At 64.0% G+C, this 57671-nt stretch carries 57 protein-coding genes (2 of these 57 only partly in view); 18 read left to right on the top strand and 39 right to left on the bottom strand.

Going from position 1 to position 57671, the window contains the following annotated elements:
- The 5 genes from N415_RS06785 to N415_RS06765 form a co-directional block, all read right to left on the bottom strand.
- Positions 1-141: the start of an aldehyde dehydrogenase family protein gene (locus N415_RS06785; RefSeq protein ID WP_068178646.1), read on the bottom strand. Its footprint begins 1332 nt before the window's first position; only the first 141 of its 1473 coding nucleotides appear in the window; its start codon is at positions 139-141; its stop codon lies beyond the left edge, outside the window.
- On the bottom strand, positions 135-929 hold the full coding sequence (locus N415_RS06780; RefSeq protein WP_068178643.1) for an SDR family oxidoreductase: 795 nt from the start codon (positions 927-929) through the stop codon (positions 135-137). Before N415_RS06780 ends, N415_RS06785 begins: the two co-directional genes overlap by 7 nt.
- Positions 922-2202, bottom strand: a complete 1281-nt coding sequence (locus N415_RS06775; RefSeq protein ID WP_068178640.1) for an amidohydrolase family protein — start codon at positions 2200-2202, stop codon at positions 922-924. The genes N415_RS06780 and N415_RS06775 overlap by 8 nt, the downstream gene beginning before the upstream one ends.
- Before the next feature lie 120 nt (positions 2203-2322).
- Positions 2323-2955, bottom strand: coding sequence for a TetR/AcrR family transcriptional regulator (locus N415_RS06770; protein ID WP_068178636.1), 633 nt, complete (start codon positions 2953-2955; stop codon positions 2323-2325).
- Positions 2956-3013: 58 nt separating this feature from the next.
- Entirely contained in the window at positions 3014-4138 is a 1125-nt protein-coding gene (locus N415_RS06765; RefSeq protein ID WP_068178633.1) for a dihydrodipicolinate reductase, read from the bottom strand.
- Between the two features lie 138 nt (positions 4139-4276).
- Between N415_RS06765 and N415_RS06760 the strand changes: the two genes are divergently transcribed.
- Positions 4277-5422: an ABC transporter substrate-binding protein gene (locus tag N415_RS06760; protein ID WP_068178726.1), complete on the top strand. Its 1146-nt coding sequence runs from the start codon at positions 4277-4279 to the stop codon at positions 5420-5422.
- Here N415_RS06760 and N415_RS06755 read toward each other — a convergent pair.
- A complete protein-coding gene (locus tag N415_RS06755) occupies positions 5414-6487 on the bottom strand; it encodes a dihydrodipicolinate synthase (protein WP_068178628.1) in 1074 nt (357 codons plus the stop codon). The two genes, N415_RS06760 and N415_RS06755, sit on opposite strands and share 9 nt — an antisense overlap.
- 116 nt (positions 6488-6603) lie before the next feature.
- On the opposite strand from N415_RS06755, the gene N415_RS06750 reads away from it, so the two are divergent.
- Entirely contained in the window at positions 6604-7854 is a 1251-nt protein-coding gene (locus N415_RS06750) for a cytochrome P450 (RefSeq protein WP_068178625.1), read from the top strand.
- Positions 7855-7866: 12 nt separating this feature from the next.
- On the top strand, positions 7867-8931 hold the full coding sequence (locus tag N415_RS06745) for a dihydrodipicolinate reductase (protein ID WP_068178623.1): 1065 nt from the start codon (positions 7867-7869) through the stop codon (positions 8929-8931).
- 50 nt (positions 8932-8981) lie between these two features.
- On the opposite strand, the gene N415_RS31845 is transcribed toward N415_RS06745, so the two are convergent.
- From N415_RS31845 to N415_RS06730, 3 genes are all read right to left on the bottom strand, one after another.
- Entirely contained in the window at positions 8982-10016 is a 1035-nt protein-coding gene (locus N415_RS31845) for a dihydrodipicolinate reductase (protein WP_068178724.1), read from the bottom strand.
- Between the two features lie 172 nt (positions 10017-10188).
- Entirely contained in the window at positions 10189-10992 is an 804-nt protein-coding gene (locus N415_RS06735; protein ID WP_068178619.1) for an SDR family oxidoreductase, read from the bottom strand.
- A gap of 34 nt (positions 10993-11026) precedes the next feature.
- The gene (locus tag N415_RS06730; protein ID WP_068178616.1) at positions 11027-11785 is read right to left on the bottom strand and encodes an SDR family NAD(P)-dependent oxidoreductase; all 759 of its coding nucleotides are present in this window, start codon (positions 11783-11785) and stop codon (positions 11027-11029) included.
- Positions 11786-11898: 113 nt separating this feature from the next.
- Here N415_RS06730 and N415_RS06725 point away from each other — a divergent pair, with 113 nt between their 5' ends.
- The gene (locus N415_RS06725) at positions 11899-12741 is read left to right on the top strand and encodes an SDR family NAD(P)-dependent oxidoreductase (protein ID WP_068178722.1); all 843 of its coding nucleotides are present in this window, start codon (positions 11899-11901) and stop codon (positions 12739-12741) included.
- 108 nt (positions 12742-12849) lie between these two features.
- Positions 12850-13914, top strand: a complete 1065-nt coding sequence (locus tag N415_RS06720; protein ID WP_068178614.1) for a hypothetical protein — start codon at positions 12850-12852, stop codon at positions 13912-13914.
- Between the two features lie 36 nt (positions 13915-13950).
- Here the strand turns inward: N415_RS06720 and N415_RS06715 are convergent, their stop codons facing one another.
- A complete protein-coding gene (locus N415_RS06715; RefSeq protein WP_068178611.1) occupies positions 13951-14763 on the bottom strand; it encodes a mycofactocin-coupled SDR family oxidoreductase in 813 nt (270 codons plus the stop codon).
- An 85-nt stretch (positions 14764-14848) separates the two neighbouring features.
- On the opposite strand from N415_RS06715, the gene N415_RS06710 reads away from it, so the two are divergent.
- Positions 14849-15631, top strand: coding sequence for an SDR family oxidoreductase (locus N415_RS06710; RefSeq protein ID WP_068178607.1), 783 nt, complete (start codon positions 14849-14851; stop codon positions 15629-15631).
- Here N415_RS06710 and N415_RS06705 read toward each other — a convergent pair.
- Complete coding sequence (locus N415_RS06705) at positions 15628-16707, bottom strand: dihydrodipicolinate reductase (RefSeq protein ID WP_255342506.1); 1080 nt, start codon at positions 16705-16707, stop codon at positions 15628-15630. The genes N415_RS06710 and N415_RS06705 overlap by 4 nt on opposite strands.
- 31 nt (positions 16708-16738) lie before the next feature.
- Positions 16739-17527, bottom strand: a complete 789-nt coding sequence (locus N415_RS06700) for an SDR family oxidoreductase (protein WP_068178599.1) — start codon at positions 17525-17527, stop codon at positions 16739-16741.
- 61 nt (positions 17528-17588) lie between these two features.
- Here N415_RS06700 and N415_RS06695 point away from each other — a divergent pair, with 61 nt between their 5' ends.
- Positions 17589-18080 carry a hypothetical protein gene (locus N415_RS06695; protein WP_239645464.1) on the top strand — a complete coding sequence of 164 codons (492 nt, stop codon included), beginning with the start codon at positions 17589-17591 and terminating at the stop codon, positions 18078-18080.
- Here the strand turns inward: N415_RS06695 and N415_RS06690 are convergent.
- Positions 18077-19687, bottom strand: coding sequence for a class I adenylate-forming enzyme family protein (locus tag N415_RS06690; RefSeq protein ID WP_068178592.1), 1611 nt, complete (start codon positions 19685-19687; stop codon positions 18077-18079). The two genes, N415_RS06695 and N415_RS06690, sit on opposite strands and share 4 nt — an antisense overlap.
- 115 nt (positions 19688-19802) lie before the next feature.
- Between N415_RS06690 and N415_RS06685 the strand changes: the two genes are divergently transcribed.
- The 3 genes from N415_RS06685 to N415_RS06675 all read left to right on the top strand — a co-directional run bounded on the left by N415_RS06685 (position 19803) and on the right by N415_RS06675 (position 22919).
- Entirely contained in the window at positions 19803-20333 is a 531-nt protein-coding gene (locus tag N415_RS06685) for a nuclear transport factor 2 family protein (RefSeq protein WP_081665100.1), read from the top strand.
- A gap of 124 nt (positions 20334-20457) precedes the next feature.
- Positions 20458-21690, top strand: a complete 1233-nt coding sequence (locus N415_RS06680) for a CoA transferase (protein WP_068178588.1) — start codon at positions 20458-20460, stop codon at positions 21688-21690.
- On the top strand, positions 21687-22919 hold the full coding sequence (locus N415_RS06675; protein ID WP_068178585.1) for a cytochrome P450: 1233 nt from the start codon (positions 21687-21689) through the stop codon (positions 22917-22919). Before N415_RS06680 ends, N415_RS06675 begins: the two co-directional genes overlap by 4 nt.
- 134 nt (positions 22920-23053) lie before the next feature.
- Here N415_RS06675 and N415_RS06670 read toward each other — a convergent pair whose 3' ends face one another.
- From N415_RS06670 to N415_RS06645, 6 genes are all read right to left on the bottom strand, one after another.
- A complete protein-coding gene (locus tag N415_RS06670; RefSeq protein WP_068178720.1) occupies positions 23054-23998 on the bottom strand; it encodes a dihydrodipicolinate reductase in 945 nt (314 codons plus the stop codon).
- 243 nt (positions 23999-24241) lie between these two features.
- Entirely contained in the window at positions 24242-25468 is a 1227-nt protein-coding gene (locus N415_RS06665) for a cytochrome P450 (protein ID WP_068178583.1), read from the bottom strand.
- Positions 25469-25690: 222 nt separating this feature from the next.
- Complete coding sequence (locus N415_RS06660; protein ID WP_068178580.1) at positions 25691-26644, bottom strand: LLM class flavin-dependent oxidoreductase; 954 nt, start codon at positions 26642-26644, stop codon at positions 25691-25693.
- An 8-nt stretch (positions 26645-26652) separates the two neighbouring features.
- Positions 26653-27486 (bottom strand): SDR family NAD(P)-dependent oxidoreductase, encoded by an 834-nt coding sequence (locus N415_RS06655; protein WP_068178578.1) that lies wholly within the window; start codon positions 27484-27486, stop codon positions 26653-26655.
- Positions 27479-27886: a nuclear transport factor 2 family protein gene (locus N415_RS06650; protein ID WP_068178575.1), complete on the bottom strand. Its 408-nt coding sequence runs from the start codon at positions 27884-27886 to the stop codon at positions 27479-27481. Before N415_RS06650 ends, N415_RS06655 begins: the two co-directional genes overlap by 8 nt.
- Complete coding sequence (locus N415_RS06645; protein ID WP_068178572.1) at positions 27886-28935, bottom strand: zinc-binding dehydrogenase; 1050 nt, start codon at positions 28933-28935, stop codon at positions 27886-27888. The genes N415_RS06650 and N415_RS06645 overlap by 1 nt, the downstream gene beginning before the upstream one ends.
- Positions 28936-29029: 94 nt before the next feature.
- Here N415_RS06645 and N415_RS06640 point away from each other — a divergent pair, with 94 nt between their 5' ends.
- Positions 29030-29902, top strand: coding sequence for a helix-turn-helix domain-containing protein (locus N415_RS06640; protein WP_068178568.1), 873 nt, complete (start codon positions 29030-29032; stop codon positions 29900-29902).
- 9 nt (positions 29903-29911) lie between these two features.
- On the opposite strand, the gene N415_RS06635 is transcribed toward N415_RS06640, so the two are convergent.
- Genes N415_RS06635 through N415_RS06600 form a run of 8 tightly spaced genes read right to left on the bottom strand, consistent with a single transcriptional unit; the run spans position 29912 to position 36641 of the window.
- On the bottom strand, positions 29912-30508 hold the full coding sequence (locus tag N415_RS06635; protein WP_068178565.1) for a TetR/AcrR family transcriptional regulator: 597 nt from the start codon (positions 30506-30508) through the stop codon (positions 29912-29914).
- A gap of 23 nt (positions 30509-30531) precedes the next feature.
- Complete coding sequence (locus N415_RS06630; RefSeq protein WP_068178562.1) at positions 30532-31701, bottom strand: lipid-transfer protein; 1170 nt, start codon at positions 31699-31701, stop codon at positions 30532-30534.
- Positions 31698-32150 (bottom strand): MaoC family dehydratase, encoded by a 453-nt coding sequence (locus N415_RS06625; protein ID WP_068178559.1) that lies wholly within the window; start codon positions 32148-32150, stop codon positions 31698-31700. The genes N415_RS06630 and N415_RS06625 overlap by 4 nt, the downstream gene beginning before the upstream one ends.
- Positions 32147-33256: an acyl-CoA dehydrogenase family protein gene (locus N415_RS06620; protein ID WP_068178556.1), complete on the bottom strand. Its 1110-nt coding sequence runs from the start codon at positions 33254-33256 to the stop codon at positions 32147-32149. Before N415_RS06620 ends, N415_RS06625 begins: the two co-directional genes overlap by 4 nt.
- Before the next feature lie 22 nt (positions 33257-33278).
- The gene (locus N415_RS06615) at positions 33279-33692 is read right to left on the bottom strand and encodes a Zn-ribbon domain-containing OB-fold protein (protein WP_068178553.1); all 414 of its coding nucleotides are present in this window, start codon (positions 33690-33692) and stop codon (positions 33279-33281) included.
- The gene (locus N415_RS06610; RefSeq protein WP_068178550.1) at positions 33692-34264 is read right to left on the bottom strand and encodes a MaoC family dehydratase N-terminal domain-containing protein; all 573 of its coding nucleotides are present in this window, start codon (positions 34262-34264) and stop codon (positions 33692-33694) included. The genes N415_RS06615 and N415_RS06610 overlap by 1 nt, the downstream gene beginning before the upstream one ends.
- A gap of 17 nt (positions 34265-34281) precedes the next feature.
- Positions 34282-35469 (bottom strand): acyl-CoA dehydrogenase family protein, encoded by a 1188-nt coding sequence (locus tag N415_RS06605; protein ID WP_068178546.1) that lies wholly within the window; start codon positions 35467-35469, stop codon positions 34282-34284.
- Positions 35469-36641: a cytochrome P450 gene (locus N415_RS06600; protein ID WP_068178543.1), complete on the bottom strand. Its 1173-nt coding sequence runs from the start codon at positions 36639-36641 to the stop codon at positions 35469-35471. The genes N415_RS06605 and N415_RS06600 overlap by 1 nt, the downstream gene beginning before the upstream one ends.
- Positions 36642-36896: 255 nt before the next feature.
- Between N415_RS06600 and N415_RS06595 the strand changes: the two genes are divergently transcribed.
- Both N415_RS06595 and N415_RS06590 read left to right on the top strand, forming a co-directional pair.
- Positions 36897-38357: an aldehyde dehydrogenase family protein gene (locus N415_RS06595; protein WP_068178718.1), complete on the top strand. Its 1461-nt coding sequence runs from the start codon at positions 36897-36899 to the stop codon at positions 38355-38357.
- Positions 38354-40756 (top strand): CoA transferase, encoded by a 2403-nt coding sequence (locus tag N415_RS06590; protein WP_068178538.1) that lies wholly within the window; start codon positions 38354-38356, stop codon positions 40754-40756. Before N415_RS06595 ends, N415_RS06590 begins: the two co-directional genes overlap by 4 nt.
- Here N415_RS06590 and N415_RS06585 read toward each other — a convergent pair.
- From N415_RS06585 to N415_RS06575, 3 genes are all read right to left on the bottom strand, one after another.
- Positions 40753-41232 carry a MaoC family dehydratase gene (locus N415_RS06585; protein WP_068178536.1) on the bottom strand — a complete coding sequence of 160 codons (480 nt, stop codon included), beginning with the start codon at positions 41230-41232 and terminating at the stop codon, positions 40753-40755. The genes N415_RS06590 and N415_RS06585 overlap by 4 nt on opposite strands.
- On the bottom strand, positions 41229-42422 hold the full coding sequence (locus N415_RS06580; RefSeq protein ID WP_068178533.1) for an amidohydrolase family protein: 1194 nt from the start codon (positions 42420-42422) through the stop codon (positions 41229-41231). Before N415_RS06580 ends, N415_RS06585 begins: the two co-directional genes overlap by 4 nt.
- Before the next feature lie 102 nt (positions 42423-42524).
- On the bottom strand, positions 42525-43154 hold the full coding sequence (locus N415_RS06575) for a cysteine hydrolase (protein ID WP_068178531.1): 630 nt from the start codon (positions 43152-43154) through the stop codon (positions 42525-42527).
- Positions 43155-43204: 50 nt separating this feature from the next.
- On the opposite strand from N415_RS06575, the gene N415_RS06570 reads away from it, so the two are divergent.
- Positions 43205-43642 carry a nuclear transport factor 2 family protein gene (locus N415_RS06570; protein ID WP_081665099.1) on the top strand — a complete coding sequence of 146 codons (438 nt, stop codon included), beginning with the start codon at positions 43205-43207 and terminating at the stop codon, positions 43640-43642.
- 6 nt (positions 43643-43648) lie between these two features.
- Here N415_RS06570 and N415_RS06565 read toward each other — a convergent pair whose 3' ends face one another.
- A complete protein-coding gene (locus tag N415_RS06565) occupies positions 43649-44551 on the bottom strand; it encodes a TIGR03619 family F420-dependent LLM class oxidoreductase (RefSeq protein ID WP_068178528.1) in 903 nt (300 codons plus the stop codon).
- Entirely contained in the window at positions 44548-45663 is a 1116-nt protein-coding gene (locus tag N415_RS06560) for an acyl-CoA dehydrogenase family protein (protein ID WP_068178525.1), read from the bottom strand. Before N415_RS06560 ends, N415_RS06565 begins: the two co-directional genes overlap by 4 nt.
- Positions 45664-45910: 247 nt before the next feature.
- Between N415_RS06560 and N415_RS06555 the strand changes: the two genes are divergently transcribed.
- Genes N415_RS06555 through N415_RS06540 form a run of 4 tightly spaced genes read left to right on the top strand, consistent with a single transcriptional unit; the run spans position 45911 to position 50835 of the window.
- Entirely contained in the window at positions 45911-47107 is a 1197-nt protein-coding gene (locus N415_RS06555) for an amidohydrolase family protein (RefSeq protein WP_068178522.1), read from the top strand.
- Positions 47108-47114: 7 nt separating this feature from the next.
- A complete protein-coding gene (locus N415_RS06550) occupies positions 47115-48083 on the top strand; it encodes an acyl-CoA dehydrogenase family protein (protein WP_068178520.1) in 969 nt (322 codons plus the stop codon).
- The gene (locus tag N415_RS06545; protein ID WP_068178514.1) at positions 48077-49282 is read left to right on the top strand and encodes an acyl-CoA dehydrogenase family protein; all 1206 of its coding nucleotides are present in this window, start codon (positions 48077-48079) and stop codon (positions 49280-49282) included. The genes N415_RS06550 and N415_RS06545 overlap by 7 nt, the downstream gene beginning before the upstream one ends.
- Positions 49279-50835 (top strand): AMP-binding protein, encoded by a 1557-nt coding sequence (locus N415_RS06540; RefSeq protein WP_068178512.1) that lies wholly within the window; start codon positions 49279-49281, stop codon positions 50833-50835. The genes N415_RS06545 and N415_RS06540 overlap by 4 nt, the downstream gene beginning before the upstream one ends.
- A 72-nt stretch (positions 50836-50907) precedes the next feature.
- Here N415_RS06540 and N415_RS06535 read toward each other — a convergent pair whose 3' ends face one another.
- The 7 genes from N415_RS06535 to N415_RS06505 form a co-directional block, all read right to left on the bottom strand.
- Positions 50908-52086 carry an amidohydrolase family protein gene (locus tag N415_RS06535; RefSeq protein ID WP_068178508.1) on the bottom strand — a complete coding sequence of 393 codons (1179 nt, stop codon included), beginning with the start codon at positions 52084-52086 and terminating at the stop codon, positions 50908-50910.
- Positions 52087-52312: 226 nt separating this feature from the next.
- Complete coding sequence (locus N415_RS06530) at positions 52313-53164, bottom strand: TIGR03619 family F420-dependent LLM class oxidoreductase (protein WP_068178504.1); 852 nt, start codon at positions 53162-53164, stop codon at positions 52313-52315.
- 47 nt (positions 53165-53211) lie between these two features.
- Positions 53212-53970 carry an SDR family NAD(P)-dependent oxidoreductase gene (locus N415_RS06525; RefSeq protein WP_068178502.1) on the bottom strand — a complete coding sequence of 253 codons (759 nt, stop codon included), beginning with the start codon at positions 53968-53970 and terminating at the stop codon, positions 53212-53214.
- Entirely contained in the window at positions 53967-54569 is a 603-nt protein-coding gene (locus tag N415_RS06520; RefSeq protein WP_068178501.1) for an SDR family oxidoreductase, read from the bottom strand. Before N415_RS06520 ends, N415_RS06525 begins: the two co-directional genes overlap by 4 nt.
- Positions 54570-54581: 12 nt before the next feature.
- Positions 54582-54944: a hypothetical protein gene (locus N415_RS06515; protein ID WP_081665097.1), complete on the bottom strand. Its 363-nt coding sequence runs from the start codon at positions 54942-54944 to the stop codon at positions 54582-54584.
- A gap of 95 nt (positions 54945-55039) precedes the next feature.
- A complete protein-coding gene (locus N415_RS06510) occupies positions 55040-55699 on the bottom strand; it encodes a hypothetical protein (protein WP_068178706.1) in 660 nt (219 codons plus the stop codon).
- Between the two features lie 529 nt (positions 55700-56228).
- A protein-coding gene (locus N415_RS06505) for a class I adenylate-forming enzyme family protein (protein WP_068178500.1) crosses the window boundary here: on the bottom strand, positions 56229-57671 show its 3' portion. It continues 9 nt past the right edge of the window; 1443 of the gene's 1452 nt are visible here — the last part of the coding sequence; its start codon lies beyond the right edge, outside the window; it ends in the stop codon at positions 56229-56231.

The following is a 57671-nucleotide window of genomic DNA, read 5'->3' as shown; positions in this document are numbered from 1 at the left end:
ACGCTCCATGTCGGCGCGGGTACCGTCGCTGGTGGTGCCCAGGACGTCCTCCGTCGCCGGGTTGACGTTTTCGAACTGCCGCCCGGTCTCGGACTCGACGAGCTTGCCATCGATCAGCATTCGCGGTTCGTGGTTCACCATTTGCGAAGTTCCTTCACTGCGTCGGAGGTGCGCGGGGCAAGGGTTAGGTAAGGGATGAAACTGCTATTCCCGCAACGGATCACGGAATTGACCACTTCGGTCAGATGCTCCGCGTCAACCAACCCACCAAGCATGTACTTGTTCTCCATCCAGAACCGGATGGCCGTCTCCAACGCGTCGGGATCCCAGCTCTTGTTGAACTCGGTCTGCGCGTCGCCGCTGCCGCCGAGACTGTCGCCCACCGCGAGGCGGGTGAAGCCGATCTCCGGATGTTCCATGCGCCAGGCCTCGACGAGTTTGTCCAACGCGCCCTTCGTCACCGCGTAGGCTCCGAGCATCGGCCAGGGAGTCGTATAGGACGCACTCAGCGACGACAGGTACACGGCCGAACCCGCCGCCGCGGCCAAGTGTGGCGCGGCCGCGGCGGTGACAAGCGAAGCGCCGGTGACATTAGTCGCGAACAACTGCGCCCATTGTTCCGCAGTCACATCGCGCAGTGGCGCGAGCACGCCCATGCCGGTCGTGTACACCAGGGCGTCGAGGCCGCCCAGCGCGCCGACCGCCTCGGAGATCGCTTTCTGGCAACTGTCGGTTACGGTGACGTCGCAGGCGACGGCTACCGCACCGTTGCCCGCTTCCTTGGCCGCTTCGACCAGCCTGTCGTATCGACGCGCCAACAGCGCGACATGCGCGCCCCGCTGTGCGAGCCCGATTCCGATGCATCGGCCCAGACCCGAGGAGGCGCCCACGACCGCGACTCGCAACGGGCGTTGTTCGTTGTCAGACATCGAGCTTCGCGCTCACGGAGCCGAGGGTTGCACCTATGGTGCGTTCGAACCGGGCGTGGTCGAAGCTGCGGATCTCGACGTCGTGGTCACCCGCCTCGGCGCGCAGGGCCCCCACCGTGCACCGCTCGCGGGTGCGGTGTTTGAACGGATCGAACGAATACCACCGGCAAGCGTTCTCGTAGGTGATCTTGTTGACTTCGTCGTCGGGCAGCCCGGCCATGACGAGGGCGAGTTCTTCGGCCGCCAAGGGCCACGACGAATCGGAGTGCGGGTAGTCGCACTCCCAAGCGATGTTGTCGATGCCGATGTCGTGGCGGAGTTTGATTCCGATCGGATCGGCGATGAAGCAGGTCAGAAAGCGTTCTCGGAAGATTTCGCTGGGCAGCCTGCCGCCGAAGTCCTGGCCGGTCCACAGGTGATGCATCTCGTAGGTGCGGTCCAGCCGATCGATGAAGTAGGGGATCCATCCGGTGCCGCCCTCGGAAAGTGCGAACCGGACGTCGGGGAACTTCTTGATGACGCGCGACCAGAGTAGGTCGGCGGCCGCCGAGCACACATTCATCGGCTGCAGCGTGATCATGACGTCGATGGGGGCGTTGTCGGCCGTCATCGTGATCTTGCCCGAGGACCCCAAGTGTACCGAGAGCACCGTGTTGGTGTCCGACAGCGCCCGCCACATCGGATCCCAGTACTCGTCGTGGAAGCTCGGGAATCCGAGCGTGGCGGGGTTTTCGGTGAAAGTCACGGAGTGGCAGTCTTTATCGGCGTTACGGCGGATCTCTTTGGCGCACAACTCCGGATCCCAGAGCACGGGCAGCCCCATCGGAAGGAACCGTCCCGGATAGGAGCCGCACCAGTCGTCGATGTGCCAGTCGTTGTACGCCTGGGTGACGGCGAGCGCGAGGTCCTTGTCGGGGTGGGTCGCGAACAACCGGCCGGCGAAGCCGGGAAAGGACGGGAAGCACATCGACCCGAGCACGCCGCCCGCGTCCATGTCCTTGATCCGCTCGTGGATGTCGTAGCAGCCCGGCCGCATCTCGTCGAAGGCGGTGGGCTCGATGCCGTACTCCTCGCGCGGGCGCCCCGCCACGGCGTTGAGGCCGATGTTGGGAATGATCGCACCGTTGAAAGTCCAGACCTCCGACCCGTCGGGTTGGCGGATGACTCGCGGCGTCTGGTCGGCGTACTTGCTTGCGACCCTGCCCTCGAACAGGTTCGGGGGCTCGACCAGGTGGTCGTCGACGCTCACCAGGATCATGTCTTCGGGCTGCATGGGTCTCCTTGGGCAGAGGTTGAAAACGAGATTATCAGAAAGCAGAGGCGCTATTTCGATTTATGGAAATAAGCATTTCCATGACGGCAGCAAGGCGCCGCGAAGCATTGGCCGCACGGATCACCGCCGCAGGACTTTTTGGGGCTCGACGGCAAATGAGAGCAGGAGACGGTCGAGGACTTTGCCGGCCCGCCGGCGCGCCCTGCTGGGGTTTGCGGCATGCGCCACCAGAAGCGAGGCTTCCTCGAGCGCGGCGACGATCATGTGCGTCAGCTCCCCGACGGGCTGATCGTCGATGATTCCTTCAGCAATCGCCTCGCGGACCACCTCATTGATAAGGGCGATGCTGTTGCCCTCCTGGATTTCGCGCAGGGTTTGCCAGCCCAGTACCACCGGTCCGTCGACGAGTATCACCCGCTGCACCGCGGGCTCCTGTGCCGCTTCCAGGAACCCGTGTAGACCCCTCGTGAGCCGCTCCCAGGGGTCCGTCCCCGGCGGGGGAGCGGCGATGGACCGAAGTGTGAGGTCGTTCTCGACGTCTTCGAACACGGCGCGGAACAGCTCGGCCTTGTCCTTGAAGTGGTGGTAGAACGCACCCCGAGTCCCGACGCCCGACTTGGTCACGATGTCGCTGATGCTCGTGTTGAAAAATCCGTATTCCACGAAGAGTTCGCGCCCCGCGTCGATCAGGTCCAGACGAGTCTGCTCCCCCCTGGCCCTCCGTTCGTCGGCCGCCCCACCGCGCTTCGCCATGCCGGCGATCGTAGCAACATTCAGGTTGAATGTTGAGTTGCCCGGCCGGTTGTTTTCTTCAGCGCACGATCCCGCGAACGGTCATCAGGCCGAGCTCGGCGTGCGACTTGAAACCCGGCGGCGCGTCGCAGATGGCGGGGATCGAGTTCACGGGTTCCATCGCCGTCCAGGCATAGCCGACATAGCCAGGCTTCGCGTGCTCGCGGGCTTCCTGGCTGCCCCGCAGAATCAGCTCGGTTCCCGGATCGCCTTCGATCACCACGCGGTAGTGGTAATACGGCTCCCAATCAGGCTTCGGTTCGATGGCGTCGTGTTCGATGAACGAGTACAACTCGTGCAACGTGATGAATGGCCGGCCGTCCACCCACGCCGTCCACAGGTGATGTTGGGATGCGACGGTGCCCTGCTGGATAACCCCTTTAAGGCCCGGCATGTCCATGTCCGGGGTCCCCTCATAAGGAATATCGCGGGTGGCCGTGCCCAACTCCACGTCGGTCGTGAACTTTTCCACCGTTTTGCCCAGCCCTTCGACGACCATCGTCAGCGACTGCGCGAACAACGACCAGGCATCCTGGAAGAGATTTCCCTTCGCGAACTCGGACGGGGTTTTCCCGAAACCCATTTCGTCCAGATACTTCAGGGTGTCCCTGTTGAAGTTCACCGCCTCGTAGATATGGATGTGGTCGGTCTTGCCGACGATCCGGGCCAGCGTCAGGACGAGCAGGTCCGCCGCATAGCCGGGGTGGATGCCACCTCCATGAAACGAAGTACCGCCCTCTTGGCACGCCGCTTCGATCTTGTCGATGTCCGCGCTGTTGGTCTCGGTCCGATGCCACCACGCGCCACCCGAGGCGACGACGCTTTTACCTCCGCGCAGCAGCCGGCAGATCTCGTCGACGTCCGACCAGAGTGGCGCGTAGAACACGCAGTCGGCGTCGAGGGCTTCCAGGGCCGCCTTGTCCGTGGTTGCGAGCACGCCGATCGGCCCCACCCCGACCAGCTCGCCCGCGTCTCTGCCGACCTTCTCTGGGCGATTGCAGAGCACTCCGACCACTTCGTAGAGAGGGTTGTGTGCGAAGTGCCGCAGCGCCAACGTGCCGACATTTCCCATGCCCCATTGGATGACGCGATACCTCTTGTCGGCGGACGGGCGGTGTGATTGCAGCGGCGATGCGAGCGTCATTGCGTCTCCTTTGGGCGGGCCCACTCGAAAGGTACACCGACAGAGGTCGGATATGCATTTTTCGTAAATCACCGTTTCCGACCCGCGGGGTTCGGGATGCACTCGGTCGCGACAACCTTCATCCTGTATGTTGCCGCTATGGCAGACGATGATGTTCGCGCATACGGTTCGGTCGCTCCGTTGAAAGTTGGCTTGCTCAACGATTATCCGACTACCGGCGACACCGACAGCGACAGCGTCGATGCGCTGCGGCTGGTGATGGATGAAGCCGTATCCTCCGGGCTCATCGACCGGCCGATCGAACTCGTCACCCGCAACGTGGTCGGCCTGCCCAACGGAACGTATCTCGCGGTCGAACGGGCCTTTGACGAGCTTGTGGCGGAGGGTTGTCTGGCGATCTACGGTCCGTGGGTGTCGGACAACGTGGTGCCGCTGCGTTCGCACGTCGATGCCACCGCTCGCGTTCCGATCGTCACCCTCTCAGGTTCGGAGGGTGCGCTCGGCGAGTGGTGCTTCGCGCTGAACAACGGTTCGATGGCCGAGGAGCCGGTGATGCTGGCCGCGGTGATGATCGGCGACGGCCGGTCGCGGATCGCGATTGCCTACGAGTCATCGCTGATCGGCAAGGAGTACCTCGCCTTCGCTCAGAAAGCCTACGACGCAGCCGGTTTGAACGTCGTTGCGACCGTGGCGATTCCGCAGGTGGAGGCCGACAAGACTGAAGCGGTGGCAGCGTTGCGCGCGTCGGAACCCGACGCGCTGGTGCACGTCGGGTTCGGGCACGGTCTGTGGGGCTTTACGGATGCGCTTCTGGCTAGGGGCTGGGATCCGCCGCGGTACACGACAACGGCTTTCGAAATGGCGCACATCAACGCGGAGTGGAGGCGCCACCTGTCCGGCTGGATCGGTCTGGACAGCTACGACGAGCGCAATACCGTCGGGCAGGCGTTCCTCGACCGGTTCGAGGCCCGATACGGACGCCGGCCCGGACATTCGATGCCAGGCTTGTCGCACGACGCGGCCACTGTGATCGTGCGCGCCATCGCCGCGGCGCGCCCGCTGACCGGAGAGGGTGTGAAGAACGGGATGGAGCAGGTGAAGCTCGTTCCATCGGCCAGCGGCGCCCCGGGGACGTTTTTGCGGTTCGGCCGGTTCATCCGGCAGGGCTGGATGGGTTCGGACTATCTCGTGGCCCGACGGGTGCTGGCTGACGGCAGCGCACACGTGTTCCATGCGGCTCCCAGCGACCACATCGCGCGCGCGGTCGCTCTCAGCTCACGCTAGTTGGATCGCACCGAACACCGGCGCGGTCACGATGCCGGGCGGCTGGGCAAGCACGTAGGGGATGGCGCGAACCGCGCCCATCGCGATCATCAGGTGACCTGGGATGGCGTGCTGGCCCGCCGGCGCTGGAGCGTCGGATCCGACGTCGAGCTGCAGTTCGAAGTTCGGCTGGCCTTTGATGACGGCGCGGATGAGCGGCGCCTTCGCGCCGGGCGCCAGCGGTGCCATATTCCACTGGGGAAGGTCGCGGGTGAGTACCCACTCCTCGTGGATGGCCAGCAGCGGGCGCCCCGACCAGTGACCGGTCCACGAGAATCGCTGCCCGACAACCGTTCCCGCCTCGATCGTCCCCGCGAGGACCTCGATGTCATGGGGCAGCGTGGTCGCGTCGACCGTCACGTCGATGTGCGACAGGCTGATCCCCAGGACGTCGGCCGTGGCGTTGAGCGCCTGGCGGTAGGCCATGTCGAGCTTTTTGATGATCGGGGAATCGACGCTGACGTCCTCGGGCGGCCTGCCCATGCCCATCAGGTCGACGAGCATCGGCCGGCTGTCGACGGCCGAAACGTCGGTGGCTTCATAGAGGTCGATCCGGTCGATCGTCTTGCTCAACCCCGTCACCGTGGCGACCAGGCGCTCGAACATGAAACCGGGGTTCTCGCCGGCGGCGTGGAACCGCGACCCGCCCCGTCGGCAGGCTTCGACGAACGCCGCCTCGGTTTCCGCGCCGTAGGTGGGCAAATGGTTGTACGACGTCGTCGTGATGACCGTGCTGCCCGCCGCGAGTAGCCGGCAGATGTCCTCGGCATTCGTCTCGATCGCGTGGGCCTTGCTGGCCGCGTGCACGACGACATCGGCGCCCAGCGCGATGATGTCGTCCTTGTCCGCCGTGGCGATCACGCCCGTTGTCGGCGGCAGCCCGCACAGCGCGCCGGCGTCAAGGCCGGTTTTTGCCGGGTCGTACACCAGCACACCGACCAGTTGATAATGAGGATTCTCGATGAGTTCCTGCAGCGCGGCGCGACCAACCGCGCCCGTCGCCCATTGCGCTACTCGAATAGCCAATCAAACTCTCCAGGTTGTGCTTTCGCAATTTGCCGGGGTTCTGGTTCGTTCAACCTACATGATGTACGTTTGCAACCGACAGCATGTAGGTTGATCGAGCGTACGCGAGGTGGCACGTGGTCGAGCCGGCGGTTACCGACGACTTCGAAACGATCCGGGCGCAGCGCATCCGCGAGGCACAGGAGAAGTTCAACGCCGGGATGGGCGCCGACGGCGACGCGACCCCCTATCCGTTGCTGCGCGAACTGCGCGATAAGGCGCCCGTTCACCCAGGCTGGCCGGAGATGGGCGTCCCTGAGGACGGGCCGGCGGGCAAGAAGACATTCACGGCGTACTCGTTCGACGCCGTCAAAGCCGTCTTCACCGACAATCTCACCTTCAGCACGCGAATCTACGAAGACATGGTGCGGCCGCTACAGGGACCGACCATCCTGGAGATGCAGGAGCCGGAGCACGCCACTTACCGCCGGTTGCACGAGTTCGCCTTCGCCAAGTCCTCGATGAAACGTTGGGACTCCGAACTGGTGGAGCCGCTGGTCGATCGCACGATCGCGAAGTTCCGCGACGACAAGCGTGCCGACTTGGTCGACGCGGTATTCATGCCGATCCCGGTGCGGATCATCGCGGCGCTTCTCGGATTGCCGGAATCAGATATCCGAGAGTTTCACCGGCTGGCGATCGACCTGCTCGGCTTTCGTGCAGACATGGAGACCGCCATGAAAGCGTCGGCGGAGATGAAGGAGTACTTCGTCGGCGTGCTCGCCGATCGACGCAAGTCGCCGAAGGACGACATGGTGACCATCCTGTCGCAGGCCGAGATCGACGGCGTCAAAATGTCCGACGAGCAAATCTACGGATTCATGCGCAATCTTCTACCCGCCGGAGCGGAGACCACGTCGCGATCCACAGCGAGCCTCGCGCTGGCCCTGTTGACCCACACCGACCAACTCGACGCGGTCCGCGCCGACCGCAGTCTGTTGCCGCAAGCGATCGAGGAGGGCATCCGGTGGGAGACGCCTCTGCTCAATTTCATTCGAGAGGTCAGCACCGACACCGAATTCTTCGGAATGGACATCCCGAAAGGATCGACCATGATGGTGAACCTCGGCAGTGCCAACCATGACGAGACGCGCTGGGACGACCCCGAATCCTTCAACATCTTCCGGGAACGCAAGCCGCACATCGGGTTCGGTCACGGAGCCCATCTATGCCTCGGAATGCACTTGGCACGGTTGGAGAGCACCAAGTTCTTCAACGCGCTCTTCGACCAACTTCCGGGCCTGCGGCTCGATCCCGACGCCCCGCCGCCCTATGTGAGCGGCACGATGTTCCGTTCGCCGCCGCGGCTGGACGTGGTATGGGATTGAGGTTCGCCTGATATGACCCGCGTGATCCAATGGGCGACCGGGGTGACCGGAATGATGTCGCTGCGCCACGTGTTGGGCCGTCCGGACCTGGAATTGGTCGCCGTGCGGGTGTACGACCCGGCAAAAGCCGGCCTCGACGCGGGCACCTTGTGCGGGGCTCCCGATGCGGGCGTGCTGACCTCTGCCGACCGTGACGCCGTGATCGCCACCGACGCCGACGTCGTGCTGTATATGGGAAAGGTCGAAACCGACACGCCCGGCTGCTTTTCCGATGTCTGCGACTTGCTGGCTTCGGGCAAGAACGTGGTGGCCACCGGCAGCCGGTTCATCCATCCCCGGTCGCTGCACGAATCGCTGGCCGACGGCATCGAAAAAGCTTGTCGTGCGGGCGGTTCCTCGTTCCTCGGGCTGGGCCTATACCCGGGCTTCGTCGGTGAGTCACTGGCGCCGATTCTGACGCGACTCACGGAGCGCACCAGCCGCATTAGTGTGCGGGAGGTGCTGAACTACTCGACCTACGCCAGCCACGACCTGATTTTCAACGCGATGGGTTTTGGTCATGCACCGGACGACACGACGCCCTTGCTGACCAACACCGACTACGCCGCGAGCGCCTGGATCGGCAGCGCGACGGTGCTGGCGCAGGCGCTCGGGCTCGAGATTCGATCCGTCGAGGGGTTTCGCGAGGTCGCGACGACACCGAGGGCGCTGACGGTGGCGGCCGGGGAGATACCCGCGGGAACCGTGGGCGCCATGCGATTTGGTGTGGTGGTCGACTGCGGCGAGACCACGCTCGCGATAGAGCATCTCACCAGGATGGCCGACGATCTGGCCCCCGACTGGCCCACGGAGATCGGTTATCAGGTGGCTTTCGAGGGCAAGCCCAACATGAGTTTCCATCTCGTGATCGGCGCCCAGGACGAGGATCACGCCGAACAGGGTTGCCTGGCAACGGCCATGCATGCCATCAACGCCATCCCGGCCGTGATTGCGGCTGAGCCGGGGCTTTACGACCTCTCGACGATCGCCCCGTTCGTCGCGCACTGGACCGAGCGCGGCGTCATGCCGACGGCGTAGAAGTCCGCCGGAGCGCACCGCGGAACAGCGAGCACAGTCGGTTCCACGCGTCAGTCTGCGTTGACGGGCCCGCCGCCGAAACCCGTATAGCTGCGGATCAGCGGCAGATCCGCCATCGTGGCGAAACCCGCGGGCGCGGAACATATCGCGGGTATGGCATTGACGACCTGCATCGCAACGGCGACAAGCCCAGCCCGCACATGCTCCTCGACCGACGCCGGCCGCGTGTAGCTGGCCAGGCAGAAGAAATGCACCCGCATCGATGGGTCCCCTTCGAGCGTGAGGGTCCAGCCGTCTTGCGGTGTGGGCCAATGGTCGGGGTATTCTCCACCAACCGTCCACAGCGTCTCGAACTCGATGAGCGGCTCGCCGTTGCGGAGTCCAACGAAGTTCCAGCGCTGACCGGCGGTCGTGCCCGCGCGCACCTGATGCTCGAAGATCTGGAAGTCCTTTGTCGCCGGCACCGCGTCGACGCTGACCGTGACATCGTCGATCGCCGCGTTCAAGGTGTCGGCGATGAACCAGGTCTGTTGGGTGAACAAGGCGGTGTTGAACGTCAGGAACTCGTTAGCCGTGGGGGTGATGTCCTCGGGAGGTCGTCCGAACCACATTCCGTCGAAGGTGATTCCGGTGCTTTCCCACAGCGACCAATCGGCGCGCTCCTGCAGGGTGAACCGGTCGATAGTGCGGCTCATCCCGGACAGGGCCAGCGGCAGCACGCCGGAGAGGTTGCCCGGGTTGAGACCACTGGCGTGGATCGTGCTGTTGCCCTTCTTGCATGCCGCCAACAGCCGCCGGCGGTCGGCATCGCCGATGCGCCGGGGATGGAACAGAAACGAGACCGTCGCAACGTTTTTCCCGCTCTCCAGCAGCGCGCACACATCGTCGAGGCTTGTGAAAGATGGTGCGTAGAGGACGATGTCGGCGTCCGTCGCCAGAATTTCGGCGACATCGGTGGTGGCGGTGACGCCAATCGGGCTCCGGTCGGCCAGCGTCCCAACGTCGACACCATGTTTGAAGTCGGAATACACCCGCGCCCCGACCAGTTCGAGATCGGGCCGATGGTCGAGGATCGTGTTGATCATCTCAGTGCCCACAGCGCCGGTCGCCCACTGGATGACTCGAAGTCGTCGGGAATGCGCGGTCAATTTCTGGACTCCCTTCAAACCCTGGTGAGGACGCTTACTCTAGCCGCGCCGGTAATCTTTACTCTCACGTTGCGTGGGGTCACGTTCTCAACGGGCGTCCTCACCTCCGCTAGATGAAGTCCGACCCGCCGTCGACGTTGACGGTGGCTCCGGTCACGTAGCCGTTTCGCCGTGACGCCAGATATGCGGTGACGGACGCGACCTCTTCGGGCAACCCGGCACGACCGACGTCACAGGGATGCCCGTAGGTCTTCTCGACCCACCTCATGACATCCTTCGGATCGGACGAGTCCAGCCCATCTGCGGCCAGCACATCGCGAAGGATCTCGGTGAAACTAGCCGTTACGATGGTGCCCGGGCACACACAGTTGACCAGGATGCCCTCGGCGCCAAGGCTTTTAGATAAGTTCTTGGTAAAGCTCGACAGTGCCGATTTGCTAGCCGTATAGGCGACCAGACGCGGGCTCTGGCGCTGGATCGAGTGTGCCGAGAGGGTAACGATGCGAGCCCAGTCGGCCGATCGCAACAATGGCAGTGCGGCGCGGACCGAGCGCACCGCCGAGAGCATGCCGAGATCGAATGCCGCGTGCCAGTCGTCGTCGTCAAGCTCCTCGAACGCGCCCGCATTAGGACCGACCGTGTGCACCAGGACATTCAGGCGGCCCCAGGCATCATCAACGGCTGCGAACCCCGCCGCGATGGACACCGCGTCGGCCATGTCGACGCTGATCGCCAGCACCTCGGGGGCGCCCGCCCGCCGGATTTGCTCCGCAGCCGCGTCCAACGTGGTCCGACCGCGTGCCATGATTGCCACCGAAGCGCCCTCGGCCCCGAGGCTCTCGGCGACTGCCAGGCCCATCCCCTTGCTGCCTCCGCTCACGACCGCCGTCGCACCCTCGAAGCCAAGGTCCATTGACCTGTCCTTTCGTAGAGTTGCCGATGAAGCGCTACTGGCCCTTAACGATTCGGGGCGCCAGATGCACGATTTCGCTGACCACAGTGGGGTTCGCACGCGAAACGGCGATCAGGGAAAGCATCGCGTTGGCCACGTCCACGACGGCGGACATCTTGGCGGGAATCTGGCCTTTCTGCGCCCAGGACCGGTACAGATCGGCGAGCAGGTCGCGGTCGGCGCCGCGCAGGATCTCGGTGTCTTCGGTGGGACCGACGCTTACCCGGATCACCGCGAGGTCGGGATGCTCGGCCCGCCAGGACCGCAGGATCTCGTCGAGCGCCGCCTTGCTCGCGTGGTAGGCGGCAACGCCTGCACGGGGCCGGCCGACGTCGTGGCTCGACGCGACGACGACCACCGCGTTGTCCGCCAAGTGTGGCAGGGCCGCTCGCAACACGTGAGAGGCGCCGACTGCGTTAACGGAGAACGCATGCAGCCAGGTCTGCACATCGGTGTCCTCGATCAGCGCGAATGGCACCACGGCACTGGTGAACACCACCGCGTCGAGCCCGCCGAACTTGGCGGCGACGTCGCCGATGACGGATTCGATGGCTTGCGGGTCGGACACGTCGAGCTCGTATGCCGAGCCGTCGAGCCGATCGGCAAGTTCCGATAGGCGATCCAACCGCCGTGCGGCGAGTGCCACCTCGGCGCCCCTGGCGTGGGCGGCATTTGCCAACGCCTGCCCGATGCCGGAGGACGCTCCGATGATCAGCATCCGCGTTCCAGCGATGTTGGAGTGCCGGTCGCTCATTTCCCGCTTCTTTGACTAATTGATGATTAGGGTTACCGCGATTCTCTCATATGAGAATTAACATTATCGATAGCGTGGAGCAACATTGCTCCGTCGTGGAAACAGGAGGCGACATGATCGACTTCAAGGGCAAGGTTGCGCTTGTCACCGGCGCGGGTGCGGGCATCGGACGCGCCACGGCGATGGCATTCGCCGACCTGGGCGCGTCGGTCGTCGCACTCGAACTCGACTCTGCGCGGTCTGAGGACCTGCGCAGCCTGCTCGACGAGCGGGGGCTCGTAGTCACCGGCGACGCGACCGCCGCCGCCGACGTGACGGCGCTCGCCGAGACGATCGGCAAGCGGTATGGGCGTCTTGACGTGCTGGTGAACAACGTCGGCCATTTCGTGACGCGACCGACGCCTTTCGAGCGGCTCACCGACGAGCAGATCGATGACGTTTATCGGGTGAATCTCAAGCACATCTTCCTGGTCAGCCGCGCCATGCTGCCCCTGCTGCGCGCCGCCGACGGGAACGCGAGCATCACAAACGTCTCGTCGATCGAGGGCTTCCGGGGGATACCTCGGTTTGCGGTATACGGCGCGTTCAAGGCTGCGGTGACGGGCTTTACGATGAGCCTCGCCCTCGAATTGGGCCCGGAGGGCATCCGGGTGAATGCCGTGGCGCCCGAGACAACCGATAGCGCCCAGGTGCCGCTCGACCGCATGATTCACGAATCGCACCGGCATCATATTCCGCGCTGGATTCCGCTGGGCCGCTTCGGGACCCCGCAGGACATTGCGGGCTGCGTTCTGTTTCTGGCGAGCCCGCTGGCCGCCTGGGTGTCGGGGACTGTGGTGCATGCCGACGGCGGAGCGCTGGCCGCCGCGGGGTGGTATCGGGACGATCAGGGGACGTGGACAAACATGCCTGTCATCAAAGGCAACAGCGGGAAGCCCGCGGAGACGGTGGGCTGATCCCAGACGATCCTGTCACACCTTGTTCGCGGTTCGCGATAACGTCTATTCTCAACCGGTCGGACGTGTTATCTCGGGACGTGGAAGAAGGGATTGTCGGGCTGCCACATGACGAACCCCGTTGACTACGGTACCGATTCGGCTTTCATCGAGCCGGTTGGGCCGGGCGGCGGGCGTTCGTTGTGCAGGGCTGGGTGGGGGCTGTTTATCGTGGCCTACCTGGTCTTCGCAATCGTGACCGTTGCGAACATCCAATCGGGTACTCACGACAATCCCCGGATCACCAACCCAAACCCGGGTCCGGCACCGTATCCGCCGTTCCTCGGCTTCGACAACTGGCCGTTGGCAGTTGGTCTCAGCTCAATTCCAATGGCGATCGGCCTGATCGGAACGCTGGTGTGGCTCTCGGTGCGACAGCGCAAGGTGCACTGGACGGTGGTGATCGCTTTCGCCGGCCTGATCACTGGGGCGCTGGATCCCTTGGCCAACTGGGCGACATTCGCGATCTTCGACCCGCGCATGCTGCACTTTCCGCTGTCCTGGCCGTACGTGAACATTTCGCCGGACCTGGAGCCCGCGCTGGCCTTTCTCGGCGGATACGCCGCGTACTACCTCCTCAACGGTTTAGCTTTCCTGAAGCTGCATGACCGATTTGTCGACCCGCTGATGCGGCGCACGAGTTGGTTCGCCCGCCATCGACTGGTGGCGGTGTTCCTCGGCGCAACACTGGTCGCAATCCCAATCAATGGGCTGATCCAGTTCACCTGGATGCGTTTCGGCATTTTCTTCTACACCGAAGCGGTCGGGCCGGTATTGCGAGTCGGCCATCTCTATTTCCCACTGATCATGGCGGTATACGACTCGATCATCTTCGGGATGGTCGCCGCGATGTGTGTCCGCGACGAGCACGGCGGGCTGGTCCTGATCAACCGCATTGCGCGCTGGGTTCCGGCGCGGGGGCGCGACAACACCGTCACCTTGACGCGCCAGCTCCTCGTGTCGGTTGCGGTGGGGCTGCTTTCGTTCAGCGTGCCGCTGGCGGCGCTGTCCGCGCTGCGGGCCGCGGGATTGTCCGCGCCCGCGTACGAGCAGAATCCGTACCCGAATGTCAAGGTGTACGACCCTTATGGGCATCTCGAGGAAGCAGGCAAGCCTGGACCCTTCTACAAGTGAGCCACTTCGTTCGACTCGTGCGGGAGCGCGGTCCTGCTACGCCTGGGCGACTCCGACGTCAACGGAAATGGCCGCCGCGGTAACAAATCTCGACTCATCCGACGCGAGCCACGCAACAGCGTTGGCGACGTCGTCGGGCATCGTCACCGCGTTGGGAAGGAGTTGTTTGCTGAAGCCGTACTGAGGATGCGGGTACGATTCCGCTGCCTGCTGCATCGCTTCGATCATCCGCCCACTACCCATCGGCGTCGCGACCGATCCAGGATGGAGACTGTTCACCCGGATGTCGTACCGGCCGAGTTCCACTGCGAACGAGCGCGCGAGTCCAGTGACGCCGTGCTTACTCGCGGTGTAGGCCACCATAAAAGGCTCTACCTTCAGCCCCGCGACGGATCCGATGAGGATGATCGACCCGCCCCGCCCACCGGCAATAATGTGCTTCGCGCCGGCCATCACCGTGTTCCAAGTCCCGACCAGGTTGATGTTGACGGTGTCCTGAAAATCGCTGGGGGAGGCTTGATCCCAAGCGGCCGGGCAGCAAATACCGGCGTTGGCGACGATCACATCGAGCCGGCCTAATTGGGCGACGCCCTTGTCGACCGCGGCACACAACGCGTCGTAATCGCGGGTGTCGACGATCGCGGTGACGGCGCGTCTGCCGTTCGCAGCGACGAGGTCGGCGCTTTCGGCCAACTCCTCGGGGATGGCCGAATCGTATGGGACGCTTGGCGGCAGTGGGCCCGCGATGTCGACGAGGATGGTGTCGGCGCCGTCGGCGCTCAACCTGACGGCGTGGGCACGGCCCTGGCCGCGGGCGGCTCCCGTGATGAATACAACCTTGCCGGTCATGTCTGGCACACAGGTACGCTACATCAGCACGCCGCCTATGAGAACTTCCTTTATCTTTGGCCGAGAATGAGTATTCTACGATCGCATGGGTGTACTTGACGGACAGACCGCGTTCATTCTGGGCGCCTCGGCCGGAATCGCTCAGGCGAGTGCCAGGCTGTTGGCCGCCGACGGTGCGACGCTATACCTGCTCGGCAGGTCGAGCACGCGCCTGGAAGCGACCCGCGAGGGCATCCTCGCCGTAGCTCCGGAGGCCGAAGTCGTACTCGACAAGGGCGATCCGGAAGACGAGGCGACCGTCGCAGCAGCCGCCCAGGCGGCCTTTGACGTCAACGGGCGGCTAGACATCGTCCTCGGGACGGTGGCCATCGGGGGCACAGGTCCGTTGATCGAGCAGGACCTCGAGACCTTCACCAACTTCGTCATGGGCAATCTGCGGTCCAATTTCCTGGCGATGCGCTACTCGGCCCCGCTGATGACGAACGGCGGGTCAATCGTGTTCATCTCGTCGACGTCATCGAAGATCCCGATGGAGGGACTCGGGCACTATTCGGCCGGCAAGGCCGCGCTCGAGATGATGATCCGGGTGGCGGCATCGGAACTCGGGCCGAAAGGAATTCGCGTCAACGCCGTCCGGCCGGGTTTGACCGAGGCGGCCACCACCCAGGGCTACATTCACCTGGAGGAGTTGACCAGCAGCTTCCTTGAACGTGTCCCGTTGGGCCGGCTTGGGGTCTCCGACGATATCGCGCCCGGCGTCCGGTACCTCGCCGGCCCCGAGTCGAGTTGGATGACCGGGCAGAGTTTCGCGATCGACGGCGGCAACGAGGTGAGGGGCGCGCCTCGTGGCCCGATGTTCACCGTCTAGCCGAAATCCAATGCGTCGCGGGGCGCGGTGATCGGCAGATCCAGCGAGGTGGCGATGCCGGGGGCGGCATCGACAACGTAAGGGATGGCGTTGACCACGCGCATGGCTGTCGCCTCCATGGCATCGTCGTTCGCGGACTTCGCCGTCGGTTCGGTACCGAACCGAAGATCGCAGTGGATGTGCGGTTCGCCTTCGATGACGATGCGGTAGGTGCCGTGCGGCGCCGACGCCCATTCGGGTGCGAGATCGGGGGCCATGCGGTTGATGTGTTCGATGGTGATGACCGGATGGCCGCCGACGACACCAGTGGTCTCGGCACGCACCGCCCCACAGGTGCCGGCAGGTATCAGCCCGCACGCCACGTGGAGGTCGCGTGGCGTGATCACCCGCTCGTAACGTTCCGTCACCTCGTCGAGCTCAACGCCGAGGGCTCGTGCCACCAGACCTATCGGTGGTCCCCAGGCGAACCGCTGTGCGCCTTCCAGCTCGAGCAGCGGCGTGAAGTCCAGCGGACGACCGAAGCCCATCGCGTCGAACATCGAGTACTCATTGGGGTAGGCCGAGTAGTCGATGATCTCCTGCGCGCGGACCGATCGGATGGTGTTGGACAGGGTCGACAGCATGACGGCGAACTGATCACCGGCGAAACCCGGTTCGATACCCGAGGTGTATATCGTGACGCCGCCGGCGAGCGCCGCCGCTCGCACTTGATCTGCCAGATCGGGAATCCATCTGTCGGGAAACATCATTCCCGGTGTGTTGGTCGTGACGACGTTGATGCCGGCGTTCAGAAAACGGACATAGTCGGGAACTGCGGCCGCATCCATGTCGGCACCCAAAGCTGCGTAGACCACGCAGTCTGGCCTGAGCTTGATGATGTCGTCGAGGTCGGATGTGGTCGTCACGCCGATGGGGCCAAGGCCGACGATCTCGCCGGCGTCGCGCCCGGTCTTCTCGGGACTGTGCACCCACACCCCGATCAGGTCGAGGTGCGCTCGGCGGTTGATCGCCCGCACCGCGATGCTGCCCACACCGCCTGTCGATATGACCGCTACGCGTAACACTTTGTCGGGCACGGGCCTTGCTCCTTCGCTCGGTGCTTCGTGGCTACAGATCGGGGATCGGAAGTGATGAATTCGGCCCTTGCAGGCCACCGTCGACGATGAAGGTCGAATTGGTGGCGTAACAATCCCTAGTGCACAGGTACAACGTCAGCCGGCCGAGGTCTGCGACGTCACCAATACGATGCAGCGGCGTCAGCTCTTTCAATTTCTCCTCGGAGCCGGGCATCAGGTCGAAGCTCGACTGCAGCCCGGTCGTCATGAATGCACCCAGGGCGATGGCATTCACGCGGATCTTGGGGGCGAGCTCTTGGGCCATGGCTCGGGTCAGTGCTTCGAGCCCGCCCTTGGCCACCGAGTAGGGCAGTAATCCGCGGATTCCGAATCGACCGGCTCCGGAGGAGATGTTGACGATCGAACCCCGCCCCACATCCAACATGTGGGGCACGGCAAGCTGGCTCATGACGAAGGCGGTTGTGACGCAGTAGTCGAACGTTTGGCGAAGGTTATCGTCGGTGAGGCTCAGAAACGGTCCGTAGGTGGCGAAACCAACGTTGTTGACCAGTATGTCGATGCGGCCGAACTCGTCGACCGCGGTCCGCACCACACGCTCGCTGTCGGAGCGCTCGAGCGCGTCGGCAGTGAGCGCAAGGCCCTTTCCGCCCGCTTCTTCGATTTCCGTGATCGTGCGTTGCACCTCGGACGTCGTTCGGGCCGTGCCGACGACCGTGGCACCTGCCTCTGCGAGGACCTTCGCGATGCCCTCGCCGACACCTCGCCCGGCGCCGGTGACTATCGCAACCTGACCGTCTAGCTTGAACTGTTCCAGTGCCACGACGCGCCTCTCTGCGCAGATTTGTGCATATGCAGCCGCAAATCTACCGCAATGAGAATCAATGTTTCCGAATTCGGAGGTAATCCTTCTCCGACATCGTAAAGTCATTCACATGTCCGGGGCACTGCCACTGTTGCACCACGTTGTTTTCGCGATCGGCCTCGAGCGACTCGACCTTGCCGCGGATTACCTGAGCGCTCTGGGTTTTCAGTTCCAAGCTTTCGAACTGGAGCACCTCGGCCTGCAGATCCGCCTCGACTGGGATCGCGGGTTCGAGCTCATCGCGCCCACCGCGGCCGCGCCAACCGAGGCGGGTACAGCGGCGGACTTTCTGGCCCGCAACGGCGACGGGCTGTTCTCGGTGATCGTGCGTACCGCCGATTGTGCTGCCGGCGAACACATCGCCGCGCGATACGGCGTCAAGTCGGACTTCCGGCAGCGGCACGAGGGCGACGGCTTCGAGTTGACCGAAGTCAAGCTCGAGCCGCTGTTCGGCATCCCGTTGACGCTGATGAGTACGAACATGGCTGACGGACAACCGATTAACCCTTAGCGGGCCGACAACAGCCCGCTGAGCTGCCGCGCCAATTCCGACTTCTTCACCTTCCCGGTCGCCGTGAAGGGGAGATCCTGTTTCGTGGTGACCCAGATGAACTTCGGCACCTTGTACGCCGAGAGCCGGCCACGCAGCTGCGCCCGCAAGCCCTCGCCGTCCAGCGCTGATTCGCCGCGCGGCACCACCGCGGCGGCGACCACCGTTCCGTGATCGCTCTGGGCTCCGACCACGTATGCCTCGAGCACGCCGTCGCACTCGGCCAGTGCCAGTTCGACTTCGCTGGGGGTGACGTTGGTGCCGCCACCCGTCTTGATCAGATCACCCAACCGCCCGGTAAATTTGATCCAACCGTCGTCGTATTCGACGCCGCAGTCGCCGGTCCGGTAGTAGCCGTCCGGGGTGAACACCTCTTCCCGCTCACGCTTGTGCAAACGTTGCATCAACGAGTACCCGCGCACCCAGATTTCGCCTGATGTGCCGATGGGCGCCGGCTGTGCTGTGTCGGGGTCGACGAGCAAGTGCTGGAGCCCCTCGATTGATACGCCGCCCGTTTCTGACCGATCGGGCGGTTGCGGCACATACGGGTCGACCCCGATGTGATTGCCGCACAATTCCGTCATGCCCAGAGCATTCGGGCCCTTGGGTCGCCGCTCGGGTGGCACCATTGCGGGCATACTGGTGCGTTCCACCGAGCTCAGATCGCGTGCGGAGAAGCCGGGATGTTCGGCCAGCGTCTTGCCCTGCTGCGGCCAGCCCAGCGTGATCGTCGCGCGGTGGCGCTCCATCAGGTCCAAGGCCTCAGCGGGGTCGAATGCGGGCTGCGTGACCAGCGTCGCGCCGTGGTGGATTACCGCATGCAACCCGGTGATCAGTCCCCCCACCCAGAAAAAGGGCATTGCCGTAAACATGACGGAATCGTGGGTGACGCCATAGCTGAAGGTGAGGTTGTAGGTGTGGCGGACCAGCGTTCCGTGGGTGTGCACCGGCCCCTTGGGGTCACCGGTACTTCCAGAGGTGTAAATGATCATCACGTCGTCAGCCGGTGTCACGCACGATTCCACGTCGACGAGGAAGTCGCTATCGCCGGCGGACACTGCGCCATCGGCGTTGATCATTGTCGTCCAGGGCCGATCGGAGGGTCCCCACACCGCGACGGTCCGCAGAAACGGGGCTTTTCGCACCGCGATGCGGCCTGGTTCAGGTTGATTGGCGAGCCCCGGCAGCGCTTCCTCCAGACGGTCGAGGAAGTCCTGATTGCGGAATCGTGACCAGGAGAGGATCGCCTTCAGGTCGGCATGACGCGCAGTCCAGGCCAGTTCGGACGCCCTGTAGAAGGTGTTGAGTGGAACGGCCACCGCGCCGATGCGTGTGGTGGCAAACCAGGCCAGCGCCCAGTCGACGCTGTTGGGCATCAGGATTCCGACATGATCGCCTTTGCCGATGCCCTGCGCCAACAGGGTGGTCGCCAGTGCAGCCGAGCGTCGATCGAGATCGGCATAGGTCAACACCTGGTCGTCGGCGATGAGGAAAGCCTTAGCTCCGAAGCGTGCTGCGGAAAATCTCACCAGGGCGGGAATCGTGGGTGAGATCTTCGGGAAGGGCATGACCGCAGGATAGTAGGCTTTCCGGAAAACGGTAACACCGGTTCTCGCTCACCGGGCTCCGCTTACAATATCCGCCATGGCCACAGAAATGCGGAGCTCAAGAGCCGACGACAGATTGGACCGGGTGGAATCGAGCCTCGCAATCAGTCAGCTGCCCAGCAAATATGCGATGGCCCTCGATGCCCGGGACCTCGACGCCTTGGTGGCCCTGTTCGTCGACGATGTCGACGCAGGCGCGGAGGGCAGTGGCCGGGATGCGTTGAAGCGTTGGTACGACCGCGTGCTTCGACGGTTCTACCGCAGCATTCATCTGATCTGTGGTCACCAATTCGACTTCTTCGATGCCGATTATGCAAGTGGATCTGTCTACTGCCGGGCGGAACACGAGGACGGCGATGGTTGGTATGTGATCACGATGCGTTACGACGACGTCTATGAGCGCCGCGATGGCCAGTGGTGTTTCGTGAAGCGGCGCGAGCATCCCTGGTATTCAGTCGATGTGACGGAGCGACCGGGGCCAGAGTTCATGCGCTGGCCGACCGACATTCCGTTGCGCGCGGCCATGCCCCAACGCATGCCGACTTGGCAGGCTTTTTGGGCCGATGGGGATCCGGGCCTGCCGGAACGGCTGTCGGCGTGCCCGTAGGTCCGTTCCGCATGGTGCCCTTGGTTTACAAGCTGGGCGGAAACTGACATTCTCATTCAATGTGAGCAGGCGTTTCCGCCGTTGCTAAGCTATTGGTGCGCTCGCACCTGTCCCACCCCGACCAATGGAGGCCGTCATTTCCGCCGACAAAGTACTCAGCGGTGTCCGCGTGCTGGAGGTTGCCGCGTGGACCTTTGTTCCGTCGGCCGGCGCCATCCTGGCGGAATGGGGGGCCGAGGTCATCAAGGTCGAGCCGCGTGAGGGAGGTGACCCGCAACGCGGCCTCGTCACGATGGGCATCGTGGACGAGGGTGGTGGCACGGTCAACTACATGATCGAGATACCCAATCGGGGGAAGAAGTCGATCGGCGTCGATCTCAGTACTCCCGGCGGCCAAGACGTTATCCGCAAGCTGGCCGCGACCTGCGATGTGTTCCTCACCAGCTACCTGCCCAGCCGGCGCAAGAAAATGGGCATCGACGTCGACGACATCAGAGCCGCCAACCCAAGCATCGTGTACGTACGCGGGTCGGGCCACGGTCCGAAGGGGCCCGATGCCGACAAGCCCGGTTATGACGGCGTTTCCTACTGGGCGCGCGGCGGCATCGCCACCATGCTCACCGAGGACGCCGAGGAACTGGTGCGCTCGCGACCCGCTTTCGGCGACCTGCTCGGAGGAATGACGATCGCCGGCGGCATCGCCGCCGCGCTGTACCGAAAGGCGACCACCGGACAGGGATCGCTGGTGGATGTCTCCCTCCTCGGGCTTGCGGCCTGGAACCTCAGCCCGGACATCGCCGTCAGCCAGATCCACGGCGGCGGCGCGGTCCCGAACTGGCGCCACGCCGACGCGCCCAATCCGTTGGTTGGGACCTACCGCACCAAAGACGATCGCTACGTCCAGCTGATGATGCTGCAACTCGACAAGTTCTACCCGGAAGCGATGCGCGCCATCGGCCTGCCCGAGCTCGTCGATGATGCGCGATTTGCGGAGGCGGCAACACGTTTCGCCAACCGGACGGAACTGATTTCGCTGATGGACAATGCGTTCGCCCAACGCACACTGGCCGAATGGCGTGAAGCCCTCGCAGACCTTTCCGGCGCCTGGGGCGTGGTGCAGACGCCGGGGGAGGTGTGCCACGACCCGGCGGTGACCGCGAATGGCTATATCGCGCACACGACGACGATGAACGGTTCGCCGTACGCACTGCCTACCAACCCCGTCCAGTTCGACGAACAGGCCGTTGTCCCGCCGGGGGCTCCCGAACACGGCCAACACACTGAAGAGGTGTTGATGGAGGCAGGCTTGGATTGGGACACCATCGCGAATTACAAAGAGAACGGGGCGATTCTATGAGCGCGGCGACACCAGAGGCTGTTGTCGGTGATCCAGTGGAATTCGACCCGTTCTCTCAGGACTTCTTCGACGGCGCATTTGACACCTATCGTCGGCTACGCGACGAAGCGCCCGTCTATTACAGCGCCAAGTGGGATTTCTGGGCCCTTACCCGGTACGAAGACGTGGCGCCCGCCACCAAGGACCACGAAACCTATTCGTCGGCCAAGGGCGCGACCCTGGACATGGTGCACGCGCACGACGATGCGCTACCGGTGCCGAAGGTGATCATTTCGATGGACCCACCGGAGCACAACAAGATGCGCGGACTGGTCAGTAGTGTGTTCACCCCGCGCGCCATTGCCGCGCTGGAAGGCATGGTGCGCGATAAGGTTTACGAACGTATCCACGCTATCGACCCGTCTTCCTTCGACGTGGTCGCCGACTTCTCGGCCCTGTTTCCGAACGAGATCATCACCACCATGCTCGGGGTGCCGAAGCAGGATCGTGATCAGATTCGGCACTGGCTCGACCTGCTGCTCGAACGACGCCCGGGGCAGATCGCCGTCCCCGCAGAGGGTTTCGAGGCGTCGACGAAGACCGGTATCTACTACTACAACCTTGTGCAGCAGCGGCGCGCCGAACCCCGCGATGACATGATCAGCCGGCTCATCGAGACGGAGATCGAGCGTGACGGGAAAGTGGAGAAACTCAGCGACGTAGACATCACCGGGTTCGCGACCATGCTCGGAGGCGCTGGCGCGGAGACGGTGACCAAGCTGATCGGCAACGCCATCGTGGCCTTCGCCGACTTTCCCGACCAGTGGCAGAAGTTGCGCCAGGACCGCAGCAAGATTCCCGCGGCAATCGAAGAGTTGTTGCGCTACGAGGCACCGTCGCAGTACCAGGTTCGCACTGCCACCCGCGATGTGATGCTGCACGGCAAGGTGATTCCCGAAGGTAGCGCCGTGCTGCTCGTCACCGGCTCAGCGACGCGCGATGAACGGATGTTCCCGGATCCCGATCGCCTGGACATCGACCGTGAGCGCAAGATGGGCTTCAATCTCGCCTTCGGCTACGGCATCCACAGCTGTCTGGGAGCGGCGCTGGCGAGGATGGAAAGCCGCATCGCACTCGACGCGCTGCTCGACCTCATCCCCGAGTACGAAGTCGACCGCGGCGGGTTGCGCCGGGTGGCCATGTCGAATGTTTTTGGCTGGGCCAATGTGCCCGTGCGAAAGAGGGGTTGAGTCGCGTTCGCTCTCGATCTCATCGGCCTCGATCGCAACGGCCTGACGTATCAGGCCTACACCGTGAACTTCCTGCGTGAAGACAGCATTGTAGGTTGAGGTTTGGCGCCTTGATGTGGTCGTCGACCGTGCCATCAGCGGGTAGCGCGATAACGGAGAGATCTAGTTCGTGATTGCCTGCTCACGACTGCTGGACCCGCCAAGGGATAGCCAAGTACTCCAGGTGCGGCGTCGACGACTTCGGGTATGGAGTTGACCGCAGCCAGCGCTGTGACCGCGACACCCGGATTGACTCGATCCGATGGCGATTGCTCGAAGTACAGTTCCAGACACATACTGGGCTGTCCCTCGACTCGGATGACCATGCCACCTTGGTTTTCCCTCGACGGCCTCGGCCACCGCTGCGGCCAGGGTGTAGAGCTTACCGTTGCGAAATACTGCACCGCGACCACTGGCCGATCATCGATGACGCCGGCGAGCTGCCACCGGTGCGCGCAAATCGTCCCTTCCGGAATCACGCCGATTGCGGTTTCCAGATCCGTTGGTGCGAGCAACGTTTCCCAATCCAGCTCAACTCCGTCGAGTTCCAGGCCGAGGATGTCGGCGATGTAGCGCACCACGGTCTCCCAATCGTGGTTGACCTTGCCCGACGCGATTCGAGCGGGCACGTGGCCGTCTGGCTTTCCAAACCCCATGGATTCATGTAAGACATCCCAAATGGGATAGGACTTGTCGAGGTCGATCGCGTATTCGTCCATCCGATAGGACTCCACGATTCCAGCGCCGGCAAGCAGGGCGGTAGGGATGTTAAGACTGATAAAGCCCGGCTCGGCGCCGGTGGCGTAGAAAGTCGAATTACCCTTTGCCGCTGCGGCTGCTACGGCCGTGCGCCACTCCGGCGGCGCCGCAGGCGGGTACACCATCGGGATCGTCGAGATCGTCACAACGTTGATCCCCGCCTCGAGGTAGGTGACGATGTCGGCAATTGCATCGTTCTCGCGCCGGACGGCGGTGGCACAGTAGGTAACACAGTCCGGCGTGAGAGCCAGCACCGCGTCGAGGTCGTCGGTTGCCGATATACCGACATCCGCTCCGCCACACAGGCGACCCACGTCGACTCCGGCCTTCTCGGGCGTGGACACTTTGACTCCGACGAGTTCCAGTGCCGGATCATCGATGATTGCCCGGAGTGCCTCCTTCCCGGTCAGTCCCGTACCTACGTGAACAACGCGATACCTTCCAGACTTCTCAGTTGCCACCGTTCAATCTCCTATGTCGTTTTGCCAGGAGCCGACATCATCGTGCTCCACGGTTACGGCGGATCATTGCGCTACCGCACGCACGGGTACGCGTCCCCATCCGAAGACATTCGGCATCTTGACCCGTTGCAGGCCCGCGACGTCCACCTCGAACTCGGGGATCAAGTCCAACAGGACATCGATGGCAATGCGTCCCTCCATGCGCGCCAGTGCCGCGCCGAGACAGCTGTGTATTCCGTAGCCGAATCCCAGGTTGTGGCCGGAGTGCCGACGATAGATGTCGAAGCGATCTGCATCGACGAACGCACGCTCATCCCTGGTCGCCGAACCATTGATGAGCATCACCGGCTTGTGCTGGGGTATCACCGTGCCATGAAGCTCAACATCGACTTTGCTCCAACGGATGTCGTATTGTGACGGTCCCTCGTAACGCAGCAGCTCTTCGAAGGCGCCGGGGATGAGGCTTCGGTCTCGCCTCAGTGCCTGCCATTGGTCCTGGTGTCGCGCAAACACCACTGCGGCGCTGGCGACCAGCTTGGTCACCGTCTCGGCGCCCGCACCGCCGAGCATCGACGCAAAGGCCGAAATTTCCGTGTCGTCGAGGCGGGTCATGGTGCCGTCATCGCGTTCGACCTCGACCTGGGTGAGTCGCGAAATCATGTCGTCTTGCGGGTTGGCGCGTTTCTCGACGACAAGGTCGTAGTAATACCTCCACATGGTCACCGCCGACTCGCGGCCGTGCGGCGTCGTGCTGATGTTTCCCGGTTCGCGTTCCAGCAGCGCGTCGAGCCAGTGCCGGATCTGCTGGCGACCGTCCGGCGGCACCCCCAACATCGTGGTGATGATCTCGACGGGGAACAGCGCCGAGAAGTCCTCGACCATGTCGAACGACGTCACATCGATGGTCTGCGCGATTGTGTCGATCACATTCCGGATCATCGGCTCGAGCTTGGCGATTGCACGTGGGGTGAATACCTTGTTCACCAGCGACCGCATCCTGGTGTGCTGCGGAGGGTCCATCATGATGATCACCCCGTGGGGGACCATCGCGTCAGGATCGATGAAATGATCGAGGGTCACACCCTTCGCCGAGGAATACGTTTCGTGATCACGCATCGCGGGCGCGACATCCTCATAGCGGGAAAGGGCCCAGAAGTCGTACTGCGTGCTGTAGTAGACCGGCGCCCGATCGCGTAGTTGGCGGTAAGTCTCAAACGGATCGTTGAAGAATTCATCCGAGAAGGGATCAAAGTGAACGGATCCCGGAGGCGTGCCGGACTGATCGCTCATTGCCCTCCTTTACGTTTCGATGTGCGCCACGTGATCTTGAGTCACGCGGCCGATCCGTTCAGCGCCTCACTTTCTCCGCCCCCGCGTAAAGACCGCCACGGACTGCCGAGAACTGGCCTTCTCATCGGCTGGAGCCTAGGCCCCCACGCCGCCCTCCCACTTCGCGAAGGTAATCCTTTCGTGTAGCGCCACGCGGTCCCGGGTCATCTCATGTCCTTTCGGCTAGTGCAGCTCGGCGAATCTCTTTAAGTAGGGCCATGCGATCGCGGGCGGTATCCCGCCGCATAACGGCGAGATGTTGAACACCTCGCCTGCTGCGATGCGCTCCCGCGCTTCGTCGACCGAGAGGATCACATGTGACGACGTATTGCGAAGCTCGTCGATGGTTGTGGCGGTGGTGATGTTGGCGGACACGGCGTTGTCGGGGTTCCACTCCGAGTAGGCCATTGCGTCGTGCAGGAGGTACTTGCCGATCTCATCCCACGCCGCGTCGACGTCGTCGGCGACAAAGCAGTTGGTCGCCGCGTCACGTCCGGGGATGAGGACGAAGCCGGGCTCGAACCCGTTGTCGCGGCATGCTTTTTCGTAGGCTTCCCGCATTCCGGGCACGCCGCCGTTGGCAAGCAACCCGAGGCCGTTGCGCCCAGCACGCCGGGCGGCTGCCAGGCTGGCACCGCCCCAGCTCATCATGGGACCTTCCGGCGTGCGCGGTCGTGGGGTGACCTTCATTCGCCTGCCGCCGTGTTCGATCTCTTCGCCGGCAAGGAGGCGGCGTAGCAGGCCGAGCTTCTCGTCAGCCAGCCTGCCGCGGTCGGACATCGAGAGTCCGAAGTGAGCGTATTCCTCAGCGCGATATCCGATTCCGAATACATAGGTGGCTCTGCCCGCGCTGATGTGATCCAGCACGGCCATGTCCTCGGCCAGCCGCGCCGGATCGTAGAAGGGCAGCAAAATCGTCAGGTTCATCATCAGTTGCTTCGTGCGAGCGGCAATGGCCGCGCCGAGCAGCAACGGCGACGGCAGATAACCGTCGTCTGCGCAGTGGTGTTCGCACAGTACAACGGCGATACAGCCATGCTGCTCGGCCCATGCCGACATCTCACTGGCCGCGGCGTACAACTCGGTGGCCGGCGCTCCGATGGAGGGCGCTCGTATGTCGAAGCGAAGGGTGAACATAGCCCTGTCTAATCCAGTTGCCGCGCGTCGGAACCCATGACTTCGGCACTTGCCTGCATGATCAGACGAACCACTTCGTTGCGCGACATGGACTTGAAAAGTTCAGACGCCATCCGGACGTCATCGCCCGTGGCGATCGTCGGTCCGTTGCCAAGGTTGGCGAACGCCTCATTCACCACGCTCGCCGCGGTCACCGCACCCGGGGGGACCTCGTCGACAGATTTGAGTCGGCCACGCTCGAACTCCAGTTGCCGCAGAGCCGGTGTGTCGGTCATGCCGAGGACCAGACCCAGGACGTCCACACCCTTGTCGTGCAACTCCGCCCACAGCCCCTCGGTGAAAACCATATCGAAGGCCTTGGTTCCTCCGTATGCCACCATGTTTCGGCCGCCGGCCAGCGCAGCACCCGAAGTAAAGTTCACGATGCCGCCTCGTCCTCGCTCAACCATGAGGCCCGCGAAGTGGTGACACAACCGCATCAGCACCAGGCAGTTGCGTTGCAGCAGGGCTTCGGCCGCCGATACCGGATTGGCAAGAAAAGGTTGGTAATTCGGATCCCCGCCGGCGCAGTACACCAGCATGCCGACCTCGAGATCTGCGGTGGCGTCGATAATGGACTGCGAAGCGTCGGCCTCGGTGAGATCGATGGCTAGCGTCCGAGTTTCGGCACCGGTGCGCTCGTGAATCGCCTCGGCCACCGCGTCGAGAAGGTGCTGGCGACGAGCGACGAGCGCAACGTTCACTCCTTCCTGCGCCAACCGCTCGGCGAACAGCGCGCCGCATCCGTCGGACGCGCCGACGATCACCGCCCACGGTCCGTATCTTTGTGCGATGTCACCCATGGGCGCCCGCCACTGCCGCGAGCCGAACCGAGGTGTAGGTACGACGGTCGATCCGCCAACCGTCCGGCGTCCGTACGGCGTGGTCGTCGTAGTAACCGACGGGGTTCGCGCCCGAGCCGTCCTCCATCAGGATCAGTGCGTCGACGTAGGTGCGCATCGTCGCGGTGTCGGTGTCTATTGCTATGGCCTGGTTGGTCATTCGATGGATCGTGTGCGCCGCGCCGACGTGGGCTGCCTCCATAAACTGTGCAACCTCTGCGCCGCCGGTCAACTGGCCGACCACACCGTAGTCGACGTGCGCATCCTCGGTGAAGACTGTCGTGAGAAGCCCGTATTGCTGGCTGTCGATTGCCGTTGCGTACCGGACGGTGAGGTCGAAAACGTCGTCGCGGTCCGACATCAGAGATCACCGTTCGGGTGGATCACGACGCGGGGTGGCCCTTCGGACCGCCGCGCCGCCTCCAGCGCCGCGGGCACCTCGTCCAGACCGATGATGTCGCCGACGCTGGGTATCGGGTCCAGCTTCCCCTCGACGACCGCATCCAGAACGCCGTACCAGTCCTGCGGCAACGGCCCTCCACCGAACTGCAGAGTGAGCCCGTTTCGCGTGGCTGTGGTGATGTCGAGGGTGTCGCCGGTGTACCAGCCGCCCGCGCAGTAGATGCGCGACGAGAACTCCGCCTCCGCGACAATCTTGTCGATCAGACCCGCAGCACCAACACATTCGAACACCACGGCGGAGCCGGCCAGGTGGCGTTCGGCACGAACCTTGCGGAAGACCTCGAACACCGACTGCTGTGCCGGGTCGACCAGAACATGCGCGCCGAACCCCCTGTGGGCCAGTTCGCGTCGGTCGGCGCTGAAGTCGGACACAATGATCGGATCAACCCCACGTGCGCTCAGCGCAGCGACCGCGGACAGCCCGATGGCACCCGCGCCTAGGACGATCGGGATCTCGCCGGGCTGCAAGTTCGAGGCGCGGACGTAGAACTCGCCGACGGCGAAGGCGTCGACCACGGCGACCGCATCACTGGACACCGCACCTTCGACCACCCTCGCCGTTGCCTCTGGTACAACCAGCAACTCACCGAAACTGCCCTGCGCCTCGGGGTGCTGTCCGATGATGCGTAGACCCCCGGCGCCGCCGTCCACCAACCGGATCGGCATCGACGTCACCCTCGCCCCGATCGGGAAGGCATCTCCGCACCCAGGGCCATGGCCGATCACCTCACCCACGAACTCGTGCCCCAAGACAATGTCGCGGTCGGGGTCGTAGAGCGACCGGCCCGTCGGATCGTCGATCGCCAACTCCGGATGGTCCATGAAGTGCACATCGGACGCGCAGATCGCGGTGCTGAGCGTCTTGAGCAGCAAATCACCCTGCCCGGGAACGGGATCGGCCGTCTCGCGAACCGTAAGCTCACCGCCCCGCAGCACTACGGCACGCACCCCACTCACATCCTCGTTGACTAATCTCTACTATTAGAGAACTATTTATCCGAATATTGAGTCGACCGTAGAATGCGGCGCGAGGGGAGTCAAGATGCGCGGGGTCACTTCAGCACCGGCCGAGCGTGTCCTCGATGTCGTTGAGTTGCTGAGCAAGCCGGAGGGTGGCGGGCACCGCTTCTCCGACGTCGCTCGCGACCTCGGCCTTTCTCAGGCCACGGCGCATTCCATACTCAAGACGCTGTGCGACCGCGGTTGGGCGACCCGGGATCCTATTTCCAAGAAGTTCGACCTTGGCCCCACTGTGGCCCTCGTAGCGGAGAGGTTCGAAGCGGCGCGCCCACTTCTTGCTGTCGCTCGCCAAGCCATCCGCCGTCTCGCTGAGGCGACCGGTGCGCCGGCCTCGGTAGTCGAGCGCACTGGAGACGAACTGGTGATCACCGCGTTCGAAACTCCCGACGGCGCTACCAAACGGGTCGCTTCACTCGATCGCATCCCGTATGCCCCGCCGTTCGGGATCGCCTGCGCCGCATGGGATATCCCAAGCGAACAGGAATCGTGGATTCAGCGCGGCGCGGCCGGAGACACGTCGCTGGGAGAGCGCCTTCGCACGGTGTTGGCTCAGACGCGCGACCGCGGTTATGACGTCGATTGGATGACCCCGGCGCTCGCGCAGGCGGCTCATGCGATCGAAACGTTGTCTAACGAGACTGTGCCCCACAATGTGCGCTCCGTTATCGACCAACTGCGCGTCGAATTCATTTCGGCGAACTTGCTATCCGGCGACAGCGCACACGATGAGCTCCCGGTTGCCACAATCTCGGCGCCCGTTTTGGACGAGACAGGCCATGTGCGACTCATTCTCGGGTTCCACCCGCTACGCGTTATGACGATGAGTGAAATCCGGGCTACGGCGCAACCACTGCTGCGCGAGATCGACCGAGTGGGACGACACAGAGTGCCATGAGGGGCGCTGCTACCTCTTGCGTCGGTCATGGACGAATCCCCGCACGACATACGAGCGGACGAAGTCGGCTACCGCGACGTCGTTAGCGTCGTGATAGGGCGACGGGGTTGTGAACAACGAGAACAAGATTCGCGCAAACCACTCCGAGGCCGACCGAATGTCGAGGTCGCTGCGCACCTCACCGGTCAGCCTCGCCGCCGAGATGTACGGCGCGAGAAATTCGCCACACTCGCGGAGCAGCGTCGACGCATTCTTCGTCAACATCAGGTCGACTTGTTCTTGGTCGAAATACAACTCCGATTCCACGAGTCGGCGGGCCTGGGTGACGAAAACGCCTGCCCGGACCAGTTTGTCCTCGAGGGTGCCGCCGCCGTCGCGCTCGATTGCCCTGGCCAGCTTGCGGTAGAAGCCCTGCGACGCCGCCTCCGCACAGGCCTCGACAATCGTTTCCTTGTCCCGGAAGTACTCGTAGAACGTGCTCCTCGACACCTCCGCCGCCCGCGCGATGTCGACGATCGTCGTCTTTCGCAGCCCGTGCGTTCGGAAGCAGGTGAAGGCGGCAGAGATGAGCACCGCGCGGGTGTCAACGGCGGTCGCGCGGGTCATCAGGCTCCCTTGCATCGGCGAACTCAGCGATCCGGCGCGAGGATCAGACCGCTCGTCGGGACGCCCGTGCCCGATGTGACGAGTACGTGTTCGACCTTGTCCACCTGATTGTGCGATGTGCCGCGAACCTGACGGACGCCCTCGGTGATGCCGTTCATGCCGTGGATGTATGCCTCGCCGAGCAGGCCGCCGTTGGTGTTGATCGGCATCCGGCCGCCGAGCGACAACTCGTCGACCGAGACGAAGTCCTTGGCCTCTCCCCGCCCGCAGAATCCCAGCTCTTCGAGTTGGGTGAAGACGAAGGGCGTGAAGTGGTCGTAGAGGAACGCGGTCGAAATGTCCTGCGGTTTAAGGCCGGAATCGCGCCACAGCTTGTCACCGACCACGCCCATCTCGGGCAGGCCTGTGATGTCCTCGCGGTAGTAGCTCGTCATCACTTCGCCGTCGGAGGCGGCGCCCTGCGCGGCGGCGGTGATGACGGCGGGCGGCTTGGCCAGGTCTCGCGCTCGCTCGACGCTGGTCACCACTATCGCAACACCACCATCGCTTTCCTGACAGCAGTCGAGGAGCCGCAACACCGGCTCGATAATCCAGCGCGACTGCTGGTGCTGCTCAATGGTTATCGGCTTGCCATAGAACCAGGCGTCCGGGTTCTTCGCGGCATGCTTGCGGTCGATGACCGAGATCTTGCCGAAATCGGCATTGGTCACACCGTAAGTCGTCATGTAGCGCTGAGCGTGCAACGCGACCCAGGCGGCGGGCGTCATGAACCCAAACGGCGCGTAGGGCGCCATCCACAGCGGCGTCACGCCCGGCTGGCGGCCGGCGCCCCCGAAGCGGAAGCCGGAGCGCTCGTTGAACGCGCGGTAGCACACCACCGCTTCCGCCGCGCCCGTCGCAACCGCCATCGCCGCCTGCATCACGGTGCCCGCGGCGGCCCCGCCGCCATGCGGGACTCTGGTGAAGAACGTCAGGTCACGAATTCCGACGTTACGGGCTACCTCGATTTCCTCGTTCTCGTCGACGCTGAAGGTGACCATGCCGTCGATGTCGGCGGGCTTCAGCCCGGCGTCGCGGATGGCAGCAAGTACCGCCTCGCAGGCGAGCTGCATCTCGGTGCGGCCCGATTCCTTGGAAAACTCGGTTTGGCCGATGCCGACGACCGCCGCCTTGCCGCCAATACCGTCGCTCATGCATTGACACCTTGAAGGAGGCTGAGCACCGCGGTTCCCGAGACATGGTCGCCCAGGCTGTTGGTGCCCTTGAACGTGACCTCGATCAGCCCTTCACCGTCGGCCGACGACTTGCCGGTCACCGATCCCGTAAATCGCAGCGGGTCATTCGGGTAGGCCGGTACGCCGAGTCGAATGGACAGCTTTTTGATCATCGCCTCGGGGCCCGCCCAGTCGTGCAAGAACTTCACGCAGAGGCCGTTGGTCGTCAAGATGTTGAGGAAAATATCTTTGGAGCCTTGCGAATTGGCAAAGTCACGGTCGTGGTGTACCGGCATGTAGTCACGGGATGCGATGGCGCCAGCGACGATCAGCGTGGTGGTCACCGGTACGTCCATCGGGGTGACTTCGTCGCCCACATTGATGGAGTTCCACGCCCGTGTGGTGGTGCGGTCGACGGTGGAGGTCATTTGCTTCCTTCCGGGTATGCGGCGCCGAGGCGGGCGAGTTGTTGGGAGGCAGAGCCGAGCGAAAGCTCGATTTGCTTGGCCCACAGAAAATAGCGGTGGAGCGGGTAGGTGATGTCGATGCCCATCCCGCCATGTACTTGCTGGGCCGATGCGACAACCCGAGCACCGGCCTCGGCGGCCCAGAACTTGGCGATCGCCGCTTCGCGGCTCGCGGGCCGGCCCTCATCGATCAGCCAGGCCGCGTGCCAGGTGGTCCAGCGGATCGCCTCGACGTCGATGAAGGCATCGGCCAGCCGTTGCTGCACCGCCTGGAATGAGCCGATCGGCCTGCCGAATTGCTCGCGTTCGCTGGTGTAGGAAGCGGCGAACTTCAGCGCTCGTTCGGCCACGCCGACCTGCATTGCGCACAGCCCGACGAGCGCCCTGGTGTACAGCGAACCGACCGCGTCCGCCCCGCGGGTGTTGTTGAGTCGGTGTCCGACGGCGCCGGTGAGCTCGACGTCCGCGTAGGGCTCCCCGTTGGTGGTGGTCGCCGGCGTGACGCTCACCCCGGCTGTCGCCGCCTCGATGATGAATAGCCCGGGTCCGTCGGCGGCGAGCGCCGAAACCACTATGGCGTCGGCGAGCTGCGCTGCGGGCACCAGCTCCTTGCTGCCGTCCAGGATCCAGATGTCCCCATCGGCGCGTGCGGTGGTGCGCGGCGTGGTCGGATCCGAGTTGCCCGGCTCGGCAAGTCCGGCGGTCAGAATCGCACTGCCGTCCACGACTTTTGGCAAGTAGAGCTGCTGAATTACCGAATCACCGTGCCGCGCAATAGTATCCGCGCCGAGCATGAGGGTCGCGTAGACGGGGACCGGCGCAACGCTCCAGCCGACCTCGGCGAGCAGCACGCCGAGCTCGAGGAAGCCTCCGCCACTGCCGCCGACGGACTCGGGCAGCGCGATACCCAGCAGGTCCGAGGATGCCAACTCGCGCCACAGCGCTTCGTCGAAGCGAACCTCGCCTGATTCCAGTTCCGTGAGACGTTCGGGGGTGGCGCGGTGCTCGAAGAGCTGACGCGCCACCTTGCCGACGGTCTCTTGTTCTTCGGTGAAGGAAAAGTCCATGCTCGCCCTTATTTCTCGTTGGTCAGCGCACCGGCCGGAACTGGTGCAGAACCAGCTCATCGCCGCTCGGGATTGCTTCGAACTTTTCGTAGAAGACCTCGACGGGGAGCCCCACCTCGATCGCCTCGGGCTCGATGTCGCAGAGGTTCGAGACGATGCGCACGCCTTCGTCGAGTTCGATCAATGCCACCACATAGGGGTATTGGAGGAAGGGCAGCGGCGGATATTTCGGCATTATGAAGCTGTAAACAACGCCACGCCCGGTCGATTCGACGGAACCCCAGTTCAGGGACTGACAGTGTCCGCACATCGGCCGAGGCGGCACCCGCAACGTCTTGCAGTCCGCGCATTGCTGGATCAGCAGCTTGTGTTCTTTCAGGCCCGACCAGAAGAACTCGGTGTCCGGGCTGATCGATGGAGCAAGTCTGTTGGCCATCAGTCCCCGGCCGTTCCGGCGGGGGACCCACCCGTCTTGAATCGCAAGGTGCGGAACCGCTGGCGGCCGATCACTTCACCGTTCTGATCGCGGTAGGTGGTGATCCAGGTGACGAAGTAGCCGTTGCCCATCGCCGTCTTTTTCTCGTCGGAGATGGTCTCGAAGACAGTTTCGGCCGTGATGTCGTCACCGACGCGCGGGTATCGCTCGATCTCGAACTCGGAATTTGTGGCGACCGTGCCCGTGTAGCCGGCATCGGCGAGGAACTGTAGCGGATTTTCCTTGAGCTCGACCGGGACTCCGCCTCGCTCATGGATGCCGACAAGCTTGGGTGGCGCCATGGTCCACGACTGCAGCATCACCGGAGGGGAGACGAGGCCGCCGTGGCGGGAGGAGGCGGCGAACTCCGGATCCAGATATGCGGGGTTCAGGTCGTCCAACGCGTACGCCCAGTGCCGAATCATGGCGGCGTTCACGGGGTCTGGCGCCTTGACCGGCTGTCCGGAACTGATCGGTTGGCCAATGAGCGCATCGAGGCGCTCGCGCAGTGGGTCCTTCGTTGTCTCAGTCACGGCTAAGCACCTTCTTTCTAGGATGCGCTGGCCCGCATGTCGCGGGGTGCGCGGGGCATCCCGAGACCGGCCATGGCGATGATGTCGCGTTGAAGCTCGTTGGCTCCACCGCCGAATGTGTTGATGACCGCCATCCGATATGCGCTCTCCAGCTCGCCCTTGAGGGGAGCCGCCGAGTCCTTACGCACACCGGCCTGCCCGACGATTTCGAGGAGTTCGCGTGCTACCTGTTGGGTGAGTTCGGTGCCGAAAACCTTTGCCGCGGAAGCCTCACCCATGCCAAGCGCCCCGGAGCTCATTGTCGAGTTGACCCGCAGGTTCAGCAGTCGGTAGGCGGCGACTTGCGCTTCCACCCGCGCGAGCGCCTGCTGCACCCACGGCTTGTCGATGACAAACCCGTCGTCGAGCTGCGTCGTCGAGGCCCATTTGAGGGTCTTCGTGAACAACGGCTCCAGCGCGCCGAGGTTGCCCAAGGCGGCGCGTTCCAGGTTGAGCTGGTTTGTCACGAGCGTCCAGCCCTGGTTTTCGCCGAGAACGATCGCACTTTCGGGTACCCGGACGTCGTCGTAGAACGTGTAGTAGGTGGACACTCCCGGCATCGTGTGCAGCGGCTTCCAGGAGAACCCGGGCGAGTCGGTCGGCACGATGAAAAGCGTGATGCCCTTGTGTTTCTTGGCGTTTGGATCGGTGCGGGCAGCCAACCAGATGTAGTCGGCGAACTCGGCGCCGCTGGTGAACATCTTCGAGCCGTTGATCACGAACTCGTCGCCGTCACGAACTGCCGTGGTGCGCAGCGACGCGAGATCGCTTCCCGCACCCGGCTCCGAGTAGCCGATCGCGAAGTCAACAGTTCCCTTGAGAATTGCGGGGAGGAACTTGGTCTTCTGCTCCTCGGTTCCGTACTGAATGAGTGTGGGGCCGACCGTGTTCAGGGTGATCATCGGCAGCGGCGCGTTGACCCGGCGCGCCTCTTCCGAGAAAATGTATTGCTCCAGCGCTGTCAGCCCGCCGCCGCCGTATTCGACGGGCCAGGCGACGCCGAGCAGGCCGGCTTCGCCGAGCGCGCGCCGGCACTCGGCGATCGCGGGGCCTCCCTCGAGCAGGTCGGCAACAGCGGCGCGACGCTCGGGGGTCATGACCGCCTCGAGCCGGGTCCGGTAGTCCTTGCGGAGCTGTTCCTGTTCGGGGGTGTAGTCGAAATCCATCAGCTGCTCGTCCCTAGTCGTACCGGCATGCTCTTGACGCCAGGCGTCATGGTGGCGCGCAGTCTCGTCACGTCTCCGGTGAGTTCGATCGTCGGATACGTCCCCAGGAGGACCTCGAAGAACACCCGGGCCTCCAGCCGCGCCAGCTGTGCACCGAGACAAGCGTGCTCACCGGCACCGAACGCGATGTGCGGGTTGGGGTTACGCGTGATGTCGAAATCTTCGGAGGTGGGGCCGAAGATCTCTTCGTCGCGGTTGGCGGCGCCGTAGAGCATGACGACGGTGTCGCCGGCCTTGATCCGTTGGCCGCGGATCTCCACGTCCTGGGTGGCGCAGCGCGCCATGTGGGTGACCGGGCTGGTGAATCGCAGCATCTCCTCGATGGCGCACGGCAGCAGCGCGGGGTCCGATCGCAGTAGGGCGAACTGATCGGGATGGTCGATCAACGCCAACGTGCCCAGTGCAATGAGGTTGCGGGTGGTCTCGTTGCCTGCGACCAGCAACAGAAACGAGAAGTTCAGCAGGTCCGCATCGCTGAGTTGTTCGCCGTCGACCTCGGCCGCAGCCAAGATGCTCAGCAAGTCGTCCTGCCCACTCACCTCGCCGGAACGGCGAGCTGCGATGAGCTTGGTGAAGTACTCGTACAGCTCGCCGAGTGCAACGAGGTGATCCATCTCGATATCCGGATCGGCGGTTCCCACCGCCGCGTCGGACCACGTCCGGAACTTTTCCCAATCCTCGGTCGGGGCGCCCAACATCTCCGCGATCATGCGGGTCGGGAGGGGCGACGCGATGTCCTCGGCGAACTGCTGGGTCTTCGTCGGGTCGATATTGTCCACGATGCCGCGCACGATCTCCCGCACCTTAGGTTCCAGCAACTGCACCTGGCGGCGGGTGAAGCCGGAGTTGATGAGCTTGCGAAGCTGCCGGTGACGCGGCGGATCGGTGAAGATCAGGTTTCCCTCCTGAACGGGTTCGGGCTGGGCCGGATCCGGGATCGAGATGCCCTTCGTCGAGGTGAAGGTCAACGGCTGGCTGGAGACGTAGCGGATGTCCTCGTACTTCAACAGCGCCCAGAAGTTCGTGACGTCGTTCCAGACGACGGGCGTGGTGTTGCGAAGTTCCCGGTAGATCGGGTAGGGATCGCCGGCGTAGAAGTCCGGTGAGTGCAAAGGAACCGTAGTCGTGGGCACCGTAGGCCTTCCTCGACGTTGAGAGCTGTTCGGACAGATAAAGAAAGAATGTCCGTTTCCAAGGTGTCTACAGTAGAGCCGACTTGTCTGTCAAATACCGGCTATTTGGCTTAAATAAAGGTTGATTGCCGTTGACGGCTTCTTCGGTGCCGTGTACACACAGTCAGAGAGTGTATGTTGTGGCCGCGTCACCGGGCCGTGCCGCGATCAAGCAGTCAGGAAGGCAGGCAGATGATGGCTGGCTCACGGTCTCTCCGGGACTCCTACGGGCATTACATCGACGGCCGATGGGTCGATCCGGACAGCGGGCGCTACGACGTCGTCAACCCCGCGACCGAGACGGTGATCGGTAGCGCGCCGGACGCCAGCGTTGCGCAGGTCCAACAGGCGGTAGCAGCGGCCAGGGCCGCATTCGATTCGGGTCCCTGGCCGGCGGCGGAGCCGGCGGACCGAGCCAGATGCCTGCAACAGCTCAGCGATGCGCTGCTGGCCAACAGCGAGGAGTTCTACGCCCTCGCACAGGCCGAGTGGGGTTGTTCGGCAAACGAGCGCTTGATCCACGTCGAAGGACCGGCATTCATGGTCGGTCACGCTGCCGAGCTCGCGATGGAGCCCGCCGAGGAACCGATGGACGCGTGGGGCGCTGCGGGCACCACGCTGTTGCGCTACGAACCGCTTGGTGTGGTGGCCGCCATGACCCCGTGGAATTTCCCCCACACTATTAACGTGATGAAGCTGGGTGCGGCGCTGGCGGCGGGAAATACGCTCGTGCTCAAGCCATCGCCGTTGACGCCCCTGGCCGGGCTCGCGCTGGCTCGTATCGTCGAGGAGCAAACCGATATCCCCGCCGGTGTCGTCAACGTGGTTACCCCGACCAGCGTCGAGGCCAGCAGGAGCCTGACCCTGGATCCCAGGGTCAATATGGTCAGCTTCACCGGCAGCTCGGCCGTCGGCCGTGACGTGATGGCCGGTGCCGCGACCACGATGAAACGCGTTCTGCTGGAATGCGGTGGCAAGTCCGCGACCGTCCTATTGCCTGACGTCGAGGTCACCGACGAATTGTTGGAGCGGCTGTTGTTCGAAGGATGCACGATGCATGCCGGTCAGGCCTGCATCCTCAACAGCAGGCTGCTGTTGCCCGATGCGCTCCACGACGAAGTAGTGGATCGACTTGCGCAGCTGGCTCGCGGGGTGGTGATCGGCGATCCCACCGACCCGGCGGTAACGATGGGCCCGCTAATCAGCCGTGAGCATCGAGACCGGGTCGGGGGATTCGTCGAACGCGCCGAAGCCGATGGCGCTACCGTAGTCGCCGGGGGAGGCCGCCCGAAGGATCTGAGCCATGGATTCTATTTCGAGCCAACGATACTGACAGACACCTCGCCTGATTCGTATATCGCGCAAGAGGAAGTGTTCGGTCCCGTGCTGACTGTGTTGCGGTATCGCGACGACGATGACGCGGTGGCCATCGCCAACAATTCGGCGTACGGGCTCGGGGGCGCGGTGTGGGGAAGCGACGTCGACCGCGCGGTGGCGATCGCCCGCCGGATCAGGACCGGGCAGGTCTCGATCAACGGGACGATTCCCGGCGATGCGCCGTTCGGCGGCTTCAACCAGAGTGGAATCGGCCGGGAGGGTGGTGTGATGGGATTGCGGGCTTATATGGAGCCCAAGGCCATCGGAGTGCCCGCGTGAACGGGCCCCTTGCGGGTTTGCGTGTTGTTGAGCTGGCCTCCGACATTGCGGGTCCGTACTGCGCCAAGTTGCTCGTCGACCTTGGCGCCGACGTCTGCAAGGTCGAGCCCCCATCGGGTGACCCGTTGCGCCTGTGGGGTCCGTTTCCGTCGGCCGATCCTGATCCGGAACGAAGCGGGCTTTTCGCGTATCTCAACGCCGGAAAGTCCGGCGCCACAGTCAACTTGGCACGTGATAGCGAGCTCGCGGACCTTCACGAGCTCATCGCCCAGGCGGATGTGTTTATCGAAGACCTGGACGCCGGCGCGCCCGAGCGTCGGGACTGGGGTCTGGACGTGGACGCTCTTGGCCGGATCAACCCGGAGCTCGTCGTGGTCAGGATATCGAGCTTCGGTCAGGACGGGCCGCTGCGTGACCGGGTGACGACTCCATTGACCCTGCAGGCGGCTGGGGGCTGGGTCAATGCGCGCGACCCCGGGAGGGCGCCGGTGCAGGCCGGTGCACGGATTCCGGAGTACATAGCCGGCGGGTATGCGGCCTTAGGGGCGCTGACGGCGCTGCGGATCGCCGAGGCCGGAACGAACCGGCCGGTCGAGGTGGACGTCTCGATGTTGGAGACACTCCTGTCGACGCTGCCCTATCCCATGCTGATGGCAGCCCGCCTGAAAAGCCTTGGTTTGCCGACTAATTCGAAGGCGGCACCGATGTTGGGTATCGTGCGTGCCGCGGATGGCTGGATCGGAATCAACTGCCTGACCGGCCAGCACTGGCTCGACGTGTGCGCCATGGTCGGGTTACCCGAGTTCGGCGAGCACCAGATTGCGATCATGCTCGGCGGGCCCGAGCGCGATGAGTTTTTCGCCAAGGCGCAGCCGTTTTTCGATGCGATGACCGTTGCCGACCTGGTCGACCTGAGTCAGGCCATGCGGATACCCGCGGCGCCGGTCACCGAAGGCGATACCGTACTGGACTGTCCGCAGTACGCCGAGCGAGGATTTTTCGTCGAGGTGGTGGCTGACGCATGGCGATTCACCAGACCCGGAGCCCCGTTTCGGTTTTCGAAGACGCCGGTTCCTTCGCCACTTCCTGCCCCGGTCCGCGGAAAAGACTCGCAGGCGGCCTGGAGCGAGCGCGGTGCGCGTCACCGAGACAGCGGCGTCGAGAGGACGCCGGACGTCTTACCCTTCGCCGGATTGAAGGTGTTCGACTTGAGCACCTTCTGGGCGGGGGCATATCTGACGTGCTACCTCGGCGCGTTCGGGGCTGACGTGATCAAGGTCGAATCCATTCAGCGCCCCGACGGCCACCGCTACTCCGGCTCTCTACTCCGTGAGGGGGACGACTGGTATGAGCGCGGACCGCTTTGGCAGGGAACCAATCTCAACAAACGCGACATCACCCTTGACCTCACTTCGACCGCCGGCCGCGAGTTGGCTCTGCGGCTGGCCGCAGAAGCCGATGTGGTGGTGGAGAACTTCTCCCCGCGCGTCGTTGAGCAGTTCGGACTCGATTACGACTCGCTCGCGAAGATCAATCCTGCACTGATTATGGTGCGGATGCCCGGATTCGGGCTGGAGGGGCCGTGGCGAGACTATGTGGGCTGGGCGCTAAACATCGAACAGGTGTCCGGTATGTCGGCCATGACCGGTTACCCAGACGGCCCGCCGTGCAATCTGCAGGGGCCCGCCGATCCGATCGCCGGTGTACACGCGGGCGTGGCGCTGCTGGCCGCGCTCGAGCACAGGCGGTCCACCGGTGAGGGCCAGCTCATCGAGGTCGCGCAGATCGAGGTAGGCGCGGCAGTGACCGCCGAGCCTGTGATCGAGTACTCGCTGACGGGCGCGGTGCGACCACGAGAGGGAAACCGCCACCGCGAATACGCCCAGGGTGTCTATCCGACCAGTATCGCTGGCGAGTGGATCGCGCTGTCGGTGCGTCATGACGCCGATTGGGTTGCAATGCTGGGCGCCCTTGGCCGGGCTGATCTGCGAGGCGACCCGAAATTCGTGACGGCAGAAGCTCGCCGGCATAATCATGACCAGTTCGACGAGATTGTCGCGAGTTGGACGTGCACGCAACCCGCCGAGGAGCTGGTGGCGACGCTTGTCCGGCATGGCGTCCCAGCGGCGCGATTACTTGCAGCCGACGAGATGTATGGGGTCGAGCAGCTCGATGCGCGTGGTTACTATCAGGATCTGGTTCACCCGATTACTGGTCGACAGAGGTTTCCGGGCTGGCCATTTCAGATTTCGCCGGGTCCGGCACACCATCACAGGACCGCAGCTCCGACGCTGGGGCAGCACAACACCGAGGTGCTGGGGGCACTTGGACTTTCCGACGCGGAGATCGCCGCGCTGCGCGATCAACAAGTGATCGGGCAACGCCTGCTCAACGCCTAGCCGTCGTCAACCATCGCTGCGATCGTGTCGACGACGCAAGCCGGTCGGTCGTTTCCCTCGACCTCGACGGTGACACGAACCGTGGCCCGCCCCCCGCGGTCGCTGCGCTCGACCTTGAGTAGCTCGGCTCCGGCCCGGATGCGGGAGTCGACCGGTACCGGCGCGGGGAACCGGAGCTTGTCGGAGCCGTAGTTCACCTGCATCGACAGCCCGGTCACCCGGTAGATCTGTTTTACGAGAACGGGCACCAGCGACAGTGTCAAGTAACCGTGTGCGATGGTCTTGCCGTAGGGACCGGCCGCCGCTTTCTCGGGGTCGACGTGAATCCACTGATGGTCACCGGTCGCCTCGGCGAACAGATCGATCTCCTTTTGGGTGACCCGAAGCCAGTCGCTGTAGCCGAGGTGCTCGCCGACATGCGCCTCGAAATCGGCGATCCCGTCGTACTCCTTCGGAGACGTGGGCGCCTGGGTCATGCCGGAACCTTGAGCCCCAATTGCTCAATCGCGTTGCCGCCCATAATCTTTGCTTTGACGTCGTCCGAGAGGCCGTCCAGCCGGTCGACAAAGCTCAGCGGGTCGCCGATGCCCTCCGGGTGCGGGAAATCGGAACCGAACATCACGTGGTCCTCGCCCATAATCTCGACGATTCCCTTGACGTCGTCTTCGAGGAACGGGTGGATGTAGATGTTGCGTTTGAATACCTCGACGGGATGCTCGTCGAATTCCTTGGGCATGATCTTGTATGCGGTGTTGAGTTGCTCGAGCAGGTTGCGCACCCAGCCGCTCCCGTTCTCCACGCACAGGATCTTCAGGTCCGGGAACCGTGAGAGCGCGCCGTGGCAGATCATCGCTGCCAAAGTGTCCTCAATGGCCCGGTGCCCCATCACGACCTCCCGGAGGGCACTCGGTTTGAAGGACAGGTACTCGTCGCCGCCCTCCCACTCCATGAGGTGTTTCTGGTAGCCGCTGTCCGAGGCGTGCATGGTGACCGGCATGCCGGCGTTGACGACCTCTTCCCAGAACGGGTCGAACTCGGGCAGGCCCATGGACCGCGAACCGCCGAAGCGGCTGGGCACCGGTGCCGGCCGGACCAGGAATGTCTTCATACCGCGCTCGAGGCACCAGTGAAATTCTCTGATGGCTTCGTCCACGATCGGCAGGCAGATGACGGGGGTCGGGAAGATCCGCTCGTGGTAGTTGAACGTCCAGTGTTCATGCATCCACTCGTTGAGCGCGTGGATGATCGCGTGGGTGAGGATGACGTCGTCGGTGGTGCGCTCCTCGATGAGGCTGGCGAGGGTCGGGTACATCACGCACTGGTCCAGGCCCAGCTCATCCATCAGCTCCAGTCGGGGTGCGGGCGCCTGGTATGCGGGGATGACATCCATTGCCTCGCCGACGAACTCGCGGAAGTTGAGGCCTTCGGGATTGTTGCCCAGGAAGTAGTCCTCGGCGCTCCCAGGCCTGGCAACACGCGCGAACGTCGGGTTGGGGATCATGTGGCTGATGTGGTCCTTGACAACCAGTTTGGGCCTGCCGTTGACCTCGACGTAGCCGACCTTTCCGCGGTGCTCCTTCGGGAGGTACTTGGTGAGCGCGTCCGTCGTCTCGTACATGTGGTTGTCGATGTCGAAAACCGGGTACGGCAATGAACGGCGAGACATGGGACTTCCTCCTGAGCAGCGAATATGAGCATTTACGCTAATCGAGAACGACGTTATCACTATTGCTGCACAACATCCACATCGTGTGGCGCGAGCGACAGGTCAAACCGCTGCATTCCACACGTCGATAACCGCACTTGACGGGGTCACCGTGGCGAGCAGGGACAGGGTGTTGTCGATGATCAAATCGGCATACTCCCGCGGGTACCCACTGACCGCATCACGCGGTAGGACGAACTGATAGCCACGGTTTACCGCATCCATGACGAAGTTGGTGATGGCGATATTAACTGACACACCCACTCCGACAATGGTTTTTATCCCTAGATTGCGCAGCACCGAGTCCAGATCGGTGCCGCACATCGGGCCGACGCCGTGGATGCGAGTGAGGACGAGGTCGGAGTCGAGCGGGCCCAATTCCGGGAGTACGGAGGCACCCGCGCTGCCGGGCGTGAGGTCGACGGTGAAGGATTTCCCCGCCGCGAACAATCGGCCGTTCGTATTCGAGCCACGACCGTCGGCGCGCCGCTGTATCAGGCAATGCACGACCGTCACACCGGCCGCCCTGGCGGCGTCGAGCAGCTTCGCGATGTTGGGGATGGCTTCGCGGCGGGCCTCTTCGGCGAGCAGGGGAAGGCCGGCCTGCGGCCCTATAACGCCGCCCTGACACTCCTGGGTCACGAGGGCGGTGGTATCCGGAGTGAGCAGTTCCGTCAGCGTTGGTTGCGGCATGAGAATACACGTTATCGTGTGTGACGATTCAATTTCCACGAGGAGGCCCGATGCAGGCGTGGGAGCTCGAGGTGCGGGAGTCGGTACGCCAGACCCTGGCCGACTACACCGCGGCCACGGACCGATTCGATCTGCGGGCGTTGGCGGACTGCTTCAGCGACGACGGCATCTTGGAGTTCACCGGAGGCGCGCAACCGCTCACGGGACCCGCAGAAATCGAGGCCGGTTTGAGCGCCGCGGTAACCCAGCCTTCGAGCTCGGGGCGGCGAGCACCGACGCACGTCCGGCACCACGTTTCCAGCATCCGCTTCGGTGCGGTCGCTCGCGACCGCGTCGAGGTCAGCAGTTACTTCGCCGTCCACACTGACATCGGCCTTGACCATTGGGGCCGTTACCGCGACGTGCTGGTCCCCGTGAGCGGCCGCTGGTTGTTCGCGCATCGCCGCATCAACGTGGATGCATTCGCGGCCGGCAGCCTGATGGCATGAGGCCAATCAGGCGGCGATGAATTCCTTGGCGAAGGCCCGGGACCGGTCGATGACCTCGGCGCGGTCGGCGCCCGCCGGTGCGATGGTCAGCCAGGTGACCCCCGCCGCCTCCAGTCGCGCGATGGTCGCGTGACGCTCGTCGTTTGACCTGTTGTCGTCCAACAGGTTTCCGGCGGAGAAGCAGATGTCCAGCGGTTCCGTGCGGCCGATTTCGGCCGCGTATTGCTTGGCCCAGTCGATGGCGAGCTCCAACTCGTCGATCGTCGAGATCTCCGCCGTGCGCGACGCCGCGGCGTAGCCGAAGGTATTGAACGGCGCCCACCCCTGAGCGCGAGACACCGCTCGGCGGACCGCAGGCTTGCTGTTGCCGCCGACCCACACCGCTGGCGGAGTGGCGGGCAGTGGGCGCAGCCGGACCCCTCGTGCGGCGAACGACGTACCTTCGTAGGCAATGTCTTCACCGGTGAGTACCTTGTCGAGGACGTCGAGCGCCTCGTCGAGCAGAGCGCCACGGTTTTCGAAATCGATTCCGAGGGCCCTGAATTCGGGCTTCAGGTATCCCGCGGCGGTCCCGAGGATGAGCCGCCCCTTCGACAGTGCGGCGAGGCTTTGGATCGACTTCGCACCCAGGAACGGGTTGCGGTACGCGGCGATGTAGACATTGGTCAGCAACTTGACGTCGGTGGTTGCGGCCGCCGCGAAGGCCAAGGCGACGAACGGATCAAGGGCGTGATGTCCGCCGTGGTCGAGCCATTTCGCGTCCGGCGCGGGGTGATCGGTCACGTGGACCGCCGCGAATCCGCTTGCCTCGGCCACACGTGCGATATCGGCGATCGCGTCCGCGGTCACGAACTCGTCGACCGCCTCGACGCGTTGGGTGGGCAGTTCGAGAGAGAAGCAAACTGTCACGAGGGTCCTTTCATTCCGGAGACGAGTGTGGCCAGGCGTTGAGCGTGGTAGTCGGGGTCGCCGAACATCAATTGGCTGGCTTTGGCGCGCCGTACGAACAGGTGGGCATCGTGTTCCCAGGTGAACCCGATGCCGCCGTGGATGCGCATGTTGTCGAGCGCAACCTGCAGGAAGGCTTCCGAACAGACCATTTTCGCGACGGACGCCGCTGTCGGCAGGTCATCGGTGCCAGCCGCGTCCGCCGCATGTTCCTCGGCCGAACGAGCACCTTCGACCTGGACCAGCATGTCGGCGCACCGATGCTTGATCGCCTGGAAGCTGCCGATCGGCCGGCCGAACTGAATCCGGTTCTTGGCGTAGTCGACGGCCATGTCGAGGCAGCGCTGGGCGGCGCCGACCTGTTCGGCGGCCAGCGCCACGACGGCGAGGTCCGCGGCACGCGCCAGAAACCCCGCGGCCGCGCCGTCCGCTCCGATCAACCCCGCTGGTGCCCCGTCGAACCCCAGGTGGGCCACCTTGCGGGTGCGGTCGAGGCCGGCCAGTGGTGTGCGGCGGACCGCCTCTGCGCCGGCGCGGATCGCCAGCAGCGAGATGCCGGCGTCGGTGCTGGCCGCGACGAGGATGACGTCCGCGGTATGACCATCGATCACGAGCGGTGCCTCCCCGTGGATCCGGTACGCGGCACCGTGGCGCTCGGCCCGCAATGTCACGGCGGCGGGGTCCCAGGCGTCGAGTTGGCCGTTGAGGATCAGCGTCGCGGTGGCAGAGCCGTCAACGAGCCCGGGGACGAACTCTTCGGCCGCCGCCTCGTCGCCGCTGGCGAGAATGGCCTGTGTCGCCAGAGCCACGGTGGCGAAGAACGGGGAGCAAAGCAGCGCGCGCCCCATTTCCTCGAAGACCACGGCGAGTTCGGCCATGCCGGCACCCGCGCCGCCCCACTGCTCGGGAACACCGATGCCGTGCAGGCCTAGCTCGCTGGCCATCTGACGCCACGACGCCTCGTCGTGGCCGGTGTCGGTCGCCATCAGCTTGCGCACGGTCTCGCTGGGAGATGTGGCAGTCAGGTAGTCGCGTACCACGCCGCGGATCTCGTCGGCCTCACTCGTGGGCACGCGCGGCCCCCGGACTCGGTCGTGTCGCGAAATCGGGGCGAATCCTCGAGCTCAGCGCCGCCTGCCCGATCCTGTTGTCCGCCAGCGATTGTGAAGGTGCCATGTCTCCTCTGTGCCGTCGCGGCCGAGCCGGCGCCGCGTGCTGCTCAGGCGCCTCGGCCATCCAGCCCGGGATAGCCATTGCCGCATCAGGATAGTATGTTTTCTGGAAATAGAGAATTTACATTCTCGCTTAAGGAGCAACGCGGTGACGACCAAACTCGATTACGGCATCTTTGACTGCGACACCCACTGCTACGAGACGCGGGACGCGTTCACCCGTTATCTGCCGGAGAAGTTCAGGGACCGGGCGATCACCACTGTGCGCGGGGCGGACGGCGTCGAGGTGATCCTTGCCGGGCATCGCGTCGCCACCTTCAACAGCGAGGGTGGTCTGGGTCTCGACGTCGCTTACCGGCCCGGCTCGCTCAAGGAGATGCTCAAGCAGATGGGATCGGGCAACCCCGAGGAGTCCTACGAGCCGCAGCCCATGCAACCGGAATTCATCGAGCGTGCGGCGCGCCTGGCCGTCATGGCGGACCAGAACATCGAGCGCATGGTCATCTATCCAAGCGGCATGGCGCTGGCCGCCGAGCACTATGTCGACGACACAGCGGCACTGTATGCGAATCTCCGCTCGTTCAACCGTTGGTTCGATGAGGAGTGGAGCTTCAACTACGAAGACAAAATCTACGCCACAGCGCTAATGTCGTTGCGCGACTTGGATTCTGCGATCGCAGAGACCGAGGCGATCATCGCGCAGGGGGCGAAGTTCGTGCTACTGCCGACCGGGCCGGCCTATGGCCGGTCGCCCGGCGACCCGTACTTCGACCCCGTTTATGCACGCCTGCAGGAGGCCGGCTGCGTCCTGGTGTTCCACATCATGCCGTTCTGGTACTTCGATGCGATCTCGCCCGCGTGGGGACAGAACCGCGACCCGGCCTCGTGGCACATGTCGGCGTGGCAGTGGATGAACATCTATGGGCAGCGCCCGATCGAGGAGACGTTGTCCGCGCTCATCTTCGACAACCTGTTCGGTCGCTTCCCGGGCCTGAACGTCCTGGTCGCCGAGCACGGGGCGGAATGGGTGCCGTTCTTCGTCCGGCACATGGACAAGAGTCGCGGCATGGGCCGCAACGGCCCGTGGATCGGCGGAAAGCTCACGGAGCGGCCCTCGGCAATCTTCCGCCGCCATGTTCGCGTCGTGCCGTACCCCGAGGACGACATCCCGGCGATCGTCGCGGGCCTGGGTTACGACGACTGCCTGGTGATGGGCTCGGATTACCCGCACGCGGAAGGCCTGGCCGTGCCGGCCGAGTTCGCCAAGCTACTCGATCCGCTCGACGACGCCACCAAGCGGCGGATCATGCGCGACAACGCCGACCAGCTGCTCTCCCGCAGCTAACAACGGCATGACAGACCCGGACTCATCCGCCGTCGAGCTCGACCTGTTGAGAGCGTCGGCGCGCCAGTTCTTGGCCGAGCGCGGGGAGAGGGAAACGGTCAAGGACCTTGCGGCGATGGACTGGACGGGGCTGCTCGTCGACGAGGCCATGGGCGGCACGGGCTGGCGTCCGGTCGAGGCGTGCGTCGTGGCCGAGGAACTCGGGCGAGCGCAGGACGCGTCGACGTGGTTCGGAACCACGCTGGGCGCAGCGGCGCTTGCCTGCGCACCCAAGGAGGCCAGGGAACAATTGCTGCCCGGCTTGCTCGACGGCACCGTGGCCGCGGGCTTCGCCGTCCTCGACGAGACCGCACGGGTCATCCGCGGCGATGCGGTTGACATCGTCCTTCTGCTGGGACGCAACGGAATTCACCTGCTGCGTGACCTGGATCGCGACCGGTTCGAGCTGGACGCAGACCTGCTGGACGTCACCAGGACGGTATGGCGCTTCGACGTGACGGACGCGCCCGGCACCTTGATCGGATCTCCCGAACGGGCCGACCAGTTGGTCGCCGTGGCCCGGCTGCTGGTTGCCGCCGATTCCGTGGGAGCCGTGTCGATGACCCTTGAACGGTTGACCGCTTACCTCAAGGAGCGCGTCGCGTTCGGTGCGCCAATTGCGAGCTTTCAAGCGATTCAGCACCGGCTCGTCGAGTTACTTGTCTTCGAGGTCAAAGCGCGCGCCGTCGTCATGCGGGCGGCGCGGGCAATCGCGTCAGCCGACGAACGGGCGACCGTGCTGACGGCGGCGGCGCACGCGTTCGTAGCTGCGAACGCCACCGCGGCCATCGACGAATGCATGCAACTGTCCGGCGGCATCGGCTTCACCTGGGAGTATCCGCTGCATTACGAGCTGCGTCGTGTCTTCACCAACGGCCATCTGATCGGCACGGCGCGCTCGAGTCGGGCACTCGTGGCGGAGGTGTCGGGTTGGTAAGCGTCGTCGGGAACCGGCCCACAGATGCGCAGCTGGCCGAATTCAGGCAGCGGGTCAGGGCACACATCGCCGAACATGCGCCCGCGATCGAAGCGCGCGAAGGTCACCGGGCGCCCGAGACCGCCGAGCAGGAGGCCCAGCTGCGCGCGTGGTTCGCCGGCCTGTTCGAGGCCGGGTTCGCCGGTGCGGACTGGCCGGCCGAGTACGGCGGTCGCGACGACCACCACCCGCTGCACGATCGCATCGTCAGCGAGGAGATCCTGCGCGCCCGCGCGCCACGGCCCGTCGACCAGGTCAACCTGGCCGCGCACGTCTTGTTGCACTTCGGATCCGAAGAACAGAAGCGAAGGCTGCTGCCGCCGATCCGGCGCAGCGAGCACGTTTGGTGCCAACTGCTCAGCGAACCCGACGCGGGCAGCGACATCGCTGCCGTGCGCAGCCGCGGCGTGCGACAAGCCGACGGCGGCTGGGTCATCGACGGGCAAAAGACCTGGATCACGGACGGGCACTGGGCCGACATGGGCCTCGCCCTGATCCGCACCGACCCGGCGTCGACGCGCCACCACGGCCTGTCGGTCTTCACCGTGCCGCTCTCGGCGGACGGTGTCGAAGTTCGCCCGATCCGCACGATCGGCGACGCGATCGAGGTCAATGAGGTCTTCCTGACCGGAGTCAGGCTTGGTGCGGAGAGTCTGATCGGCGAGGCGGGCCAGGGTTGGTCGATCATCATGGCCGGCCTGGACTTTGAACGATTCGGCATCGGCGGCAACGTCATCTTGCTCGAACTCTTGATCGATGATCTGGTTACCGTGGCCCGCCACGCGCTCATCGACGGCGTGCCGGCGTTGGACTCCGCCGATATCCGTCAGCAGGTGGCCGAGTTGGCCGTCGAGGCCGAGGTGGCCAAGGCGTTCATCGACGACCATGTGGAGCGGCTGACGTCCGGTGAGGAACGACCGGGCGACGGCTCGATCGCGAAGTTGAGCTTCGCCGAGACATATCACCGAATCGCGGCCTATGGTGCTGAGCTGGCCGCGTCGGCGGTTGCCGTGGGGGCTGCCAAGCCTGATGTGGAACAGGCCCGACAACGCTTGCGGGAATGCTGGCTGTGGTCTCGGGCCTACACGATATCCGGTGGCAGTTCGGAAATGATGCGCAACATTTTGGCCAAGCGCCGTCTGCGCTTGCCGAGCCGATGACCGCACTCCCAGCCGCGCAGACCTACTGGTCCCTCGTCGAAACGGCGGCGCGGGAGCATCCGGATCGAGTGGTCCTCGTCGACGACTACGGGCGCACCCTGTCGTGCGGACAGCTTTGCGAATCCGCCCTGACGTGTGCAGCGGCACTGGCGCATAGGGGAATTGGTGCGGGGACGGTGGTGTCCTGGCAACTGCCGACGACGCTGGAGACGATGGTCGTCATGGTGGCGCTGGCGCGCCTTGGTGCCGTCCAAAACCCAGTTCTGCCGATATGGCGGGAGAGTGAACTGCGTTTTATGACAACGCAACTCGGAACCGATGTCATCATTGTTCCCGGCGTGTGGCGCAATTTCGACCACACCGCTCTCGCGCATAAGGTCAACCGTGACCAGTCCATGTCTGTGGTGGTCATCGACCACGATGCACCCATCGCCGGTGCACTTCGACTGCCTGAAGGTGATCCGGCGACACTGCCTCCACCGCCGCAGTCCGCTGAGGACCCGCGCTGGATCTACTACTCGTCGGGCACCACGGCGGCCCCGAAAGGCGCGCGACACTGCGACCGCTCGGTCATCGCCGGCTCGGCAAGCGTCGTCGGCATCGTCGGCGCCTCCAGTAGCGACGTCAACCCGATCGCTTTTCCCGTGTCGCACATCGGGGGAGCGGCCATGCTCGCTGCCGGCCTGCGCACCGGCATGCGATTGGTGCTGTTCGACGCGTTCGATGCCGTTGAGACCCCCTTCGCCATCGCTGCGCACCGCCCGACATTGTTGGGCAGTGCCACCCCGTTTTTCGTCGCCTTCATGGCGGCGCAGGCCAAGCACGGCGACGAACCGCTCTATCCGGATCTGCGTGGCTGCGTCGGCGGTGGTGCGCCCATCACCGCGGAGCTGGGCCATCAAGTGCGGCAGGTCTTTTCGGTCGACGGTGTGGCCAATTCCTGGGGCCTGACCGAATTTCCGGTCGCTACTGCTCAAGCGCCAAACGGCCCCCCGGAACTGCTGGACCACACCGTGGGCAAGCCCGTGCCAGGCGTATCGGTGCGAGTGGTCGACGAATCCGAGCGGCAGGTTATGCCCGGGGAGGAGGGGGAGCTGCGGCTCAAGGGCCCGCAATGCTTCCTCGGGTACGTCGATGCCTCCTTGGATGCCCAAGCGTTCGACGCCGAGGGGTGGTTTCGCACAGGCGATCTGGGACGCATCGACGACGAGGGCAACGTCGTCGTCACGGGGCGCATCAAGGATGCGATCATCCGCAACGCGGAGAACATCTCGGCACTCGAGATCGAGGGCGTGTTGGCGAGCCACCCTGCGGTGGCCGACGTCGCGGTCATCGGCGTGCCCGATGAGCGCACCGGGGAACGGGTGTGCGCTGTCGTCGTCGCGCGTCCGGGCGCGGCGGTGACGCTCTCCTCGGTGTTCGAACATTGCCAGGCCCGAGGGCTGAGCAAGCACAAGACGCCCGAACGACTCGAAATCGTCGATGCGCTGCCCCGCAACCTCACCGGCAAGGTGCTCAAGACCGAACTAAGGACGCGGTTCGGGAGCCGATGACTCGAGACCACCGACCAAACCGAAAAGGCGCATAGCGGAATTGTGGTTGACCCACCTGATTACGGATCTTGTCTAGACCCCGATCAGCTCCTTGAGGTTGCCGCCCATGACTCGTGCTGCGGTGGTCGCCGGGAGGTTTTCGAGCTCTTTGACGAAGTCCGCGGGCGTCGCCAACCCCTCGGGATGCGGGTAGTCCGAGCCGAACATCACCCGATCCGCACCGAGAATGTCGATGAGGTGGGACATGTCCTCCTCGTGGAACGGGTTCACCCACACGTGCCTGCGGAACACATCGCACGGGTGCTCGCTGAATTCGCGCGGTTTCTTGCGGTACACCCGGTCGAACGCATCCATCAGACGATTCGCCCAAGACCCGCCGTTCTCGACCACGCCGATGCGCAGGCCCGGAAACCGCTCGAACACTCCGTGCGCGATAAACGCCGCCAGCGTGTCGAAGATGTGGCGGCTCTCCTCATAGATGAAGCCACGAAACTTCGTCAGCTGGAAGCCCTGGAACTCGTTACCGCCCTCCCAGTCTGAGAGATAGCGGTCGTAACCGGAGTCGGAGTTGTGCATCTGGACCGAGATACCCGATGACTCAATCAGCCGCCAGAAGTCGTCGAACTCGGGTAGCGCCGGCGAGCGGGACGTTCCGTCTTCCCGCGGTACGGGCGCCGGTCGGATCAGCACCGTCTTCGCCCCGTTTTCCAGGCACCACTGGAGTTCTGCGACGCCCTTCGCAGGATCGTTCAGTGAGATCGCCGGAACCGCGAAGATGCGGTCCTTGAAGTTGAACGTCCAGTCGTCAAGCAGCCAGCGGTTGAAGGCGTGGGTAACCGCATGGGTGAGTTCCGCGTCACCCTTGGTCCGTTCCTCGAGCATGCCCGCCGTGGTCGGGAACATCAGTGCGCCGTCAATGCCCTGGCGGTCCATCAACGCCAGGCGCAGGTCGGGTCGCCGGAATTCGTCGGGACAGCGGATCGGCTCGGCAAGCTCCCGCAGCGTCTTACCCTCCGGGTTTATCCCGCGGTAGTAGTCGGCCCACGCGCCGGGAGTGGGAATCACCTCGTAGGTGGGGTTGGGAATGGTCTCGGTGATGACGCCGAGGATCTGCAGCTTTTTGCGACCGTTGACGTCGACGAACTGCAATGCTTCGGAGTATCTCTCCGGCAGATAGCGCGTGTAGGCGTCGATCGTCTCGTACATGTGGTTGTCGGCGTCCCAAAGCTCGAACGCACGGGGCTCGGTCATGTCGTTCCTTTCCGCGAAGCAGTCGAGATCGCCGAAAGGCTGCTCGCAGATCCTGCGCCATGTGCATGGCATACCGCGCGAACGGCAATCGGCAACGCCACTATCACAAATCGAGAGTAGACGTTCTCGAACCAATACTGTCCGAAACCGTCGCGGACGGCAAGATTCCTTCGCAGGCATGATTGGTCCGGTGAAACGGATCCGACTGATGCCTGGAGGCTACGATTCACCCGTTCGACACGGCCGCGATCTCCGCGAAGCGGTTGATGATGAGGTGCGGCTCGTCGTCGGGTAAGAGTACTTGCAGATGATCGATACCCAGTCGACGGCAGGCGTCGTATGACTCTGAGAACGACCGGCTATCCGAATACGTGGTAGCCGCGACTTTGTACAAGCTCGCGAGCGGCCTGCCGTGTGCTTCCGCCAGACGCTCCAGCTTCGAGATGAGTTCGGCCAGCCGACCCGAGGACGTCGGCGCGGAAATCCACCCGTCCCCGATCCGCGCCGCGCGGTCGAGCGCCGTCTCGGAGTGCCCGCCCACCAGGATCGGGACAGGGCGCTGAGCGGGCTGCGGCCGCGGATCCATCGGTGCGAAATCATAGAACTGCCCGTGGAATTCGACATAGGGATCGTTCGCGCACCAAAGTGTGCGCAGCAGCGCAACATGCTCCTCGCTGCGAGCACCGCGGCGGTCCCAGGGCACACCCATCGCCGTGGCCTCCTCGCGCAACCATCCGGCGCCGACACCGTAGATCAAGCGACCACCGGAAAATGCGTCCAGCGTCGCGAGCTGCCTGGCATTGGCAATCGGATTGCGCAACGGAAGTACAGCGACCGAGGTGCCCAGGCCGATCGTGGTGGTCTGGCCCGCCACCCAGGACAGGGTCGTCATCATCTCGAAGTTGGGCGCGAGGTTGTCCGACAGCCAACCGTCGGCCACCGGGGTGGGTTGCCGGCCGAGCACGTACAGCGAAGTGACGTGGTAGGGCAACACCAGGTGGTCGACGGCCCAGAGCCGGGAAAACCCGTGTCCTTCGGCTTCCTGGGCGAAATCCCTGATGAACGACGGTGATGCCAAGGGGCCAGTGTGTGGAAGGACGAGTCCCATCTCCATGCCGCTGGCTCCTACAGGTTGGTGTAATGGCCGCCGTCGACCCCTATCGTCTGACCGGTGAGGTAACGGGCGCGTGGGCCTACGAGGAAAGTAACCGCCGCACCGACGTCGCTCTCCGGATCGCCGATGCGGCCCAGCGGGATTCGCCGCGCGAGCCGCTCCTCCATGGCGGGTTCAGCTTCGATGGCCGCAGTCATCGCGGGTGAATAGGCAAGCGGCGAAATCACGTTGACGGTGATTCCGTGCGGACCCCATTCGCGAGCCAGGCTTTTGGCGAAGCCCCGCAGCGCTCCTTTCATCGTGGCGTACAGCGGTAGCGTGGCGCTGCCCTCGATACCGGCGGGCGAGGTCATGACCAAGAATGTTCCTGTCCGTTCGCGGAGCGGCTCGAAGGCGGCGCTCGCGCAGTGATAGGCACCGGCCACTGACACGCCGATGTGGTCCCGCCACAATGCGTCATCGACATCTTCGAGCCGGTGCGGCTGGCTGGACGCGTTGCTTGTGGCGTTGTGTACCAACGCATCCAGACGTCCGGTGTCACTAACCGCCGCGTTGACGGCACCGACGACCGACTGCGGGACGGTGACATCGCAGCGGACCCAGCTGGCCCGATAACCACTTTCGACGAGGTCGGCGGCGACGAGGCGCCCGTTTTCCGATCGGGTGGCGACAAAGACGTGCGCGCCGTCAAGAGCGAGGGCGCGCGCTATGCCGCGGCCCAAACCCGCGCCGGCTCCGGTAACCAACACGGTGTAACCGTCAAGCGTCATGGCAGCATCACCGCCCCGCCGTCGACGATGACGGTCTCGCCTACCAGGCCCGTGACCTCACGCTTGAGCAGGAATCGTGTCGTCTCCACTATCGACTCGACAAGCTTGTCATTGTCGTCAATCGCAGGCGCAGTTATGTGGTTGGCCGATGCACTGAGGTTGGGCGCGAAAAGATGAAGCGGGGCGGCAATCATGTTGACGATGACGTTTTGAGACGCCCATTGACGAGCGGCGGACTTGGTCATAGCGCGGATGCCCTCGAGTGCAGTGGTGCACGCGACGAGGTATGGCCCTCCCGTCATCCCGATGGTTGGCAATACCAAAACAATTCGTCCTCCTGCGTTGCGCATCGAAACGTATGAGCGCTGCAGCGCACTGAGCACTTGTCGCATTGGTTGCTCCGCAAACCGGTGCCAGTCGGTCGGGTTCAAAGTGTTGAAACTTGTTGGCTCGAGCACCGGATCAACGCCGAGCACGATGACGACCTCGCCGGATTGCGGCCGGGTCGATTCGTCGAGATCGTGTACGACCGATTTGAGGCTGGCCGCGATAGCCGATGAGATGGCATCGCTGCGTCCGATGACGTGCGGAGCTGTCATTTTCGCGTCGAACTACTGTTTCGCGGTCGGCGATGCCTTGGCCTGTCGTGCAATTCGCTCATCGTGAATCCTCACGAGCTCGCGGAAGCCGATCCGGTCGTACCGGGGGCGAGGCTGCACGCCCCAGTCGTCTTTTGCGGTGTGCTGACCCGCGGCTTCGGGCGCACCGCCGAACGGCGGTCCGCCGAGGGGATAGGGCTGGGTGCACTCGAGTGCGTCGTTCGAGTAACGCACTTTGAGTAATTCGCTGCAGATCTCGGTCAGCGACAGCGTGGGCCACCCGTACCAGACGGCGATCACCGGTACGGTGAGCGATCCCTCGATCACCAATCCGAACAGGCAGACGAACAGTCCTCGCTTGAGCCAGTTGTGCATCCGTGCCCACGTCGGTGTCGTACCGGCAGGCAGTGACTCAGCTGACGCGCTCTCGTCCAGCGTTGATTCAGGCACGATGTTCCTTTCGGATCGGCTTAGTCGGAGAAGATCTCCCGATTCACGGTGTGCAGGTAGGGAATGGCGAGGAACGGTGTGATGTAAAAGACGTTGAACGCCCACCAGGCCAGCACCGGAAAGCCGACCGCCGCATAGCGGACGTCGGCGTACAACGTCATGTTGAAGATGTAGCCCGTCCACACGATTACGCCGAACCAGCAAGTGACGATCGTCCACTGGTGGCCCCAGCGCTTCATTTGGAGAAGTCCGATCGCTGCGGCCATCCGCATCGGAAAGGCGATGAGCACGCAGACCAGAACCCAAGCTTTCTCGCCTGGCGCACTGGCACCGCCGATCCACAGTTCGTTGTAGTGCCAGAAATAACCGGCATCCATCAGGTTTCCCCATGCGGTGAAAACGGTGCGGGTGATCAGCGCGTGGTTTGCGAACAGGTCGAGTGCCCAGCCGATGCTGTTCAAGGCCGCGTCCAAGATGATGACGTAGCCGATGAGCGTGACCATCAACGGACGCACCGATAGGCCGCCGCGTTGGGCATTGCGCAAAAGGAACAAGCCGCGCAGGAAGATGGGGAGTCCAACGACGCCGAGGACCAAGGTACCCATTAGGGCCGTGCCCACTATCAGCCAACGGTCGGCTTGTCGTTGGGCCTGACGACTTCGAAGTTGATGCTCGTCCAGAGTCGATGAAGGCGCGTCGGATTCACCGTTCCCGCGGTGCGCTATCACAGAGGGCAATCTCATCGGCCTACCAATCCCTGGTCAGCAACATCGAGAGCTGGATGAAGAACATCGTCAGGAGCAGGCCGTAAATCCAGACCTGGAAGACGATGAGCCCGCGTCTACGTCGGCGATCCTGATCGTCCACTGCGGTGGGTCCTCTCTTAATCTTTTCCAACCGGTGACGCCTGCCCACGACGAGTTGCGATCCTCGGCTAGGAGCGCGTCTTAGTTCGTCGGGCTTAGAACGTGCCGATGTTGGACAGCATCCAATAGAAGAAGGCGACCAGGCCGCACATCGCTCCCCAGGTGATCGCCATCCGGACCAGCTCTTCGATCACAGGCGTTTACTCCCCTCTCCGGCGATTCAGCTGTGGAAAGTAGCATTTACGGCCGATGGTATCACCGTTACCCGATTACGAGAATCCTGATTATCAGGAGCGATCGGAGCTGCGCGGCGAACGGCGGATGTGGCCGGGGCAGCAGACTTTCAGACGTTGGCCATCGCGGCGAGCTCGCGTTTGACGACTTTGCCGACATCATTGCGCGGCAGCTGCTCGACGAACACGATGCGCACTGGAACCCGATACGGCGTCAGGCGCTCTCGGCACCACGCCACCAGCCCGTCTTCGGTCACCGTTTCATTGCCGCGGACGACGAATGCCCAGGGGACCTCTCCGAGGCGCTCATCGGGGACGCCTACTACGGCGGCTTCCCGCACCCCGTCGGCGGCGACCAGTACGTCCTCAACGGTTCCGGGAAACACCTTCAGTCCACCGCGGTTGATCATGTCCGACACCCGGCCGTCAAGCCACAGGAATCCGTCGTCATCGAACCATCCGAGATCGCCAGTGTGGAACCAACCGTCATCGGTGAGCCGGTCCAGGAAGGCCGCATCGATCTTGCGCGCGGCCGTCGTCGGCGTGCGGACCATCACCTCGTCGTTGGCGATCGTGACGTCGATCCCGGGCAAGGGTCGGCCGACAGACCCGAGTTTGGTCTCACCCCAGTCGCGGGCGTCGGCGGCCGACCAGCCCACCACCTCGCCGCCGAGTTCGGTCTGCCCGTAGGAGTTCAGCACGATCACACCGAATTTGTCGCGGAATCGGCCCGCCTGGACGGGTGACAGCGGAGCGGTGATCGACCGCACGATCTTCAGCGGCGAAAGGTCCGTGACCGCATCGTCGTGCAGCACCATGGTCAGCGCCGCAGGCGGCAGCACGGTGGAACGCAGTTGGTGCCGCCGGACGAGGGCGGCGAAGTCACTAGGGGAGAATCGGTCCATCAGCACCACGCCCGAGCCGGCCCGGAATGCGAACAAGACCTGATAGATGCCGGCCCACAGCGACAACGACAACGGCACCAGATTCGGCATGGGTGACCGTTTCGGCTTGTCCCCAGCGGGGTTTGCGCCACGGAGTTTCTCGAGTAGTCGATCGATCAGATCGAGCACCGTGCTGTGCCGGAGCGGCACCGGCTTCGGCGGGCCGGTGGTGCCCGACGTGAACTGCAGCAGCGCAACATCGTCATCATAGGACCGCGCATCGGCGGCATGCTTCGCCGAGGCGGCAATCGCCCATGCCAGCCCGTCGCCGGTCATGACCGGCACGTGGAATGCCGAGAACCGTTGCGCAAGTGCCGGAGTAGTGATGACGGCAACGGGCTGCAACGTCTCCAGCTGGGTCACGATCTCGGCATCGGCGGCCCTGGGATTCAGCGGCGTGTACACACCGCCCGCGCACCACGTGCCGAACAGCGCCGCGATGGTCGTGGCGTCGTTGGGCAGCATCGCGGCGACCACTTGTCCCGTCGTGAGTCCGCGTTCGGCGAGCAGCGTCCCGAGCCGGTCGGCGCTGGCGGCCAGCTCGTCGCGCGACACCTCAGCGCCGAGCGTATGTACCGCGACTTCAGGCAGGCCGTCCAGTAGATCCAC

It is taken from the genome of Mycobacterium sp. UM_CSW (genome assembly GCF_000455205.1).
GTDB lineage: Bacteria > Actinomycetota > Actinomycetes > Mycobacteriales > Mycobacteriaceae > Mycobacterium.
The sequence above is the reverse complement of the archived record's forward strand: the minus strand, read 5'-3'. Positions and strand labels throughout refer to the sequence as shown.

Excerpts from the sequence above, each read along its gene's own strand:
- N415_RS06640 (WP_068178568.1), top strand. The coding sequence starts at position 29,030 with ATGCGCGGGGTCACTTCAGCACCGGCCGAGCGTGTCCTCGATGTCGTT.
- N415_RS06630 (WP_068178562.1), bottom strand. The coding sequence starts at position 31,701 with ATGAGCGACGGTATTGGCGGCAAGGCGGCGGTCGTCGGCATCGGCCAA.
- N415_RS06745 (WP_068178623.1), top strand. The coding sequence starts at position 7,867 with ATGACCCGCGTGATCCAATGGGCGACCGGGGTGACCGGAATGATGTCG.
- N415_RS06625 (WP_068178559.1), bottom strand. The coding sequence starts at position 32,150 with ATGACCTCCACCGTCGACCGCACCACCACACGGGCGTGGAACTCCATC.
- N415_RS06650 (WP_068178575.1), bottom strand. The coding sequence starts at position 27,886 with ATGTCGGACCGCGACGACGTTTTCGACCTCACCGTCCGGTACGCAACG.
- N415_RS06515 (WP_081665097.1), bottom strand. The coding sequence starts at position 54,944 with ATGCACAACTGGCTCAAGCGAGGACTGTTCGTCTGCCTGTTCGGATTG.
- N415_RS06675 (WP_068178585.1), top strand. The coding sequence starts at position 21,687 with ATGAGCGCGGCGACACCAGAGGCTGTTGTCGGTGATCCAGTGGAATTC.
- N415_RS06615 (WP_068178553.1), bottom strand. The coding sequence starts at position 33,692 with ATGGCCAACAGACTTGCTCCATCGATCAGCCCGGACACCGAGTTCTTC.
- N415_RS06760 (WP_068178726.1), top strand. The coding sequence starts at position 4,277 with ATGGCAGACGATGATGTTCGCGCATACGGTTCGGTCGCTCCGTTGAAA.
- N415_RS06570 (WP_081665099.1), top strand. The coding sequence starts at position 43,205 with ATGCAGGCGTGGGAGCTCGAGGTGCGGGAGTCGGTACGCCAGACCCTG.
- N415_RS06765 (WP_068178633.1), bottom strand. The coding sequence starts at position 4,138 with ATGACGCTCGCATCGCCGCTGCAATCACACCGCCCGTCCGCCGACAAG.
- N415_RS06720 (WP_068178614.1), top strand. The coding sequence starts at position 12,850 with ATGACGAACCCCGTTGACTACGGTACCGATTCGGCTTTCATCGAGCCG.
- N415_RS06595 (WP_068178718.1), top strand. The coding sequence starts at position 36,897 with ATGGCTGGCTCACGGTCTCTCCGGGACTCCTACGGGCATTACATCGAC.
- N415_RS06525 (WP_068178502.1), bottom strand. The coding sequence starts at position 53,970 with ATGACGCTTGACGGTTACACCGTGTTGGTTACCGGAGCCGGCGCGGGT.
- N415_RS06520 (WP_068178501.1), bottom strand. The coding sequence starts at position 54,569 with ATGACAGCTCCGCACGTCATCGGACGCAGCGATGCCATCTCATCGGCT.
- N415_RS06540 (WP_068178512.1), top strand. The coding sequence starts at position 49,279 with ATGACCGCACTCCCAGCCGCGCAGACCTACTGGTCCCTCGTCGAAACG.
- N415_RS06660 (WP_068178580.1), bottom strand. The coding sequence starts at position 26,644 with ATGTTCACCCTTCGCTTCGACATACGAGCGCCCTCCATCGGAGCGCCG.
- N415_RS06580 (WP_068178533.1), bottom strand. The coding sequence starts at position 42,422 with ATGTCTCGCCGTTCATTGCCGTACCCGGTTTTCGACATCGACAACCAC.
- N415_RS06775 (WP_068178640.1), bottom strand. The coding sequence starts at position 2,202 with ATGCAGCCCGAAGACATGATCCTGGTGAGCGTCGACGACCACCTGGTC.
- N415_RS06770 (WP_068178636.1), bottom strand. The coding sequence starts at position 2,955 with ATGGCGAAGCGCGGTGGGGCGGCCGACGAACGGAGGGCCAGGGGGGAG.
- N415_RS06780 (WP_068178643.1), bottom strand. The coding sequence starts at position 929 with ATGTCTGACAACGAACAACGCCCGTTGCGAGTCGCGGTCGTGGGCGCC.
- N415_RS31845 (WP_068178724.1), bottom strand. The coding sequence starts at position 10,016 with ATGATCAACACGATCCTCGACCATCGGCCCGATCTCGAACTGGTCGGG.
- N415_RS06535 (WP_068178508.1), bottom strand. The coding sequence starts at position 52,086 with ATGACCGAGCCCCGTGCGTTCGAGCTTTGGGACGCCGACAACCACATG.
- N415_RS06715 (WP_068178611.1), bottom strand. The coding sequence starts at position 14,763 with ATGACCGGCAAGGTTGTATTCATCACGGGAGCCGCCCGCGGCCAGGGC.
- N415_RS06620 (WP_068178556.1), bottom strand. The coding sequence starts at position 33,256 with ATGGACTTTTCCTTCACCGAAGAACAAGAGACCGTCGGCAAGGTGGCG.
- N415_RS06665 (WP_068178583.1), bottom strand. The coding sequence starts at position 25,468 with ATGAGCGATCAGTCCGGCACGCCTCCGGGATCCGTTCACTTTGATCCC.
- N415_RS06710 (WP_068178607.1), top strand. The coding sequence starts at position 14,849 with ATGGGTGTACTTGACGGACAGACCGCGTTCATTCTGGGCGCCTCGGCC.
- N415_RS06585 (WP_068178536.1), bottom strand. The coding sequence starts at position 41,232 with ATGACCCAGGCGCCCACGTCTCCGAAGGAGTACGACGGGATCGCCGAT.
- N415_RS06635 (WP_068178565.1), bottom strand. The coding sequence starts at position 30,508 with ATGACCCGCGCGACCGCCGTTGACACCCGCGCGGTGCTCATCTCTGCC.
- N415_RS06735 (WP_068178619.1), bottom strand. The coding sequence starts at position 10,992 with ATGGACCTTGGCTTCGAGGGTGCGACGGCGGTCGTGAGCGGAGGCAGC.
- N415_RS06550 (WP_068178520.1), top strand. The coding sequence starts at position 47,115 with ATGACAGACCCGGACTCATCCGCCGTCGAGCTCGACCTGTTGAGAGCG.
- N415_RS06655 (WP_068178578.1), bottom strand. The coding sequence starts at position 27,486 with ATGGGTGACATCGCACAAAGATACGGACCGTGGGCGGTGATCGTCGGC.
- N415_RS06695 (WP_239645464.1), top strand. The coding sequence starts at position 17,589 with ATGTTTCCGAATTCGGAGGTAATCCTTCTCCGACATCGTAAAGTCATT.
- N415_RS06690 (WP_068178592.1), bottom strand. The coding sequence starts at position 19,687 with ATGCCCTTCCCGAAGATCTCACCCACGATTCCCGCCCTGGTGAGATTT.
- N415_RS06575 (WP_068178531.1), bottom strand. The coding sequence starts at position 43,154 with ATGCCGCAACCAACGCTGACGGAACTGCTCACTCCGGATACCACCGCC.
- N415_RS06725 (WP_068178722.1), top strand. The coding sequence starts at position 11,899 with ATGATCGACTTCAAGGGCAAGGTTGCGCTTGTCACCGGCGCGGGTGCG.
- N415_RS06730 (WP_068178616.1), bottom strand. The coding sequence starts at position 11,785 with ATGAGCGACCGGCACTCCAACATCGCTGGAACGCGGATGCTGATCATC.
- N415_RS06605 (WP_068178546.1), bottom strand. The coding sequence starts at position 35,469 with ATGGATTTCGACTACACCCCCGAACAGGAACAGCTCCGCAAGGACTAC.
- N415_RS06680 (WP_068178588.1), top strand. The coding sequence starts at position 20,458 with ATGGAGGCCGTCATTTCCGCCGACAAAGTACTCAGCGGTGTCCGCGTG.